At 68.1% G+C, this 56973-nt stretch carries 50 protein-coding genes, 2 tRNA genes, 1 other RNA gene and 1 pseudogene (1 of these 54 cut by a window edge); 38 read left to right on the forward strand and 16 right to left on the reverse strand.

Annotation, left to right across the window (positions count from 1 at the left end):
• Positions 1–221: the final stretch of a helicase HerA-like domain-containing protein gene (locus E3O48_RS02705; protein ID WP_134537224.1), read on the forward strand. 1639 nt of this gene lie to the left of the window's left edge; only the last 221 of its 1860 coding nucleotides appear in the window; the start codon falls outside the window, past its left edge; it ends in the stop codon at positions 219–221.
• Positions 222–235: 14 nt separating this feature from the next.
• Here the strand turns inward: E3O48_RS02705 and E3O48_RS02710 are convergent, their stop codons facing one another.
• Positions 236–793 (reverse strand): hypothetical protein, encoded by a 558-nt coding sequence (locus E3O48_RS02710; protein ID WP_134508830.1) that lies wholly within the window; start codon positions 791–793, stop codon positions 236–238.
• 164 nt (positions 794–957) lie between these two features.
• Positions 958–1497 carry a hypothetical protein gene (locus tag E3O48_RS02715; RefSeq protein WP_134537225.1) on the reverse strand — a complete coding sequence of 180 codons (540 nt, stop codon included), beginning with the start codon at positions 1495–1497 and terminating at the stop codon, positions 958–960.
• A 131-nt stretch (positions 1498–1628) separates the two neighbouring features.
• Between E3O48_RS02715 and E3O48_RS02720 the strand changes: the two genes are divergently transcribed.
• The 3 genes from E3O48_RS02720 to E3O48_RS02730 are packed head-to-tail and all read left to right on the forward strand — an operon-like array spanning position 1629 to position 3962.
• Positions 1629–2996: a TrkH family potassium uptake protein gene (locus E3O48_RS02720; protein WP_241974738.1), complete on the forward strand. Its 1368-nt coding sequence runs from the start codon at positions 1629–1631 to the stop codon at positions 2994–2996.
• Positions 2989–3684: a TrkA family potassium uptake protein gene (locus E3O48_RS02725; RefSeq protein ID WP_174774739.1), complete on the forward strand. Its 696-nt coding sequence runs from the start codon at positions 2989–2991 to the stop codon at positions 3682–3684. The genes E3O48_RS02720 and E3O48_RS02725 overlap by 8 nt, the downstream gene beginning before the upstream one ends.
• Before the next feature lie 38 nt (positions 3685–3722).
• Entirely contained in the window at positions 3723–3962 is a 240-nt protein-coding gene (locus E3O48_RS02730; protein WP_134537226.1) for a ferrous iron transport protein A, read from the forward strand.
• Between the two features lie 703 nt (positions 3963–4665).
• Here the strand turns inward: E3O48_RS02730 and E3O48_RS02735 are convergent.
• Positions 4666–4753: transfer RNA gene (locus E3O48_RS02735), tRNA-Ser, on the reverse strand.
• 141 nt (positions 4754–4894) lie between these two features.
• On the opposite strand from E3O48_RS02735, the gene ffs reads away from it, so the two are divergent.
• The 4 genes from ffs (at position 4895) to E3O48_RS02755 (ending at position 11013) form a co-directional block, all read left to right on the forward strand.
• An RNA gene (gene ffs / locus E3O48_RS02740) (signal recognition particle sRNA small type) lies at positions 4895–4991 on the forward strand.
• Between the two features lie 135 nt (positions 4992–5126).
• The gene (locus E3O48_RS02745; RefSeq protein WP_134537227.1) at positions 5127–7592 is read left to right on the forward strand and encodes a phosphoketolase; all 2466 of its coding nucleotides are present in this window, start codon (positions 5127–5129) and stop codon (positions 7590–7592) included.
• Entirely contained in the window at positions 7592–9802 is a 2211-nt protein-coding gene (pta, locus tag E3O48_RS02750) for a phosphate acetyltransferase (RefSeq protein ID WP_134508823.1), read from the forward strand. Before E3O48_RS02745 ends, pta begins: the two co-directional genes overlap by 1 nt.
• Positions 9799–11013 carry an acetate/propionate family kinase gene (locus tag E3O48_RS02755; RefSeq protein ID WP_134537228.1) on the forward strand — a complete coding sequence of 405 codons (1215 nt, stop codon included), beginning with the start codon at positions 9799–9801 and terminating at the stop codon, positions 11011–11013. Before pta ends, E3O48_RS02755 begins: the two co-directional genes overlap by 4 nt.
• A gap of 154 nt (positions 11014–11167) precedes the next feature.
• Here E3O48_RS02755 and E3O48_RS02760 read toward each other — a convergent pair whose 3' ends face one another.
• Entirely contained in the window at positions 11168–12067 is a 900-nt protein-coding gene (locus E3O48_RS02760) for a type IV toxin-antitoxin system AbiEi family antitoxin domain-containing protein (protein ID WP_134537229.1), read from the reverse strand.
• Between the two features lie 349 nt (positions 12068–12416).
• On the opposite strand from E3O48_RS02760, the gene E3O48_RS02765 reads away from it, so the two are divergent.
• The 15 genes and pseudogenes from E3O48_RS02765 (at position 12417) to E3O48_RS02835 (ending at position 33092) form a co-directional block, all read left to right on the forward strand.
• Positions 12417–15467: a DNA polymerase III subunit gamma and tau gene (locus tag E3O48_RS02765; RefSeq protein WP_134537230.1), complete on the forward strand. Its 3051-nt coding sequence runs from the start codon at positions 12417–12419 to the stop codon at positions 15465–15467.
• Between the two features lie 3 nt (positions 15468–15470).
• Positions 15471–16070 carry a recombination mediator RecR gene (gene recR, locus E3O48_RS02770; RefSeq protein WP_134507565.1) on the forward strand — a complete coding sequence of 200 codons (600 nt, stop codon included), beginning with the start codon at positions 15471–15473 and terminating at the stop codon, positions 16068–16070.
• Positions 16071–16308: 238 nt separating this feature from the next.
• Positions 16309–17646 (forward strand): aspartate kinase, encoded by a 1338-nt coding sequence (locus E3O48_RS02775; RefSeq protein ID WP_134507564.1) that lies wholly within the window; start codon positions 16309–16311, stop codon positions 17644–17646.
• Between the two features lie 188 nt (positions 17647–17834).
• A complete protein-coding gene (locus E3O48_RS02780) occupies positions 17835–18896 on the forward strand; it encodes an aspartate-semialdehyde dehydrogenase (protein ID WP_134537231.1) in 1062 nt (353 codons plus the stop codon).
• A 151-nt stretch (positions 18897–19047) separates the two neighbouring features.
• Positions 19048–21474 carry a bifunctional diguanylate cyclase/phosphodiesterase gene (locus E3O48_RS02785; RefSeq protein ID WP_134537232.1) on the forward strand — a complete coding sequence of 809 codons (2427 nt, stop codon included), beginning with the start codon at positions 19048–19050 and terminating at the stop codon, positions 21472–21474.
• A gap of 63 nt (positions 21475–21537) precedes the next feature.
• The gene (locus tag E3O48_RS02790; protein ID WP_134537233.1) at positions 21538–22050 is read left to right on the forward strand and encodes a DUF1801 domain-containing protein; all 513 of its coding nucleotides are present in this window, start codon (positions 21538–21540) and stop codon (positions 22048–22050) included.
• A 41-nt stretch (positions 22051–22091) separates the two neighbouring features.
• Positions 22092–23570, forward strand: coding sequence for a malate:quinone oxidoreductase (locus E3O48_RS02795; protein ID WP_255453690.1), 1479 nt, complete (start codon positions 22092–22094; stop codon positions 23568–23570).
• Between the two features lie 220 nt (positions 23571–23790).
• Positions 23791–24786, forward strand: a pseudogene (locus E3O48_RS02800) (Rv2578c family radical SAM protein); the annotation flags it as partial.
• A 548-nt stretch (positions 24787–25334) separates the two neighbouring features.
• Positions 25335–26282 (forward strand): hypothetical protein, encoded by a 948-nt coding sequence (locus tag E3O48_RS02805; RefSeq protein ID WP_134537234.1) that lies wholly within the window; start codon positions 25335–25337, stop codon positions 26280–26282.
• Entirely contained in the window at positions 26192–26944 is a 753-nt protein-coding gene (locus E3O48_RS17505; protein WP_166788591.1) for a sensor histidine kinase, read from the forward strand. The genes E3O48_RS02805 and E3O48_RS17505 overlap by 91 nt, the downstream gene beginning before the upstream one ends.
• Positions 26941–28434, forward strand: coding sequence for a hypothetical protein (locus tag E3O48_RS02815; protein WP_166788592.1), 1494 nt, complete (start codon positions 26941–26943; stop codon positions 28432–28434). Before E3O48_RS17505 ends, E3O48_RS02815 begins: the two co-directional genes overlap by 4 nt.
• Positions 28435–28578: 144 nt before the next feature.
• A complete protein-coding gene (locus E3O48_RS02820; RefSeq protein ID WP_134537236.1) occupies positions 28579–29205 on the forward strand; it encodes a thymidine kinase in 627 nt (208 codons plus the stop codon).
• Positions 29206–29506: 301 nt separating this feature from the next.
• Positions 29507–30160, forward strand: a complete 654-nt coding sequence (locus E3O48_RS02825; RefSeq protein ID WP_134537237.1) for a response regulator transcription factor — start codon at positions 29507–29509, stop codon at positions 30158–30160.
• Positions 30161–30234: 74 nt separating this feature from the next.
• Complete coding sequence (locus E3O48_RS02830) at positions 30235–32601, forward strand: sensor histidine kinase (RefSeq protein ID WP_134537238.1); 2367 nt, start codon at positions 30235–30237, stop codon at positions 32599–32601.
• A gap of 212 nt (positions 32602–32813) precedes the next feature.
• Positions 32814–33092, forward strand: a complete 279-nt coding sequence (locus tag E3O48_RS02835) for a hypothetical protein (protein WP_134537239.1) — start codon at positions 32814–32816, stop codon at positions 33090–33092.
• 202 nt (positions 33093–33294) lie between these two features.
• Here E3O48_RS02835 and E3O48_RS02840 read toward each other — a convergent pair whose 3' ends face one another.
• The gene (locus tag E3O48_RS02840; protein ID WP_134537240.1) at positions 33295–35136 is read right to left on the reverse strand and encodes a DUF222 domain-containing protein; all 1842 of its coding nucleotides are present in this window, start codon (positions 35134–35136) and stop codon (positions 33295–33297) included.
• 152 nt (positions 35137–35288) lie between these two features.
• Between E3O48_RS02840 and E3O48_RS02845 the strand changes: the two genes are divergently transcribed.
• Together E3O48_RS02845 and E3O48_RS02850 are read left to right on the forward strand one after the other, a co-directional pair.
• Positions 35289–35726 (forward strand): SseB family protein, encoded by a 438-nt coding sequence (locus E3O48_RS02845; RefSeq protein ID WP_370248988.1) that lies wholly within the window; start codon positions 35289–35291, stop codon positions 35724–35726.
• 181 nt (positions 35727–35907) lie between these two features.
• Complete coding sequence (locus tag E3O48_RS02850; RefSeq protein ID WP_241982377.1) at positions 35908–37542, forward strand: diguanylate cyclase; 1635 nt, start codon at positions 35908–35910, stop codon at positions 37540–37542.
• A 21-nt stretch (positions 37543–37563) separates the two neighbouring features.
• On the opposite strand, the gene radA is transcribed toward E3O48_RS02850, so the two are convergent.
• On the reverse strand, positions 37564–38931 hold the full coding sequence (radA, locus tag E3O48_RS02855) for a DNA repair protein RadA (RefSeq protein ID WP_134537243.1): 1368 nt from the start codon (positions 38929–38931) through the stop codon (positions 37564–37566).
• 34 nt (positions 38932–38965) lie between these two features.
• Positions 38966–39748, reverse strand: a complete 783-nt coding sequence (locus E3O48_RS02860; protein WP_241982374.1) for an SGNH/GDSL hydrolase family protein — start codon at positions 39746–39748, stop codon at positions 38966–38968.
• A gap of 135 nt (positions 39749–39883) precedes the next feature.
• Here E3O48_RS02860 and E3O48_RS02865 point away from each other — a divergent pair.
• Positions 39884–39973: transfer RNA gene (locus E3O48_RS02865), tRNA-Ser, on the forward strand.
• Between the two features lie 244 nt (positions 39974–40217).
• On the opposite strand, the gene E3O48_RS02870 is transcribed toward E3O48_RS02865, so the two are convergent.
• Positions 40218–41459 carry a hypothetical protein gene (locus tag E3O48_RS02870; RefSeq protein WP_134537244.1) on the reverse strand — a complete coding sequence of 414 codons (1242 nt, stop codon included), beginning with the start codon at positions 41457–41459 and terminating at the stop codon, positions 40218–40220.
• An 83-nt stretch (positions 41460–41542) separates the two neighbouring features.
• Here E3O48_RS02870 and E3O48_RS02875 point away from each other — a divergent pair, with 83 nt between their 5' ends.
• Positions 41543–41761: a hypothetical protein gene (locus tag E3O48_RS02875; protein WP_134537245.1), complete on the forward strand. Its 219-nt coding sequence runs from the start codon at positions 41543–41545 to the stop codon at positions 41759–41761.
• 478 nt (positions 41762–42239) lie between these two features.
• Here the strand turns inward: E3O48_RS02875 and E3O48_RS02880 are convergent, their stop codons facing one another.
• On the reverse strand, positions 42240–42611 hold the full coding sequence (locus E3O48_RS02880) for a potassium channel family protein (protein WP_134537246.1): 372 nt from the start codon (positions 42609–42611) through the stop codon (positions 42240–42242).
• A 190-nt stretch (positions 42612–42801) separates the two neighbouring features.
• Here E3O48_RS02880 and E3O48_RS02885 point away from each other — a divergent pair, with 190 nt between their 5' ends.
• Positions 42802–43263 (forward strand): SRPBCC domain-containing protein, encoded by a 462-nt coding sequence (locus E3O48_RS02885; protein WP_166788593.1) that lies wholly within the window; start codon positions 42802–42804, stop codon positions 43261–43263.
• Between the two features lie 355 nt (positions 43264–43618).
• Here the strand turns inward: E3O48_RS02885 and E3O48_RS02890 are convergent, their stop codons facing one another.
• Positions 43619–45115, reverse strand: coding sequence for an MFS transporter (locus tag E3O48_RS02890; protein ID WP_370248992.1), 1497 nt, complete (start codon positions 45113–45115; stop codon positions 43619–43621).
• 98 nt (positions 45116–45213) lie between these two features.
• Between E3O48_RS02890 and E3O48_RS02895 the strand changes: the two genes are divergently transcribed.
• A complete protein-coding gene (locus tag E3O48_RS02895) occupies positions 45214–46116 on the forward strand; it encodes a LysR family transcriptional regulator (RefSeq protein ID WP_134537249.1) in 903 nt (300 codons plus the stop codon).
• Positions 46117–46375: 259 nt separating this feature from the next.
• Here the strand turns inward: E3O48_RS02895 and E3O48_RS02900 are convergent, their stop codons facing one another.
• The gene (locus tag E3O48_RS02900) at positions 46376–46789 is read right to left on the reverse strand and encodes a cupin domain-containing protein (RefSeq protein ID WP_134537250.1); all 414 of its coding nucleotides are present in this window, start codon (positions 46787–46789) and stop codon (positions 46376–46378) included.
• 196 nt (positions 46790–46985) lie between these two features.
• Here E3O48_RS02900 and E3O48_RS17755 point away from each other — a divergent pair, with 196 nt between their 5' ends.
• The 3 genes from E3O48_RS17755 to E3O48_RS02915 are packed head-to-tail and all read left to right on the forward strand — an operon-like array spanning position 46986 to position 48244.
• Positions 46986–47228 carry a hypothetical protein gene (locus tag E3O48_RS17755; protein ID WP_174774740.1) on the forward strand — a complete coding sequence of 81 codons (243 nt, stop codon included), beginning with the start codon at positions 46986–46988 and terminating at the stop codon, positions 47226–47228.
• A gap of 56 nt (positions 47229–47284) precedes the next feature.
• Positions 47285–47899, forward strand: a complete 615-nt coding sequence (locus tag E3O48_RS02910) for a flavodoxin family protein (protein WP_134537251.1) — start codon at positions 47285–47287, stop codon at positions 47897–47899.
• Positions 47900–47956: 57 nt separating this feature from the next.
• Positions 47957–48244 carry a hypothetical protein gene (locus E3O48_RS02915; protein ID WP_134537252.1) on the forward strand — a complete coding sequence of 96 codons (288 nt, stop codon included), beginning with the start codon at positions 47957–47959 and terminating at the stop codon, positions 48242–48244.
• Positions 48245–48537: 293 nt separating this feature from the next.
• Here E3O48_RS02915 and E3O48_RS17860 read toward each other — a convergent pair whose 3' ends face one another.
• Positions 48538–48897 (reverse strand): hypothetical protein, encoded by a 360-nt coding sequence (locus tag E3O48_RS17860; protein ID WP_206751281.1) that lies wholly within the window; start codon positions 48895–48897, stop codon positions 48538–48540.
• A gap of 286 nt (positions 48898–49183) precedes the next feature.
• Entirely contained in the window at positions 49184–49660 is a 477-nt protein-coding gene (locus E3O48_RS02920; RefSeq protein WP_166788594.1) for a DUF4386 family protein, read from the reverse strand.
• 356 nt (positions 49661–50016) lie between these two features.
• Between E3O48_RS02920 and E3O48_RS02925 the strand changes: the two genes are divergently transcribed.
• Genes E3O48_RS02925 through E3O48_RS02945 form a run of 5 tightly spaced genes read left to right on the forward strand, consistent with a single transcriptional unit; the run spans position 50017 to position 53926 of the window.
• Positions 50017–51150 carry an acyl-CoA dehydrogenase family protein gene (locus tag E3O48_RS02925; RefSeq protein ID WP_198413017.1) on the forward strand — a complete coding sequence of 378 codons (1134 nt, stop codon included), beginning with the start codon at positions 50017–50019 and terminating at the stop codon, positions 51148–51150.
• A gap of 7 nt (positions 51151–51157) precedes the next feature.
• Complete coding sequence (locus E3O48_RS02930; protein ID WP_134537254.1) at positions 51158–51982, forward strand: phosphate/phosphite/phosphonate ABC transporter substrate-binding protein; 825 nt, start codon at positions 51158–51160, stop codon at positions 51980–51982.
• Complete coding sequence (locus E3O48_RS02935) at positions 51976–52974, forward strand: radical SAM protein (protein ID WP_134537255.1); 999 nt, start codon at positions 51976–51978, stop codon at positions 52972–52974. The genes E3O48_RS02930 and E3O48_RS02935 overlap by 7 nt, the downstream gene beginning before the upstream one ends.
• A 17-nt stretch (positions 52975–52991) precedes the next feature.
• The gene (locus tag E3O48_RS02940; protein WP_134537256.1) at positions 52992–53537 is read left to right on the forward strand and encodes a DoxX family protein; all 546 of its coding nucleotides are present in this window, start codon (positions 52992–52994) and stop codon (positions 53535–53537) included.
• Positions 53534–53926: a hypothetical protein gene (locus tag E3O48_RS02945; protein WP_134537257.1), complete on the forward strand. Its 393-nt coding sequence runs from the start codon at positions 53534–53536 to the stop codon at positions 53924–53926. Before E3O48_RS02940 ends, E3O48_RS02945 begins: the two co-directional genes overlap by 4 nt.
• On the opposite strand, the gene E3O48_RS18160 is transcribed toward E3O48_RS02945, so the two are convergent.
• Positions 53927–54061, reverse strand: coding sequence for a hypothetical protein (locus E3O48_RS18160; protein ID WP_255453691.1), 135 nt, complete (start codon positions 54059–54061; stop codon positions 53927–53929). It lies immediately after the preceding gene.
• A gap of 30 nt (positions 54062–54091) precedes the next feature.
• The gene (locus E3O48_RS02950; protein ID WP_134537258.1) at positions 54092–55684 is read right to left on the reverse strand and encodes an oleate hydratase; all 1593 of its coding nucleotides are present in this window, start codon (positions 55682–55684) and stop codon (positions 54092–54094) included.
• A 142-nt stretch (positions 55685–55826) separates the two neighbouring features.
• Between E3O48_RS02950 and E3O48_RS02955 the strand changes: the two genes are divergently transcribed.
• Positions 55827–56471 (forward strand): TetR/AcrR family transcriptional regulator, encoded by a 645-nt coding sequence (locus E3O48_RS02955; protein WP_198413018.1) that lies wholly within the window; start codon positions 55827–55829, stop codon positions 56469–56471.
• A gap of 70 nt (positions 56472–56541) precedes the next feature.
• Here E3O48_RS02955 and E3O48_RS02960 read toward each other — a convergent pair whose 3' ends face one another.
• Positions 56542–56787: a hypothetical protein gene (locus tag E3O48_RS02960; protein WP_134537259.1), complete on the reverse strand. Its 246-nt coding sequence runs from the start codon at positions 56785–56787 to the stop codon at positions 56542–56544.
• Positions 56788–56973: the final 186 nt, after the last annotated feature.

Raw genomic sequence — 56973 nt, forward strand, 5'->3', positions numbered from 1 at the left:
AGAAGCAGCAGGATGCCGCCGCCGCGCAGCAGGCGAAGGCGCAGAAGAAGGCGCAGGCCGAGTACGACCGCCTGATGAAACAGACGCAGGGGTCGACCCGCAGCCGCACCAGTTCGCGCCCGCAGAAGAGCGTGCTCGAGCAGGTGCTCGGGTCCTCCGTCACCAGGACGATCCTCACCGGGGTCGTCAGCGGCATCTTCGGCACCCGCCGCCGCCGCTGAGCGCGCGGCCGGCCTCAGCCGGCGTGGGTGGTGATGCGCCGCTCGAACCAGTAGAGCAGTTCGGGGCGCACGCGGTTGAGGTCCTGCAGGGTCATCGGCTCCGGCACGCGCACGACGGGGGCGTCGAGCAGGTCGACGACCGTCTCCATCGCGCCGCGGGAGTAGAACTGGCCGCGCATCCGGATCAGCAGGCGGCCGTCGGTGCCGGTGAGGAAGAGTTGCGGATGCGTGTCCATCGCGCCGCTCTGGTACAGGTCGAGCAGTACGACGCTGCCGATCTCATCCTTGGAGAAATTGGAGACGCGGCCGAGGAATCCTCGTTCGGAGATGCCCGCGGTGTCGACCCAGATGACCGTGCGGTAGAAGGCGATGGCCGCAACCAGGCAGAGCGCGACGACGACGAGGTCGCCCAGGGCCACCGGCTGCCACGAATTCGTCGGGATGGTCAGCCAGAACAGCACGGCCGACAGCGGCGCGATCAGGGCGAGCACGGACAGGCCGGACTGCAGCAGAATCCGCCCGTGGGGTCGCAAAGCGTGCGCCCGCGTGCGCAACCCTCCGCTGAATCTCACCCGTGGTTCCCCCTTGCCGGTGTAGTCAGATTATCCCGGAATTCACCGTGGTGTGCCAGCCACCGTTCCGGGGGGTTCGGAGGGCATCCGGCGCAGGCCGTTGGCGCATGAAACGAGGCACGACCCCCTCAGGAGCCGTGCCTCATCGTTGTGTGCTGCGCGGGTTAGCGGCCGAGAACGGCGCCCAGGTCCAGGCCGCCGAGCGACCCGTCGACCACGTCGTTCACGGACGATCCGATGTCGCCGACGTTGCCGCCGGTGACGTCATTGCCCGAACCGACCGGAGCGGTGACCGGCGCCTCGACGGGGGCGGTGACCGGGGCGGAGACCGAGGTGTCGTTTCCGGAAGCAACCGGAACGTCGTTGCCGTTGCCGACCTCGTTGCCCGAGGCGACGTCGCCGACGTCACCGGTCAGCGAGCGGTCGACGACCGGGCCGCTGACGAGAGGGGCATTAAGCACGCCGCCGCCGAGGAGCGAGGCGTCGTTGCCGGCGACGCCGGTTCCGGTGGCCTGGTTTCCGGTCAGGGCGTCGGTGAGCAGGCCGAAGTCGACGGTCTGGGCCGCCGACGAGCCGTCGGTGCCGGTGAGCTGCGGGCTGCCCTGTTCGGATGCCTGGGCGGGGGCGGCCAGCCCGCCGACGATGATGGCGGATGCGATGCCGGCGATGCCGAATGCACTGAGACGCTTCGTGATCGTGTTCATGATGAGTACTCTCTTCCGTTGTTCAGTTCCGGCCTCGGATTTCCCCGGGCCGCATAAGTGGTCCGGTGCCCTCGCCGAATCGGTTTGGTCGCGGCCACCCGCCGGAACGGCATCGACCGTAGAGTGAGCAGGTGAATCCCCGGACGACGCCCCGCCCCACCGCGAGAACCTCGCGGTTCCGGCCGCACCCGGCCCAGGTCGTCGCCGCCGCGTTCGCCACGACGATCCTGATCGGCACGGGCCTGCTGATGCTGCCGATATCCACCCCGGGGGCGGGCGGGGCGTCGTTCTTCGACGCGATCTTCACCGCGACCTCCGCCGTCTGCGTGACCGGGCTGATCGTCGTCGACACCGCCACCCAGTGGACCGCCTTCGGCCAGGTCGTCATTCTCCTGCTGATCCAGATCGGCGGCCTGGGGATCATGACTTTCGCGTCGGTGATCGGGCTCGCGGTCATGCGCAAGCTCTCGCTGCGCTCCCGGATCACCGCGGCCGCCGAGGCGAAGAGCGTGGGACTGGACGACGTCAAGGGGCTCGTCTTGGGCGTCGTGCGGATGTCGCTGGTGATCGAGGCGAGCGTCGCGCTGCTGCTCAGCCTCCGCTTCCTGCTCGGCTATGGCGAGCCGCTCGGCCGCGCAATCTGGCTCGGCGTCTTCCACGCTGTCTCGTCGTTCAACAACGCGGGGTTCGCGCTGTTCAGCGACAACCTCATCTCCTACGCCACGGATCCGCTCATCTGCCTGCCGATCGCCGCCGCCGTGATCCTCGGCGGGCTGGGCTTCCCCGTGATCGTGCAGCTGCGCCGGCATCTCAAGACGCCCCGACTGTGGAACATGAACACCCGACTGGTGCTGGCCGGCACACTGATCCTCCTGGTCGGCGGCACGGTGTACCTCACGGCCGTCGAGTGGTCCAACCCGGCGACCCTCGGGCCGCTCGACTGGCCGAGCAAGCTCCTGGTCGGATTCTTCCAGTCCGTGCAGGCGCGCACGGCCGGCTTCAACAGCGTCGACACCGGCGCGATGGACTCGGCCAGCCTGCTCGGCACCGACATCCTGATGCTGATCGGCGGCGGTCCGGCCGGAACCGCCGGCGGCATCAAGATCACCACCTTCGGCGTGCTCTTCTTCATCCTCCTCGCCGAGGTGCGCGGCGACACCGCCGTGAACGTGTTCGGCAAGCGGCTCTCCCGCGCGGTGCACCGGCAGGCGATCACGATCGTGCTGCTCGCCGTCGCGGTCGTCATCGCGTCGACGGCCGCGCTGATGGTGATGACCGACATCAGCATGGACAAGCTCCTGTTCGAGGTGATCTCGGCCTTCGGCACGGTGGGACTGTCCACGGGGATCACCGCCGGGCTGCCGGAGGCAGGCAAGATCATCCTGATGCTGCTCATGTTCATCGGCCGGCTGGGGCCGATCACCTTCGCCTCGGCGCTCGCCCTCCGCGAACGCCCGACCACCTACGAGCTACCGAAAGAGAGGCCGATCATTGGCTAAGTTCAACCTGTTCGGGTCTCACGACCCCGCCCGCATCGCCGAATCCGAGTCGGTGGTCGTGATCGGCCTCGGCCGGTTCGGCAGTTCCCTCGCCCTCGAACTGATGGAGAGCGGCACCGAGGTGCTCGGAATCGACGGCGACGAAGACATCGTGCAGGCGCACAACGGGCTGCTCACCCACGTCGTGCGCGCCGACTCGACCAAGGAGGAAACCCTCCGTCAGCTGTCGGTGACCGAGTTCACCAGCGCCGTCGTCGCGATCGGCGGCGACATCCAGGCCAACATCCTCACCGCGTCGCTGCTACTCAAGCTCGGCATCCCCAACATCTGGGCGAAGGCCGTGAGCGACCCGCACGGCGAGATCCTGCAGCAGCTGGGGGTCAGCCATGTCATCTACCCCGAGAAGGACATGGGCAAACGGGTCGCCCACCTGGTTCGCGGGGTGATGCAGGATTACATCGAGATCGGCGAGAACTTCGCCCTCGTGAAGACGACCCCGCCGCGGGAGATCATCGGGGTGCCGCTCGGCAAGACACGCATCCGGCCCAACCACGGGGTCACCGTCACCGCGTTCAGCCGCGACGGGGTGTGGAGCTACACGACCCTGGACACTATGATCGCGGCGACCGACATCATCCTGATCGCGGGGGAGTCCAAACGGGTCGAGGCGTTCAGCCGGCTGATCTGACCGGGCCGGGCCCCAGCGCTGCGGGTAGGCTCGCCCTGATGAGTGTAGATGCAGCCCGGTTCGTGATCGACGCCGAACCGGGAACCCGGGTCGTCGTGCGCCGACGCATCGAGGGTGGGGTGACGGATGCCGTCGGCTACCTCCGCTCCTGCGACGGGGCCGTTTGCGTGGTCGAGACCAAACGCGGGCTCGTCGCGATCACGCTGGCGGACATCGTCGCCGCGAAAGAAGTGCCGCCGCCGCCCGCACCGCGGCCGCGCCGCCGCCTCGACGACTGATCGAGCCGGTGGCGGCACCCGGTGAGGGAGCGCGTGCGGTGATTGAGCGCGCGCGGTGATTGAGCGCGCGCGGTGATTGAGCCTGCCGAAATCCCGCGACGGGGTTTCGACGAGCTCGACCACCGGGGTGACGGATTCCACTTTGGCGGAGAATGGGGGATTCGAACCCCGCGAGTGGGCGTTGTGCGCTCACCGGGGTGACGGATTCCACTTTGGCGGAGAATGGGGGATTCGAACCCCGCGAGTGGGCGTTGTGCGCTCACCGGGGTGACGGATTCCACTTTGGCGGAGAATGGGGGATTCGAACCCCGCGAGTGGGCGTTGTGCGCTCACCGGGGTGACGGATTCCACTTTGGCGGAGAATGGGGGATTCGAACCCCGCGAGTGGGCGTTGTGCGCTCACCGGGGTGACGGATTCCACTTTGGCGGAGAATGGGGGATTCGAACCCCGCGAGTGGGCGTTGTGCGCTCACCGGGGTGACGGATTCCACTTTGGCGGAGAATGGGGGATTCGAACCCCGCGAGTGGGCGTTGTGCGCTCACCGGGGTGACGGATTCCACTTTGGCGGAGAATGGGGGATTCGAACCCCGCGAGTGGGCGTTGTGCGCTCACCGGGGTGACGGATTCCACTTTGGCGGAGAATGGGGGATTCGAACCCCGCGAGTGGGCGTTGTGCGCTCACCGGGGTGACGGATTCCACTTTGGCGGAGAATGGGGGATTCGAACCCCCGAGGGCTCTCACCCAACACGCTTTCCAAGCGTGCGCCATAGGCCACTAGGCGAATTCTCCTGGCCGGCCGTATCCGTGAGGATCGGCCAAGAAAGAATCTTACCTGTTCCGGCGGCCGCTGTCACACCCGGCCGGGATCGGCCGGATTTGCCTCGCCGCCGACGGGTTTTGGGGGCGCGGGCCTTTCCGCCTAAACTGGCAGTCGGCTCCTCGCGTGGCGCCATCTCGGCCAACTCCCCCAGGACGGAAACGTAGCAAGGGTAACCGGGCTCTGGTGGGTGCGCGAGGAGTCTTTTTTGTGCATTCTTCCGGCCGCCGGCCCCGGTTTACCGCGGTGAGGCCGCCGAAATGCCGTTAGCCATGATAACGATTCCGCAATTTCTCCTAGGATGGTAGGGCGCAGATAACGCCCCGACAGTGCCTGGAGGCACCCATGGTTGAATCGTCCGGTAAATCCTTCCTCTGGCCTCATCGCCAGACGCAACCGCTCAGTGCAGACGCCCTCGCCAGCGTCGACGCCTGGTGGCGGGCCGCAAATTACCTGGCGGTCGGGCAGATCTACCTGTTGGACAACCCGTTATTGCGTGAACCCCTCAACCGTGACCACATTAAACCGCGCCTGCTGGGCCACTGGGGAACGACCCCGGGGCTCAACTTCCTCTACGCCCACCTGAACCGGGCCATCCAGGAACGCGCCATCAGCACCCTGTATGTCACCGGCCCCGGCCACGGCGGCCCCGGCATGGTTGCCAACGCCTACCTCGACGGCACCTACAGCGAGATCTACTCCGGTATCGAGCAGAGCGAACGCGGCGTCAAGGCCCTGTTCCGCCAGTTCTCCTTCCCGGGCGGCATCCCCAGCCACGCCTCACCCGAAACGCCCGGCTCGATCCATGAGGGCGGCGAGCTCGGCTACGCGCTCAGCCACGCCTACGGTGCGGCCTTCGACAACCCCGACCTGCTCGTCGCCGCCGTCGTCGGCGACGGCGAGGCCGAGACCGGCCCGCTCGCCACCAGCTGGCACTCGAACAAGTTCGTCGACCCGCTCGTCGACGGCGTCGTGCTGCCGATCCTGCACCTCAACGGCTACAAGATCGCCAACCCCACCGTGCTCGCCCGCATCCCCGAGGAGGAACTCCTCGACCTGATGCGCGGCTACGGCCACAAGCCCTACATCGTCTCCGGCGGGTTCAACGAGGAAGACCCGCTCCTGGTGCACCAGCGGATGGCCGAGACCCTCGACGAGGTGCTCAACGAGATCGCCGACATCAAGGCCCGCGCCCTGGCCGGCGACACCGAACGCCCGCGCTGGCCGATGATCATCGTGCGCACCCCCAAGGGCTGGACCTGCCCGACAACGATCGACGGCGTGCAGGTCGTCGACTCCTGGCGTTCGCACCAGGTGCCGCTGAGCAACGCCCGCGACACGCTTGAGCACACCCGGCTGCTCGAGGGCTGGCTCGCCTCCTACCGGCCGGAGGAACTCTTCGACGAGGCCGGCGCCCCGGTCGCGAAGATCACGGCCCTCGCCCCGGTCGGCGACCTGCGGATGAGCGCCAACCCGGTCTCCAACGGCGGACTGCTCCGCAAGGACCTGCGGCTGCCGAACTTCCGCGACTACGCCGTCGACGTGCCGTCGCCCGGCGCGACCACCGACGAGGCCACCAAGGTGCTCGGCATCTGGCTGGCCGACGTCATCCGCGACAACCCCGACAACTTCCGCATCTTCGGGCCGGACGAGACGGCATCCAACCGGCTCGCCCCTGCCGTGTTCGCGGCAACGGACAAGACCTGGAACGGCGAGTACCACCCGGGCGACACCAACCTCGACCGGGCCGGACGGATCATGGAGATGCTCAGCGAGCACCAGTGCCAGGGCTGGCTCGAGGGCTACCTGCTCACCGGCCGCCACGGCCTGTTCAACTGCTACGAGGCGTTCATCCACATCGTCGACTCGATGTTCAACCAGCACGCCAAATGGCTCAAGGTGACCCGCGAGATCCCGTGGCGCCGTTCGATCTCCAGCCTGAATTACCTGCTCTCCTCGCACGTCTGGCGCCAGGACCACAACGGCTTCTCGCACCAGGACCCGGGCTTCATCGACCACGTCGTCAACAAGAGCGCGGATGTCGTGCGCGTCTACCTGCCGTTCGACGCCAACACGCTGCTCTCCATCTACGACCACTGCCTGCGCAGCGTCGACTATGTGAACGTCGTCGTCGCCGGCAAGCAGCCCGCGCCGAACTGGTTGACCATGGACCAGGCCGTCGCGCACTGCGAGCGCGGCCTCGGCATCTTCGACTGGGCCGGCACCGAGGTCGCCGGCACCGAGCCGGATGTCGTGCTCGCCGCCGCCGGAGAGGTGCCGACCCTGGAGATCCTGGCCGCGGCCGCGATCCTGCGGGAGGCGATCCCCGAACTCAAGGTGCGCGTGGTCAACGTCGTCGACCTGATGCGCCTGCAGTCCGAGGCCGACCACCCGCACGGGCTCAGCGACGCCGAGTTCGACGCGTTCTTCACCGCCGACAAGCCGATCGTGTTCGCCTACCACGGCTACCCGTGGCTGATCCACCGCCTGACCTACAAGCGCCACGGCCATGCCAACCTGCACGCCCGCGGGTACAAGGAGGAAGGCACCACCACGACCCCGTTCGACATGGTCATGCTCAATGACCTCGACCGGTACCACCTGGTGATGGACGTCATCGACCGGGTTCCGGGCCTCGGCGCCCGAGCCGGGCTGCTCCGCCAGGAGATGCAGGATGCGCGCCTGCGGGCCCGCGCCTACACCCGCGACCACGGGGAAGACATCCCCGAGGTGACCGAATGGGTCTGGGACGCCCAGGGCGCCGGAGCCGGCGTCGCCAATGCGATCGAAACGGGCGGGGACAACGAATAATGGCCGACAGCATCTACATCACCTCGGCAGAGGGCAACACCGGCAAGTCCACGATCGCGCTCGGCGTGCTGGACACCCTGCTCCGCTCGGTCGAACGGGTCGGCGTCTTCCGGCCCGTCGCCCGCTCGGTGCACCACCCCGACTACGTGCTCGAGCTGCTGCTCGCGCACCTGGCCACCGGGTCGGCGAAGAGCACACCGCCGCTCAGCTATGACGAGTGCGTCGGCGTCAGCTACGACGACGTGCACCTGGACCCCGACGCGGCCCTCGGCCGGATCGTGGCCCGGTACAAGGCCGTCGAGGCGAAGTGCGACGCGGTCGTCGTCGTCGGCAGCGACTACACGGATGTCGGCAGCCCCACCGAGCTCGCCTTCAACCTCCGGGTCGCCGCGAACCTCGGCGTGCCGGTGCTGCTCGTGCTCGGCGGCCGGGTCGGCCCCGGCCAGGGCGAGGTGCTCAACCAGAGCGACCGGCTCGGCCAGAGCGACCCGCGCGGGCCGGAGGACATCCGTCAGCTGACCGACGTCTCCCTGGCCGAGCTGCGAAACGAGCACGTCTCCCTGCTCGGGGTGATCATCAACCGGGCCGACCCCGCGCGCCTCGACGAACTGATCGGCTCCGTGCGCGGCGTGATCGACGCGCCGGGCAGCCAGCTGGCCTCCGTGCCGGTCTGGGCGATCCCCGAGGACCCGTACATCGTGGCCCCGAGCATGAAGAGCATCCTCAAGTCCACCAACGGCACCCTCGTGAACGGCGACCCCGCGCTGCTGTCGCGGGAGGCGCTGGGCGTGGTCGTCGCGGCCATGTCGATGGTCAACGTGCTGCCGCGCCTGTTCGACGGCGCCGTCGTCGTCATCCCGAGCGACCGGCCGCAGGTGCTGCTCGCCGTGCTGATGGCGAACTCCTCCGCGACCTTCCCGTCGATCGCGGGCATCGTGCTCGTGGGCGGTTTCGCGCTCCCCGAGGAGATCGAACGCCTCGTCGACGGCCTCGCGCCGTCGGTGCCGATCATCCGCACCGAACTCGGCTCCTACGAGGCGGCGCTGAGGATCACGCACACCCCGGGCCGGATGGCGGCGGACTCGCAGCGCAAGCACGACACCGCGCTGGCCCTCTTCGAAGGCCACGTGGACGCATCCGTGCTGCTCGATCGGCTGCGGGTCAGCCGCGCCGACGTGGTGACGCCGCTGATGTTCGAGTACACGCTGCTCGAACGGGCCAGGAAGAACCGCAAGCGCATCGTCATGCCCGAGGGAGACGACGACCGCATCCTGCGGGCCGCCGCCACCCTGCTGGCCCGTGACGTGGCCGACATCACCATCCTCGGCGAGGAGTTCGAGGTGCGGTCCCGGGCGATCGGCCTGGGCCTGGACATTTCCAAAGCCCAGGTGGTCAGCCCGTTCGACGACGTGCTGCGCACCCGGTTCGCGGAGGAATACGCGAAGCTGCGCGCGCACAAGGGCGTCACGATCGACCAGGCGATGGATGTCGTCACCGACGTGTCCTACTTCGGCACGATGATGGTGCAGCTCGGCCTCGCCGACGGCATGGTCTCCGGCGCCACCCACACCACGGCGCACACCATCCGGCCGAGCTTCGAGATCATCAAGACCCGGCCGGACACCTCCGTCGTCTCGAGCGTGTTCCTGATGGCGCTCGCCGACAAGGTGCTCGTCTACGGCGACTGCGCGGTCAACCCCGACCCGTCCGCGGAGCAGCTGGCCGACATCGCGATCTCGGCCTCCGAGACCGCGGTGGAGTTCGGCATCGAACCGCGCATCGCCATGCTCTCCTACTCCACCGGGGAGTCCGGCAAGGGCGCGGATGTCGACAAGGTGCGCGCGGCGACAGAGCTCGTGCGCGAACGCCGGCCCGACCTGCTCATCGAAGGCCCGATCCAGTACGACGCGGCAGCGGATGCCGATGTCGCCGCCGCGAAGATGCCCGGCTCCGCCGTGGCCGGCCGCGCGACGGTGTTCATCTTCCCCGACCTGAACACCGGCAACAACACCTACAAGGCGGTCCAGCGCAGTGCCGGCGCCCTGGCGATCGGCCCCGTCCTGCAGGGCCTTCGCAAACCCATCAACGATCTTTCCCGAGGAGCACTTGTGCAGGACATCGTCAACACCGTAGCCATCACCGCGATCCAGGCGGCGACCCTGTCCGCCGTGGCGGCAGCCCGCACCGAGACCGCGGCGGTGTCCGCATGAGCGCCGTCCTGGTCGTCAACTCCGGCTCGTCGTCGTTCAAGTACCAGCTGATCGACATGGACACCGAGACCGAGCTGGCCAGCGGCCTGGTCGAACGCATCGGCGAGCCGATCGGGCACTCCCGGCACAACGCCGGACCCACCAAGGCGGACCGCACCGAACGCGACCTGCCGATCGCCGATCACACCGCCGGCTTCGCCGTGATGATCGAGGCCTTCACCGAGCACGGACCTCAGCTCAGTGAGGCCGACCTGATCGCCGTTGGCCACCGCGTCGTGCAGGGCGGGAACCGGTTCTTCGAGCCGACCGAGATCACCCACCTGGTGGAGCTGAACATCGAGGACCTGTCCGAGATCGCGCCGCTGCACAACCCGGGCGCCGTTCAGGGCATCCGTGCCGCCCGCGCCACCTTCGCAAACGTGCCGCACGTGGCCGTCTTCGACACCGCGTTCCACCAGACGCTGCCGCCGGAGGCGTACACCTACGCCATCGACCGGGACCTGGCCACCCGGTACCGTGTGCGCAAGTACGGCTTCCACGGCACCTCGCACAAGTTCGTCTCCGAGGCCGTGGCCACGTTCCTGGACCGGCCGCTGGCCGAGCTGAAGACGATCGTGCTGCACCTCGGCAACGGCGCCTCCGCCTGCGCCGTCGACGGCGGCCGTTCGATCGACACCTCGATGGGGATGACCCCGCTGCAGGGGCTCGTCATGGGCACCCGCTCGGGCGACATCGACCCGGCCGTCATCTTCCACCTGCGCCGCCGGGCCGGCATGAACACCGCCGAACTCGACGACCTGCTCAACCGCCGCGGCGGCATGCTCGCGCTGGCCGGCAACGGCGACATGCGCGACGTGGAGGACGCGTCGATCGCGGGCGACCCGGTCGCCCAGGCCGCCCTCGACGTGTACTTCCACCGGCTCAAGGGCTATGTCGGCTCCTACTACGCGCAGCTCGGCAGCGTCGACGTCATCGTCTTCACCGCGGGCGTCGGCGAGAACTCGCCGATCGTGCGCGCCGGTTCACTGGCCGGCCTGGAGGGCATGGGGATCGAGATCGACCCCGTGCGCAACGAGGCCAAGTCGCGCAAGCCCCGGGTGATCTCCACGGATGCCTCGAAGGTCACCGTGCTCGTCATTCCGACGAACGAGGAGCTGGAGATCGCCCGTCAGACCCTCGCGACGATCAACCGCACCCACCCCTCGAAGTAGCGCGTCGTTCCGCGCCGCGCCTCGCTCCCGCGGGGCGCGGGGCGCGGCGCGGGGCGGAGAAGCGCCGAGATGGAGTTTTTCGAAACCCGCGGCATCCGTTGCCCGTGGAAGCGGCGTGTCGCGAGAATCTCCATCCCGAACGGCGGGCGCGGGGTCAGAGCGGATCGTCGGCGTGCAGGATGACCCGGCCGAAGCGGCGGGTCTGCTCCCGTTTGGCGTCGTCGACCACGCGTGTGATGCTGAGGAACGTCGTCTCCCAGTCGTACATCACCTGGTCGTGGGTGAGCCGGAGCGCCCGGCGGCCCAGGCCCTCCGTCTTGAGGTCGCGGTTCCGGTCGAAGTGGAACCGGTCAGGGCCGTGCCACTTCTCGCCGTCGGTCTCCAGGGCGACGCAGTCCTCGACGAGCAGGTCCTCGTCGCCGACTCCCGTGACCTGCACCTGGGCGACCACGGTGTAACCGGCGTGCCGGAGCCGTCGCCGCACGATGGTCTCCATGCCCGACCCGGCCGTGAATTCCAGCTCACGGATGCCCCGCTGCAGCCGGGCGGGCGCCCGCCCGCAGACCCGCCGCACCTCGTCGACCGTGAGCAGACGTTCGTGCACCGCGGACTCGAGGCAGGCGATCGCGTTCTCCTCGTCGAGGCAGCGGATGGCCTGCCACACGGCCTCCATCGGAGAGACCAGCCAGGATCGCCGGGAGTCGGGGAACCGGGGGACCGCCCAGTGGTAGTGGATCGGCCGCCCGTTCCGGTCGGCGGCCGGCCGGTCGCCGCGGGCGTGCGGCGGAAGCTGCAGGTGGAGGGAGCGGTCGAGCCCGGTCCAGACCCCGGCCCGGCGGAGGGCGCTGAGGCAGCTGATCCGGCCGAAGGCCGCTGTGGCGGTTCGCTGGTCAGGGTCGGCATGGGCGCAGACGTAGACGCCGCGCACCGCACGGGCCACGGCCCCGCCGGCGAGGGCGTCGCGCAGGGCGCCGGGGGAGACTCCGCGGCGCCGGAGTTCGGCCGTCGTCGCGACGTGGCCGAGCGAACAGATGACGGATGCCGCGCTGTGCATGCGCTCAGGGTCCGCCGGCCGTGGCCGGCCGCGGCGGAACGCGGGCGATGCGTGAGAAGCGGCGTTCCGCGAGCGCTGTGGGGGGATGGCGAGCCGCGGGCTGTCGCGGACCTTCGGCGCGGGCGGTTGGGCCGCGCCGACGCATGCCGCGGGGATGGAGTTTTTCGCGCCCCGCGGCATCCGTCGCCCGTGGAAGCGGCGTGTCGCGAGAATCTCCATCCCCAACGGGGTGAGCCCGGTGAGCCCGGTGAGCGCGGTGAGCGCGGGGGCGGTCGGTGGCGACGGATGCCGCGCCGGGGCCGTCCACAGGCCGGGGCGGACTGTCAGTGGCGCCGACTACGATTGACCCGTGGTTACCGCCCTGTATCGCCGCTACCGGCCAGAGACCTTTGCCGAGATGATCGGCCAGTCCCAGGTGACCGAACCCCTGATGACTGCGCTGCGCACGAATCGGGTGAATCACGCCTACCTGTTCAGCGGCCCCCGCGGCTGCGGCAAGACGACGTCCGCCCGCATCCTCGCCCGCTGCCTGAACTGCGCCGAGGGCCCGACCGACACCCCGTGCGGCGTCTGCCCGAGCTGCGTCGAGCTGTCCCGCGACGGCGGCGGCTCGCTCGACGTGGTCGAGATCGACGCGGCCAGCCACAACGGCGTCGACGACGCCCGGGACATCCGTGAGCGCGCCATCTTCGCGCCGGCCCGCGACCGCTACAAGATCTTCATCCTCGACGAGGCGCACATGGTCACGCCGCAGGGCTTCAACGCGCTGCTCAAGATCGTCGAAGAGCCGCCGGAGCACGTCAAGTTCATCTTCGCGACGACGGAGCCCGAAAAGGTGATCGGCACCATCCGTTCGCGCACGCACCACTACCCGTTCCGGCTGGTGCCGCCCGGGCCGATGCTCGAATACGTCCAGACTCTCTGTGAGAGCGAGACCATGACGGTCGCGCCCGGGGTGCTGCCGCTCGTCGTGCGCGCCGGCGGCGGATCGCCCCGTGACACCCTGTCCCTGCTCGACCAGCTGATGGCCGGCTCCGACGGGCACTCCGTGGAATACGAGCGCGCCGTCGCGCTGCTCGGCTACACCAACGCGTCCCTGCTCGACGAGTCCATCGATGCGATCGCCGCGCGCGACCCATCCGCCGCGTTCGACGCGGTCGACCGGGTCATCCAGACCGGGCAGGACCCGCGGCGTTTCGTCGAGGACCTGCTCGAGCGCATGCGTGACCTGATCATCGTCGCGGCGACCTCCGCCGCGGGCGCAGCGGCCGTGCTCCGCGGCGTGCCGCAGGACGAGCTCGACCGGATGGCCCTGCAGGCCGCCAAGTTCGGCCCCGCAGAGCTGTCGCGCACCGCCGACATCCTCAACGCCGCGCTGACCGAGATGACCGGCGCCACCTCGCCGCGCCTCCACCTCGAACTGATGATCGCCCGGGTGCTCATCCCCGCCAGCGACGACTCCACCCGCGGTGCCCTCGCCCGGGTCGAACGGCTCGAACGCCGGATCGGCGTCGACGGGGGCGCCGGTTCCGTGGTCGCGGTCGACTCCGCGAACTCCGTCCGCCAGACGACGGATGCCGCGCCCGCCCCGGCGACAGCGACCGCCCCGGCGACACCGGCGGCTTCCGCCCGGCCGGCGACCTCCGCGAATCCCGCAGCGACTCCGCCCGCGGGTCGCACGACCTCGGACCCCACGGCGGTCTCGGGCAGCACGACCTCGGGCAGCACGACGGTCTCGGCCGGCGCCGGCTCGACCGCCCCAGCCGCCCCGGCTGCGCCCGCTCCGCGCGCCGTCCCGGCGGCCGAAGTCGCGGCATCCGTCACCGTGCGCCCGGTCGGACCGGTCACCTTCCAGCAGGTGAGGGATGCCTGGCCCGAGGTGCTCGAGGCCGTTCAGGCCGCAAAGACCAGCGCCTGGCTGGTGCTCTACACCGCCAAGGCCTTGGAACTGCGCGACGGCGACCTGCTCGTTCTGTCGTTCCCGAGCCAGAAAGACGTCGAGGGGCTCAAACAGCCCGCCGCGCCGGGCCAGGGCGTCGGCGACTTCCTCAAGCGCGCGATCAACGACGTGCTCGGCTTCACGCCGCGTCTCACCGCCAGGGTCGACCGCCCGGGCGGCCCCGACGGCGGCGGCAGCGGCGGCGCAGGGGCGCCGTCCGCCCTGCGGACCCCCGTGGGCCCGTCGGCATCCGCCCGCACCGAAGACCGGAGTGTTCCGGAACGGTCCGGAGCCGCGGCCAACCGCGGGGGAGCAGGGCGCGCCGCCGGAGACACGACTGTTCCGGCGACCGAGCCGGCGCCGCCCACCGACGACGACGCACCGCCGGCCGAGGACACGCCGCCCGACACCGAGCCCGGCACCGGTTCCGACGCCGAGTCCGGCATCGGCTCCGAGTCCGGCTCCGGCTCCGAGTCCGGCTCCGGCTCCGGTTCCGGCTCCGACGCCGAGTCCGACGCCGAGTCCGACCCGGAGCGCGAGAGAGTGCTCAACGCCGCTTCCGACCCGGAGGCTGAAGGCCTGCCCGGTGCCGATCCGAGCGTGCCCGGTGCCGATCCGAGCGTGCCCGGTGCCGAGCCGAGCGTGCCGGGCGCAGCGCCGAGCGTGCCCGGCGGTGAGCCGATCGTTCCCCAGTCTGAGCCGGCGCGCGCGCCTGGGCGCGCTGCCGCCGCTGATGCCAACGCCAACGCCGATGCCAACGCCAACGCCGATGCTGATGCCGACGGCTCCGATGCCGGTTCCGGCCTCGACGCCGATTACCGCGCGGGTTCCGGCCTCGACGCCGATTCCCGCGCGGGTTCCGGCCCAGGCTCACCGGCGCAGCAGCGCTCGGAGCATCCGGCCAGGCCCGCGGCGTCGACCGGAGAGACAGTCACCGCCTGGGCGACCGCGGTCATCCCCGGCTCGGCATCAGCGCCGACTCCGGCCGCCAGGCCGGTCCCGGCCGCCGCGCCCGCTTCGGCCGCGGAGCCTGCGCGGGCCGCCGCGCCCGCTTCGGCCGTCGTACGCGCGGCAAGGAGCGGCACCCCCGCGGCGCAGTCGTCCGCCGATGACGAGCCGCCGCCCTACGACGACGGCGATGTGCCTCCCGATGACGAGTATCCGCCCGACCGCTTCGACAGGTCGGCGCGTCCACCGGAATCCGCGCCGGACCCCCGGTCACCCGTTGTGGTGTCCGCCGCCCCCTCCGGTGCAGGTATCCAGCCCTCTGCCACAGCCACAGCCGCCGCCACTCGCACGGCACCGCAGGCGGGCAGGGCCCCGGCAGGCGCCGCGGCCCGCCGCGCACCGGCCTTCGCCGAGAAGCAGCGCTACGGGGAATCGGTCGTCCGCGAGATCCTCGGCGCGACCTTCCTCGAAGAACAAGACCACATCCCGGTATCCCGAAGCAGAGGCGACTAGTCCATGTACGAAGGCATCGTTCAGGAACTGATCGACGAACTCGGCCGGCTCCCCGGCATCGGCCCGAAGTCGGCCCAGCGGATCGCATTCCACATCCTGCAGACCGAGCAGTTCGACGTGACCCGCCTCGCGAACGTGCTGCTCGAGGTGCGCGACAAGGTGCGGTTCTGCTCCATCTGCGGCAACGTCTCCGAACAGGAGACCTGCCTGATCTGCCGCGACCCCCGCCGCAACCCGGCCATGATCTGCGTCGTCGAAGAGGCCAAGGACGTCGTCGCGATCGAACGCACCCGCGAGTTCAAGGGGCTTTACCACGTGCTCGGCGGTGCGATCAGCCCCATCGACGGCATCGGACCCGACGACCTGCGCATTCGCCAGCTGATGCAGCGCCTCGCCGACAACACGGTGCAGGAAGTCATCATCGCGACCGACCCCAACCTCGAGGGCGAGGCGACGGCCACCTACCTGTCCCGGCTGCTCACGACGCTCGAGATCAAGGTCACCCGCCTCGCGTCGGGGCTGCCGGTCGGCGGCGACCTGGAATACGCCGACGAGGTCACCCTGGGCCGGGCCTTCGAGGGTCGACGCACCGTCACGCACTGACCGAGGCCGCCCTGGGGATGCCCGTCCACGCCGCGCCCCGGCATCCGTCACCCACGTTCGATCGGAGTTCCTTGCGACACGCCGCCGCCGGCGCCCGTCCAGACGGCGTGTCGCAAGGAACTCCGATCCAACGTGCCCGGTGCCCGGCGCACAGCGTCACATTGCCGCCGCCGAATACAAACGCATTTATGATGGGACCTTGGGCCGTGCCCGCCTACCCGATGTTCAGGAGTCCCACGTGAGCTTGATCGTGCAGAAGTTCGGCGGTTCGTCCGTCGCCGACGCGGAAAGCATCAAGCGCGTGGCCAAGCGCATCGTCGACACCCGCAAGGCCGGCAACGAGGTCGTCGTCGCCGTCTCCGCGATGGGCGACTCGACCGACGAACTCCTCGACCTGGCCCACCAGGTCACCCCGATCCCCGCCCCGCGCGAACTCGACATGCTCCTCACCGCGGGCGAGCGCATCTCGATGGCGCTGCTGGCGATGGCGATCAAGAGCATGGGCTACGACGCCCGCTCCTTCACCGGCAGCCAGGCCGGCATGATCACGGATGCCCACCACGGCGCCGCCCGCATCGTCGACGTGACCCCGGGCCGCATCCGTGACGCCCTCGACGACGGGGCCGTGGCGATCGTCGCCGGCTTCCAGGGCTTCAACCGAGACACCAAGGACATCACCACCCTCGGCCGCGGCGGCTCCGACACCACCGCCGTCGCCCTCGCCGCCGCCCTGGGCGCCGACATCTGCGAGATCTACACAGATGTCGACGGCGTCTTCACGGCCGACCCCCGCGTCGTGCCGCGCGCGCACAAGCTCGACCGGATCACGAGCGAGGAAATGCTCGAGCTCGCCGCCGCCGGCGCCAAGGTGCTCTACATTCGCGCGGTGGAATACGCCCGGCGGCACGGGGTGACCCTGCACGTACGGTCCTCGTTCAACAACAACCTCGGCACCATCGTCTACAACTCGGAGACGACCAGCCCGACCAGCGCAATCCCGATCTCGTCGGTCCCCGAGGCCGCCGAGCCCAATCCCGCATCCTCGAATGGAGAGACAGTGGAAGAGCCAATCATCGCCGGGGTCGCCGCCGACCTGAGCGAAGCCAAGGTCACGGTCGTCGGTGTCCCCGACATCCCCGGCAAGGCCGCGCAGATCTTCAAGATCGTCGCGAAGACGAACGCGAACGTGGACATGATCGTCCAGAACGTGTCCGCCGCGTCCACGGGGCTGACCGACATCTCCTTCACCCTCCCCAAGTCGGAGGGCCAGCAGGTGCTCACCGCGCTGACCAACGAGCAGGACAACGTGGGCTTCGCCGGCCTGCAGTACGACGACCAGATCGGCAAGCTGGCGCTCGTCGGCGCCGGGATGCGCACCAACACCGGCGTCTCGGCCCGGCTGTTCGAGGCGCTCTACGAGGCCGGGATCAACATCGAGATGATCTCGACCAGTGAGATCCGCATCTCCGTCGTCACCCGCGCCGACACCATCAACGAGGCGCTCCGGGTGGTGCACACGGCCTTCGGGCTCGACTCCGCCGACGACGCGATCGTGCACGGCGGCACCGGCCGCTAGCCGGCATCCGTCCGGCCCTGCCGCCTCGGCAGCGCCGACGCCGCTTCGCGCATAACTCCTGCAATTTCGACTGAGATCCGCCGGGAGTGCCGCCTCCAGCCACGAACTGGAAGAATTGCAGGATTTATGAACATTGACTCAGGAAGATCGACCGGGTCGGACCGAATGGCAACCGTAAGGACAACATCGTGACCAGCACCGCAGGAATCCAGATCGGCGTCGTCGGGGCCACCGGCCAGGTCGGCGCCGTCGTGCGCCGCCTGCTGGAGGAACGGGACTTCCCGGTCGCCGGCATCCGTTTCTTCGCCTCCGCCCGCTCCGCCGGCACCACCCTGCCGTGGAAGGGCGAGAAGATCGTCGTCGAAGACGCGGCCACCGCCGACCCGACCGGCCTCGACGTCGCCATCTTCTCCGCCGGCGCCACGCTCTCCCGCGCCCAGGCGCCGCGCTTCGCCGCGGCCGGCGTCACCGTCATCGACAACTCCTCCGGCTGGCGGATGGACCCCGACGTTCCGCTCGTCGTGAGCGAGGTCAACCCCGAGGCGATCACGCAGGCCGTCAAGGGCATCATCGCCAACCCGAACTGCACCACCATGGCCGCCATGCCCGTGCTCAAGGTGCTGCACGACGAGGCCGGCCTCGAACGACTGATCGTGAGCACCTACCAGGCCGTGTCCGGCAGCGGACTTGCCGGGGCCCGGGAACTGGCCAGCCAGGTGCGCGCCGCGGCGCTGAGCGACAACCTGCTCCAGCTCGTGCACGACGGCTCCGCCGTGGCCATGCCCGACCCCGTGCTCTACGCCCGCCCCATCGCCTTCGACGTGGTGCCGCTGGCCGGGTCGATCGTCGACGACGGCGAGTTCGAGACCGACGAGGAGAAGAAGCTTCGCAACGAGAGTCGCAAGATCCTCGGCCTGCCCGACCTGTTCGTCTCCGGCACCTGCGTGCGGGTGCCCGTCTTCACCGGGCATTCGCTCTCCATCAACGCTGAGTTCGCCAACCCGCTCACGGTCGCCCGCGCGCTCGAACTGCTCGCCACCGCGCCCGGCGTGGTCGTGACGGATGTCCCGACTCCCCTCGAAGCGGCCGGCCAGGACCCGAGCTTCGTCGGCCGGGTCCGCCAGGACAGCGGTGTGCCGAACGGGCGCGGCCTTGCCCTGTTCATCACCAGCGACAACCTCCGCAAGGGCGCCGCGCTCAACGCGGTGCAGATCGCCGAACTCGTCGCCGCGGGCCTGCTGGTCTCCTGAGCCGAGCGGATCCGGCCCGCCGGGTCCTGCCCGCACGACCGGTCTCGCCTCCGCCCCCGCGCCCCGCGGGACACCGGGAGTGGGGGGCGCAGGCACGGCGGCCGGTGCACTAATGTTTGGAAACATGGGCGGGTATTCGGTGGCAGCAAACGTGAGACGCTACGGCCTCGCCGTCTTCGCCGCAGCGGCCCTCCTGACGATCGTCGTCGCGGTGATCTCCCTCGTGCCGGCTCCGCAGGAGCACTGGGCCGTCGCCACAGTCGGGGTGCTCTGCGCCGGGGTGCTCGAACTCACCTGGGTGCGTCTCGGCAGCGTCGCGCACCGCAGCCCGATGATCGCCCTCCCGGTTCTCGCCCTGCCGGCCCTCGCCACCCTGCTGCCGATGCAGACGGCGATCGGGACGATCGCGCTCGGCGTGCTCCTGGCCGTTCTCCTCGAAGCGGGCCGCCTCACTGTCGCCCTCTACAGCGCCGGCCTGCAAAGCCTGGGCGGGCTCGTCTCCGTCGGCCTGTTCGCCGGTCTGCGGGCCCTCGGAATCACCGACCTCGCCGCGGTGGCCGCGGCCTGCGCCGGCTACATCGGATTCGTGCTCCTGGTGGAGATTTTGCGCAAACGGATCATCGATCCCCCCGTCGACCGGGGCGGGCGCCCGCTGCTCTGCCCGCTGCGGCTGACCGGCGCGCTCCTGGGCGCCGTCCTCGTCGCCGTGGTCGGCGCGCTCTGGAGCGACGCCGGCCCGCCGTTCCTGGTCGAGGTGAGCGCGACCGTGAACACGCTCGAGGTGCTCCTCGGAATCGTGATCGTGGCCTCGATCGTCAAGGTCGTCTCCGTCTTCGCCGACATGCGGCGACGGCTGGCGGGCCTGGTCGCCGGCGCCAGCTCCCTGAGCGCGGATGCCGAGACCGGCGCGCGGTCAGGGGCCGAGATCGCCGAGGTGCTCTGCCAGGCCGTCGCCGACTCGGTCGGGGTCGAAGCGGTCGTCGTGCGGGGCGAGCCGGCCCGGCCCGGTGAGATCAGCCTGCCGCTGTCGTTCGTCGCGCCGGGCGCCGCGCGGTACATCGTGGTCAGCCGCGATGCGATGGACGGCGCCTTCACCGGGAACGACCGCCGGGCGCTCGCGGCCCTGGTCACGACCGCCGAGATGGTGGTCAAGGCCGGCCAGAACGTGGCGGGGCTGACCCTGCGGGCGAACACCGACCCGCTCACCGGCCTGCCCAACTACGGCGCCTTCCAGGCCGCCCTCGCGAACATCAACGACCACCGCGACTACTCCGAGGCCCTCGCGGTGCTCTTCCTCGACCTCGACGACTTCAAACGCTTGAATGACCGGCACGGCCACGCGGCCGGCGACGAGGTGCTGCGCGAGCTCGGCCGGCGCCTGCGCGCCGTCGTGCGCCCCGACGACCTGGTCGCCCGGGTCGGCGGCGACGAGTTCGTGGTCATCCTGACCCACCTCACCTCCCTCGGTGAGGCGAAGGTCGTGGCCGAACGCATCCTGGCCACCACCGGTGAGCCGCTCATCGTCGGCCCGACCACGTTCAACCCGATGATGAGCATCGGGCTGGCCTATTCCGCCCACCGGGAGACCGACGTCACCCAGCTCGTGCAGGATGCCGACCGGGCCATGCTCGCGATCAAGAAGACCCGGCGCCGGGGCGGCTCAGCGCACGAGAGCAGCATCAACATCTCCAGCCACCGCTCGAGCCAGATGAACGACATCATCGCCCGGGCCATCGACGAGGACCTGCTCGAACTCGCCTTCCAGCCCATCGTCAGCCTGATCACCGGCCAGATCTGGGCGTTCGAAGCGCTCGTGCGCTACACCGACCCCGACCTGGGCCCGCTGTCGCCGCCGTCGATCGTGGAGAAGGCGAAGGGCCTGGGCCGGCTCGACGCGATGACCCGGCAGGTCGCCGTGAAGGCCATGGCCGCGGCCGCCGACTTCCGGCTGGTCGAGCCCAGGGTCGTCTGCATGACCTTCAACGTTGAGGCCGGCCAGATCCTGCCCGACCGTGTCGGCACGTTCGTCGAGGACCTCGCCGACCGTTACCCCGGGATCTCGCTCTGCCTCGAGCTGAACGAGCGGTCGATGGCCAAGGTAACCCCGGCCATCCGTGCCCAGGCCGACCGGATGCGCGATCTCGGCCTGATGATCGCGCTCGACGACTACGGCTCCCAGGATTCCTCGGTCGACTCGCTGGTGCGGATGCCGATGGACATCCTCAAGATCGACAAGAGCCTCGTCGACGACCTCGACGACATCCGGCAGCGCGAGGTGCTCACCGCGCTGCAGGGCTTCGGCGACAACCTCGAGTACTCGATGATCGTCGAGGGTGTGGAGAACGAGACCATGGCGTCGCACCTGAGTGCCCTCGGCATCCGCAGCGCCCAGGGCTTCCACTACGGCGTTCCGGAGAGCTTCGAGCACACCCTGAACCGGCTCGAGCAGTACGGTGCCGCCGCGGTGGTGCCGCGGATCATTCCCGCGCTGGTCCGGGACACATTCGACCCCGAGGGCGTTGCGGCGCTCCCGGCGGTTCCGGGCGCCCCCGGCCCATTCGCGGTGCCGGCGGCCTGATCGGCCGTCCACCGGCCGCCCACCGGCCGCCGCACGGGCCACCGCACCGGTTATTCTGGGGGGATGAGCACAGAGCCCGTCCCCGCCGAGGTCGAGAACTACTTCGCCGACCTCGAACCGGACCAGCGCGCCGTGCTCTACCCGGTGATCGACACGGTGCGCGACGCCATGCCGCCCGGCTACGTGCTGGGCATGTACTGGGGGATGCCGGGCTGGGTGATCCCACTGGAGACCTTTCCGGACACCTACAACGGAGCGCCGCTGGCCTACGTCAGCGTCGCCGCCCAGAAGAACTACAACTCGCTCTACCTGATGGGGCTCTACGGCGACCCCGAGGCGGATGCCGCGTTCCGCGCCGAGTGGGCAGCCACCGGCCGCACGCTGAACATGGGCAAGAGCTGCCTGAGGTTCAAGACCCTCGCCGACGTCGACCTCGGCATCATCGCCCGCACGGTGGCGAGCATCCCGGTCGATCGTTACCTGGAGACCTACCAGCGGATCAAGCCGGCCGCCGGCCGGGCCTCCGCCCGCACATCGACGGGCCGGCAGGCGCCGGGGGCGAGCGTCACGGGCTGAGCTGCACGGAGCATCCGTTCGCCGGAGATACACTGAAAAGTGTGAATCCAATGGCGAAGGTCGATGTCGTATTAATTGGTGGCGGCATCATGAGCGCCACCCTCGGTACCCTGATCAAGCAGTTGCAGCCCGACTGGAGCATCGAGGTCTATGAGCGTCTGGGCGAGGTCGCCCAGGAAAGCTCCAACCCGTGGAACAACGCCGGCACCGGCCATGCGGCCCTCTGCGAACTCAACTACATGCCCGCGGCCAAGGACGGCTCCGTCACCGCCGACAAGGCCGTGAGCATCAACGAGCAGTTCCAGATCAGCCGCCAGCTGTGGGCGCACCTGGTCACGACCGGCGCGCTGCCCGAGCCCACCAACTTCATCAACTCCACCCCGCACATGACGTTCGTGCGCGGCAAGGACAACGTCGCCTACCTGCGCAAGCGGTTCGCGGCGCTCGAGAACCAGCCGCTGTTCCACGGCATGGAATACAGCGAGGACCCGGCCGTGATCGGCACCTGGACCCCGCTGCTCACCAGGAACCGGCCCAAGGGCCACAAGATCGCGGCGACCCGGATCGTCTCCGGCACCGACGTTGACTTCGGTGCCCTGACCCGGTACCTGTTCGAGAGCCTCGCCGAATCCGGCGCGGGCATCCACGTGAACCAGCAGGTCACCGGCCTGAAACAGCTTACGGATGGCAGCTGGCGGCTGAACCTGCGCCGTCTGGTCGGCGGGCACCCGAGCCAGGTCAACGCCCGGTTCGTCTTCGTCGGCGCGGGCGGCGGCGCGCTCGCCCTGCTGCAGCAGAGCGGCATCCCCGAGATCAAGGGCTTCGGTGGCTTCCCGATCAGCGGGCAGTTCCTGCGCACCACGAACCCGAAGCTCGTCGCCCAGCACCAGGCCAAGGTCTATGGCAAGGCCGCCGTGGGAGCCCCGCCGATGTCGGTGCCGCACCTGGACACCCGCATCGTCGACGGGCAAGCCTCGCTGCTCTTCGGCCCGTATGCCGGTTTCACGCCCAAGTTCCTCAAATCGAGCACCTGGTTCGATCTGCCGTTCTCGATCCGCGCGCACAACATCGGGCCGATGCTCGCCGTGGCCGCACACAACTTCGGGCTGATGAAATACCTGATCGGCGAGGTTTTCGCCTCGAAGGCCACGAAGCTCAGGGCGCTGCAGGAGTTCATCCCCACCGCAAAACTGGCCGACTGGGAGCTCATCACCGCCGGGCAGCGCGTGCAGGTCATGAAGAAGGACCCCGATCAGGGTGGCGTGCTCCAGTTCGGCACCGAGGTCATCGCCTCGGCCGACGGCACGATCGCCGGGCTGCTCGGCGCCTCCCCGGGTGCGTCGACCGCGGCGCCGATCATGGTCGACCTGATCAAGCGGTGCTTCCCGGAGCGGTACCCGGCCTGGGAGTCCAAGCTGCGCGAGATGATCCCGAGCCTTGGCACGAAGCTCTCCGACGACCCGGCCGCCGCGGCCGCGTCGCTCGCCGCCACCGCCGCCGCGCTGAATCTTACCGCGTAGCGCGTAGCGCGTGCCGCCTCGCGGCGCTGCGCGCGGGGACTCGCGGCGCGGGGACTCGCGGCGCTCGCGCCGCGGCGCACCTCCGGGATGGAGTTTTTCGCGGAACGCGGTGTGTCCTGCCCGCACAGACGGCGTGTCGCGATTTTCTCCGGGCGGGCGGGCGGGCGGTCGGGCGCGGCATCCGCTTGCTTAATGCTCGAACGTGTGTTCGAATATCTGCATGAGGTGGAGCGCGCAGGAACTGAGCACGGAGCAGACGGGCGCGCTGCCCGGTCTGGCCCGGCTGAACAACCTCGTGCGCAGTGTGCGCACGCCCGAATTCGCCGGCATCACCTTCCATGAGGTGCTCGCCAAGTCCGCGCTCAACCGGGTGCCCGGCCAGAGCGCGATGCCGTTCGGCTGGACCATCAACCCCTACCGGGGCTGCTCTCACGCGTGCTCTTACTGCTTTGCTCGCCCGACGCACACGTACCTCGAGCTCGACGCCGGCAAAGACTTCGACAACGAGATCATCGTGAAGGTCAACGTGGCCGAGGTGCTGCGCAAGGAGCTCGCGAAGCCGAGCTGGGGCCGGCATCCGGTGGCCCTGGGCACGAACACCGACCCGTACCAGCGGGCGGAGGGCCGCTACCGGCTGATGCCCGGGATCATCGCCGCCCTCGCTCAATCCGGAACGCCGTTGTCCATCCTCACCAAGGGCACGCTGCTGCGCCGTGATCTCGACCTGCTCGTCGAGGCCAGCGGCGTCGTCCCCGTCGACCTGGCGATGTCGATCGCCATCTACGACGACGAACTGCAGCAGTCGGTGGAGCCCGGCACCCCGTCCACCGCCGCCCGCCTCGCCACGGTGACCGCGGTGCGCGAGCGCGGGCTCGACTGCTCGGTGTTCATGATGCCGATCCTGCCGTTCCTCACCGACACGAAGGCGCACCTTGACGCCGCGCTGCGCCAGGCGAAGGCGGCCGGCGCGTCGAACATCATGTACACCGCGCTGCACCTGCGCCCCGGGGTCAAGGACTGGTACCTGCAGTGGCTGGCCCGCGACCACCCCGAGTTGATGTCGCGCTACCAGGAGCTGTACGCGACGGGCGCGTACGCCCGGAAGGAGTACCGGATCTGGCTGGCGGCGCGGATCAAACCGCTGATCCGCGCGCATGGCCTCGAGCGCGGCCGGGAAGACCCCGCGACCGGCGGAGTGCGCTCGAGTGCGCTCGGCCGCCCGCAGCAGGGCAATCCCGACGCCGCGGCATCCCGGCCCGGCGACGGCCAGGACCCGTTTTCCCGCTTCGCCACCGACCGAAGCGCCGTCGCCTTCCCCGCCGACGACCGCGACCGCACCGACGACCGCGGCCGAAGCGCCGTAGCCTTCCCCGCCGACGACCGCGAGCGCACCGGCCGCTCCGCCTCGGAGGGCCTCGCCCTCGGTCCGGCGGATGCCGCGGTGCGCCCCGCCGCCTACGCGCGCACCCGGAGGTCCCTGATCGAAGAGGAACTCCCGCCGGAGCTCGCGCCGACCCTCTTCTGACGCGCAGGTTCTCGGCTCGCCCGCGCGCGTGCACGCACGTTGGGTCGGAGAAATTGGCAACACGCCGTGTTCGAGGCTGCGACACCACGCACGTCGCGAAAAACTCCATCCCAACGATCACACCGCCGGCGCGGCCGGCGCGGCCGGCGCCGGCGCGGTCCCACCCGGCCTGACCGGCGAATTCCTCCGCCGCGCTCACCGCCGGAGTGGGATACTCAACCAAGGCAGAGGAGGCCCCGATGACGCTGGGATTGCCCGACCATCTGGTCGAACCGATTCTCAGCCGTGCCCTCGCGCGCGCATCGCACCGGTTCGCACTCACCTGCCTCACCGGCGCCCTGCTCTCGGCGCTGGCCCTGAGCCTCGCCTACGAGTCCGGTGCGCTCTGGGTTGCCGTGCTTGCGGTCCTGGCCATGGCGGTGCTCCTCGTCGTCCTCAGCCTGCGCCACACCGTGCCGCTCACCATCGCCTACCTCCTGGTCGGCACAGGCGGCACCTACCTCTACACGACGGCCGTGCTCGGGCTGCCCGACGTCTTCCCGGCGTCGAACATATTCCTCGTCGCGCTGCCGAAACTGGCGCTGATCATGGTCGGCGGAGCCGGGGCCGGCGCGCTCACCGGAGTGCTCTGGAGCACGGCCGGTTTCGTGCTGGCCGAGACCGTCACCGTTGTCGCCGCGGCGGAGGCCGGGGTGGCCTACCTGCCCGATGGGTTCACCGTCTCCGCCTACCTGTTCCTCGTCGCCGTGCTCGTGCTCGCCGGTTCCGCCCGTCGCTCGCACCGTGCCGCCCAGTCCGCGATCCACCGGGCTGTGCAGGCCGATCAGTCCCGGCTCCTCCGCCAGGACCTCGACCGGCGCGCCCTTGACCTCAACCAGGACACCACCCTCAACGAGCTGATCGCCCTCTCCCGGGCCCACGTCGGCCCGCTCAGTGAGAACCTGGCCGGCAGCATCCGCGCGGCCTTGCACCGGCTGCGCGGCACCGACTGGCTGACCGACGCCGACGCCCACAGCGTCTCGCATCCTCCGGGGTCGGATGCTGGCTCGCCAGCGAGGTCTACCGGGCGATCGAGCGGTGCCGCGATCGCGGACTCGTGGTCGACGTCACGGGTGACCGGTCGGCCCTCGGTCGCCTCGAGCCCGGCGTCGACCATGAGCTCGGACTGGCTGTGCAGCAGTGCCTGATCAACGTCATCCTGCACGCGGGGATCGTGTCGGCCGAGGTTGACATCGGCGCCGACGACGGCACCGTTTCGGTGATGGTGATGGATGCCGGCCGCGGCTTCACCGAGTCGGAGACCGGTGCCGACCGGCTCGGTCTCCGCCAGGCGGTTCGTCGCCGGATCGAGCGGCTCGGAGGTTCGGTGACGGTCCTGACCCGTCCCGACGCGGGCACGTCGGTGCTGCTCAGCGTGCCCGCGTCGACCGAATCCGCCTCGGTGACCGGACCTGCCTCGGTGACCAACCCTGCCTCGGTGACCGGACCTGCCTCGGTGACCAACCCTGCCTCGGTGACCGGACCTGCCTCGGTGACCAACCCTGCCTCGGTGACCGGACCTGCCTCGGTGACCAACCCCGCCTCGGTGACCGGACCTGCCTCGGTGACCAACCCCGCGGCGGTGACCGGACCTGCCTCGGTGACCAACCCCGCGGCGGTGACCGGACCTGCCTCGGTGACCAACCCCGCGGCGGTGACCGGACCTGCCTCGGTGACCAACCCTGCCTCGGTGACCGGACCTGCCGCGGCGACCGAACCTGCCTCGGTGACCGAGCCTGTCGAGACGCCTGCCGAACCGGCGGAGCCACCAGCCGCTCCAGCGATCGCTGACGGGCAGGCGCCGCGTTGACCTCCACGCCGCGCACCCAGCAGGAGCCTCGCACCCCACGAAGGTTCCTCACCCAGCAGCGCCTCGACCCGCTCGGCGCCCTCGCCGCCTGGCCACTCGCGCCCGTCGTCGCGCTGATCGTCGTCGCGTACACGGCCACCACCACGGTGCTTCAGGCCGGGCAGATCCAGCATCCGCTGCTCTCCGTGCTCGCGATCGTGGCATCCGTCGCCGCGGCCGGCACCCTCGTGGCCGCGAGCCGGCCAGACCACGCGCCCTTCGACCGGCCGCTGCACCTCGTCATGGTTGGACTCGCCGTCTCGGCGCACCTGCTCGACGAGGCCGCCCGATGGGGCCGCAACACGCTGATCCAGGACGACTTCGGCCCGCTCTGCATCGGACTTCTCCTGCTCGCGCTCGCGCCCTACCGGCCGTGGCGGGAGATCGCACTTTCCGGGGCGGTCGCGGCCGCGATCGTCGCGGCGGTCACCGTGCCCCAGGCGCCGTCCCTCAGCATCGCGGTGCCCGCGGTGATCTACGCGATCGTCGCGGTCAGCCAGGTGCTGGCACCCGCGCTCGCCGGTGCCGCGTACTCGCGCCGGATTGTGCGGTTGCTGCTGACCTGGCAGACGGATGCCCGGCGCGCCATCGCGGCGCGCGCCGAGGAGAGCCGAGGCCAGGTCGTCCGCACCGTCGTCGAACAGCAGGGGGCGAGCCTCGGAGCGGGCGTGTTCCCGCTGCTGACCGGCGTGCTCGACCACGGAGAGGTCACCAGGGCCGACATCGCCCGGGCCGGCGAGCTGGCCGGCGCCCTGCGCAGGGAGCTCGTGCGCGACATCGACAAGACCTGGCTGGACGCGGTGGTCGACCGCGAACGCGCCGGCCTGCTCGAGCGCGGCGCCACCGCGCTGCTCGTCGTGGCCGACCCGGAGCACCGGGCCACGGCGTTCACCGCTGACCAGCGCGCGGCGATCGCGGCGCTGATCGGGGCGCTCTGCGCGGTCAGCGGATTCGACCCGTGCAGCCTGGTCGTGCAGGTTGCCGACGGCACGGATGCCCGCCGCCGCCCGCTCCTGGACCGCTTCGGCGAACTGACGGCCGGCGTCGGCACCGCACTGGACAAGCCCGGCCGCACGCCCCGCAGCCTCACCGTCGCCACGGAACCGACGGCGACGGGCACGGGGTCCCTGGCCACGGCCACGGCCACGGCCGCGGCGACGACCACGGACTCTGTCGCCACGACCACCGGTGCGATCACAACCGCGACGGGTTCGATCGGCACGGTCCCCGGGCCCGCCGCCCTGCCACTACGGGTCGCCACCGTCACGATCCAGGTCGGCATCGACCTGTCGGAGCGGAGGCTGCGCCGGGTGCTCCGCCCCTACCTCGGCGTGCTCCGGGTGGTCTTCGGCCGGGTGCGGGTGTCGATGCGCCGGCCGCTGCTCATGCTCGAGTTCGACGACGAGCGCGGGCCGACGAGCATCCGCCGCGGCCTCGGCACGGCCCGGTGACCCGTCGTGCGGGCGCGGGGCAAGTACGCTGAGTGAGGCCTGACGCCGGGTATCCGTTCCACTCAGCAAGCAGGAGCGGTGCAGCGGCGGCGCAGGAAACGGAGATGAGCGGCACACAGCGGCCGAGGGGCGGGGTTCGTAGCAGTGGCAAAACTGTACTTCCGATACGGGGCGATGAACAGCGGCAAGAGCACCTCCATGCTCCAGGCCGCCTACAACTATGAGGAGCGCGGGCACAAGGTGCTGCTGGCCAAGCCGTCGGTCGACACCAAGGGCGACCGCGGCATCCTCTCGCGGCTCGGCGTCACCCGCGGTGTCGACTTCCTGCTCACCCCCGCGGCGGATGCCTTCACCCTCTTCGCCGAGCACCGCGCCCGGGTGCTCGCCGACTCCGGCCTCGACGTCAGCTGCCTGCTCGTCGACGAGGCCCAGTTCCTGACCGAGCCGCAGGTCGACGACCTGCTCCGGATCGCTATCCTCGAGAACATCCCGGTGCTGGCCTACGGGATCCGCACCGATTTCCAGACCGTGGCGTTCCCGGGCAGCCGCCGGCTGCTCGAGGTGGCGCACAGCCTCGAGGAACTGAAGACGATCTGCCGCTGCGGGCGCAAGGCCGTGTTCAATGGGCGCAAGATCGACGGCGTCTTCGTCTTCGACGGCGACCAGGTGGCCATCGACGGCACCGAAGTGACCTACGAGTCGCTCTGCGGCTCCTGCTACCTCGAAGAGAGCGGCGGCGTGCTCAACAACCGCAGCCGCGGCACCGCCTGACCCGACGCACGGCAACGTCGGCGGCAGCGATGTCGCCGGCAGCCGGGCGTGGCGTGCGGTGCGCCCGAAAATTGGAGAAGGGGCGCTCAGACGATCCGGTCACGCAGTGTGCAGTCGTATCGCGAGCGCCCCACCAACCCCCCGGTGGTTTCCCCCGACTTACACCATAAGTGGGTGAAAACGGCCTGAAAAGCCGTCAGTTGTCAGGGCACCAGTACGGGGGTCAAAGCTGTCCGTATGCCCGCGGGCATGGCACACTCGTTCAGGCAGGTCCAGAAAAACCCCAGACGAAGGAACGAATATGGCTCGCTTTCGAGTCGCCCTCATCGATGACCACGAGATCGTGGCGCGCGGCTTCGCCGACCTGTTCTCCACCATCCCCGAGATCCACGTGGTGGCCACGGTGGCCACCGTCCCCGAGCTGTTGGCCTCACCGGCCCAGGCAGAGGGCATTGACCTGGTCATCCTCGACCTTCGCCTGTCCGACGGCTCCACCGTCACCGACAACGTCGACCGGCTCCGGGCGACGGATGCCGCAGTGCTCGCCTTCACCGCCGGCGACGACGCCCTGCTGATGCGGGCGGCCGCCCGCGGCGGAGTGCTCGGCGTGGTGCGCAAGTCCGAACCCACAGCCGTGCTGCTCGACGTGGTGCGCCGGGCGGCGGCGGGGGAGACGATCGCGTCCACGGAGTGGGCCGCCGCCCTCGACGGCGATCCTGACCTGGCCGACGCGGCGCTGAGCCCCCGCGAACGCGAGGTGCTCTCGCTCTACGCCGCCGGGGCGAAGGCGCCGCTGGTGGCGTCGCAGACCGGGCTGTCCGAACTCACGGTGATCGACTACATCCGTCGCGTCCGGTCGAAGTACGAGCGGGTGGGTCGCCCCGCCAACACGAAGATCGACCTGTACAAACGGGCGCTGGAAGACGGCATCCTGCCGATTCCCGGGCAGCCGTGACCGTAGGGAACGTCGCGGGGCCGCCGAAACCCGGCCGACAGTCGAGCACGGCCCGACCGTCCAGGCGGGCACGAGTGCCGAGGCCCGGCCGCGTCACCGGGCACACGGCCACCGAACGCCAGTTCCGCGTGCTCTGCACCGCGACCGGGCCCACCGGCTTCGTCTTCGGACTGCTCTGCCTCGACACTTTCCGGGCGCAGGCGTGGCCGCCGGCCCCGCGCGCCGCGCTGGCCGCGTGGCTGCTGGTCTTCGGCATCCCCGTGCTGCTCGGAATCTTCGCCACCTGGGCGCCGTTGCGCCTGCTTCGCGCACTCGCCCTGGCCGAGGGGGTCGTTTTCCTGGCGATCCTCGGCTTCTGGCTGGTCGTGCGGGCCGAACCGCTCCCGGCCGGTGCCGACATCCCCTGGGTCATCTCCCTCACCGGCATCCCGGCCGTCGCCGTCGCCGCGGCCACCCGGGACCGCATCGGCTGGGCCTACACCGTCCTCGTCTGCACGCTGAGTGGAATCCTCCGCTCCGCGACCTCGACCGACCCGCATCCGGTGCTCGTCGGCGTCGAGGATTCGCTCTACGCTCTGCTCGTGATCAGCGTGTTCGTCGGCCTGACCATCATGTCCAGGCGCGGTGCCGCCCGGGTCGACGACAGTGCGCGGATCACCCGCGCAGCCGTGGCCGGCCGGGCTGCCCGGGTCGCCCGCAAGCGGGAGCGGCTCACCATCGATGCCCTTGTTCACGACAGCGTCATCTCGACCCTGCTGATGGCCGGACGCGGCGGCATCCCCACGGAGAGGCTGTCCCGCCACGCGGCCTCGACCCTGGATCGCCTCGACGCCCTCCGGATGCCCCGGTCGAACCGGTCACAGCCCGGCTCCGAGGTTTCCGACCGCCTGGAACAGCTCGCGGCCGAGCTGGCTCCGGATGCGATCGTGCAGGCCGACCTGGACGAGAACCTGGCCGTGCCGGCCGTGGCGGTCACCGCCCTGCTCGGTGCCGTCGGGGAGGCCCTGCGCAACTCGGTCGCGGCGGCCGCCCTCGGCGCCCACCATCGGGTGGTGCGCACGGTCAGCGTGAGGGGGTACCACGGCGGCATCCGGGTGGTTGTGCTCGACGACGGGGTGGGCTTCGATCCAGCCCTCGTTCCCAGCGAACGGCTTGGGATCGCGCAGAGCATCATCGGCCGGATGGAACGACTGTCGGGCGGCGCGGCGCGGGTGCGGTCCCGCCCCGGCGCCGGCACCGAGGTAGAAGTGTCGTGGACGCCCGAACCGCGCCGGCCCGCCGCGATCGCCTCCGACGGCGCCGCGGCCGTTCAGCGCCCGGCATCAGGCGCCGGTCCCCTGGAGGCCGCCGAGCACCCCGAGCCCGCGCCGGCTGTGGCCATGACGACCCCGGATGCTCAGCCGGCGCCGCCGTTATCCGACGCCGCGACCATCGAGATCGAGGCCCCGCGCACCGTGGTGCGGCTGCCGCGCCCGTTGTCCCTCGGCATCCTGGCCATGTTCATCGGTGTGCACGCGCTGCTCGCCTTCGGTGACTACGAACCGCTCTTCGGGCTGCCCTGGGAAATCGCCGGCTTCGTCGCGGTGGCCGCGGCGGCCATCCTGATCGCCCGGGCGGCGGGGGTCGATCAGCTGTCCAGCACGGCGAGCATTGGCGTGCTGGTGCTCAGCGCCGCGGCGACAGCGCTCGTGTCCTACCCGATGACGGCCGTGCAGGACACGCCGTTCGGGCACTGGTACCTCGGGGCCGTCACCCTGCTTCTGGTCGTGCTCGCCGTGCGGGGCCGCGAAGGGTACGCCTGGACCGGGTACCTGATCATGTCCGCGATCACGATCGCCTGGGCGCTCAGCAACGGCCTCACTGTCGTCGACGGCGTGCTCCTCGTCGTGCGCCACGCCGGCACGCTGCTCGCCGGCACCCTCTTCGCCGTGGGGCTCAAGCGGTCCGCGCTCACCCTGGCTGTGCTCAACCGTGCGCGAGCCCTGAGCGCCGCCGCGGCCGCCACCGCAGTCGCGGCCATCGAAGAGCGCGAATCCCAGCTGGCGCAGGTGAATGTGCTCTGCCGGCCCACGCTCGAGCGTCTCGCGCGGTCCGACGACATCTGCCCGGAAATGCGGGCGGAGTGCCTGCTGGTGGAGGCCACCCTGCGCGACGCGATGCGTGCCCGCGCCCTGTTCGTGGAGCCGCTGGTCACCGCCACCCGGGCCGCGCGACTGCGCGGGGTCGAGGTGACGCTGCTCGACGACAGCGGTGACCACCCGCCTGTCGAAGCAGCCCGGGTCGCCGCGGCCGTCGCCGACCAGCTGGACTCCCTCTACTCCGGCCGCCTGACCGCCCGGGTGCTGCCCGCCGCCCGGGCCACCATCGCCTCGATCGTCATCGAATCCGAAGACAACCGGATGCTCGTGGTCACCCCCGACGGACTGCTCCGCGACGCCTAGCCCCTCCGCCTCCCCGCCCGCGGTGGTCGAGCCTGTCGAGACCGGGCCCGGTGATCGAGCGTGTCGAGACCGCGCCCGGCCCCGCTGCGACAAATGAGCCTCCAACTGGGGGATTCCCGCTTCTTATGCCGGTGAGATCGCATCCGTGCAGCGGCGAGCGTGCCGGGCGATCGCGCCCTTCGCCGGCTGCAAGGTGACCACTCCGGGCTGAAGTGCGCCGCGTTGACCGCGACGGCGGTCTTGAGTGTGGCGACTTTCGCCGGCTGCTCCGCGACGCCCTCGGAAACCGCACCACGAGCACCGCGCAGGTGACTCTCATCCTGACCACGCCGGCGGGTGCCACCTTGACCTGCACAGCCAACCCGAAGGCAGGCGTTGCCGGCGTGGCCGCCTTCGCCGGCTGCAAGATCAACACGGCAGGCACGTACACCCTCACCGCGACCTCGGGCATGATCACTGCTGCGACGAGCGGCTCCTTTCCCGTCAACTGACCGCACCCCGACCGGTGGTCGAGCCCGTCGTGACCCGGGAGCTTGCGGTGGTCGAGCGCGTCGTGACCCCTGAACTCGCGAAGTCGAGCCCCCGAGCCCCCGAGAACCCGCGGTCGTCGAGCCCGTCGAGACCCGGAGCCATGATTTCGGCGAGATCACCCGCCGGTGGCCGTGCCGCTCGGTGACCGGCTGAACCGGCCGGTCAATCCGTGTCACGGTCCCGGGTCGGCGTGCCCGGGTCGAGTTGGCGGTGGGTCTTGCTGGGGAGGGGGATGAGCGTTTGTGTCGGGTCGACGGACGCTGGTGGTTTGAGCCAGTATTTGTCGCCGTCGCGGATGATGACCCAGCCCGTGTTATGGAGCAGCAGGTGGTGGGGGTGGCAGAGGCAGACTCCGTCGGCGAGGTCGGTGTAGCCGTGTTGGAGGAGCCACTCTTTGAGGTGGTGGGCTTCGGTCCAGGCTGGTGGCCGGTCGCAGTCGGGCCAGATGCAGCCGCCGTCGCGGGCGCCCATGGCGGTGCGTTGGGCGGGGGTGAAGAGGCGTTGTTCTCTGCCGACATCGATGGGTTGGCCGGTGTCGGTGAAGAGGATTCCGAGGTAGCCGGTGTCGCAGAGTTGTCGTTGGACGGTGGCGAGGGAGATCGGAGCAGGACTGCCCTCGATGGACCCGTGCCCGGCCGCCAGGACCAGGGCCATCCCTGGCGGGCCCGGTTTACCGGGCTCGCCAGGTTCGCCGGGTTGGCCGGAGGGAGCAGCTGTGTCAGGTCTGACCGCCCGAATTGGCCGGGCATCTGATGTCTCCGGCGCTCCCGGCGCTCCCGGCGTTTCAGGTGCTCCGGTGGCGCCGGGTTCCCATGGTGTAACTGGTGTTGAGGGGGATGTGCCGGCCTGTCCGTCCGACGCGCCGCCGGCGCGGGTGCCGGTGCCGGCACCGGTGCCGGCACCGGTGTTAGTTCGGGTGGCGGTGGTGAGGTCTTTTTGGGTGACGATGATGCGCACGGCGGGGCGGCGGCCGCCGAGCATCTGGCCGGGGTCGACTTCGCCGGCGATCTTGAGTAGTTGCACGAACGAGTCCGCGGCGATCTGCGCGGTGCTGCGCGGGTCGTCCTGGACGGCCTTGGCCCAGGCTTTGCGCTTTGGGTCGACGAAGCGCACCCCGCCGCGCCTCGGGCTGGTGATCGAGTTGTAGGTGGAGAGCACGAACTCGCCATCTTCGGGGGCGAAGAGCCCGTGCAGGCGGACCTTGCCGTTGGCGAGGCGGTAAACCTTGAGGAACCGGTCGTCGTAGGCCTGCTTCTCCCTCGCGGCGATGCCGGCCTGGTCGAGGTCGTCGCGCATCCTTCGGGCGCGGGTGAAGCATTGGTCCGCGTTCAACTGACCGGCTTCGGCGAGCAGCCGGCTGAGGGCGGTGGCGAGTGTGTCGGCGGTGACGGCGGTATCGATATCGCCCAGGCCCTTCCGAATCGACTCGGCGGCGTCGACGGAGAGGGTCCCAGCGGTCACTGCGCGAGCGATCGGCCCCTGCCACGACACCGGGCTGCCCGGATCGGGCGGAACGCTCACAGGTCCGGCCCCGGAACCATCAGCGCGACCGTCGAGACCGCCCGAGTCGTCGCCCGCACCACCATCGACACCGGCCCCGCCAGCGCCAGCCCCGTCCACGCCGGTCCCGTCAGCGCCGGGCGACCCGAGGCCGTCTGCGGCCTGCCGGTCGGCGGCCTCGGCCCGGGCGAGCATCGTGCCGACGGCAACAAGCTTGAATGCTTCGTTCTTGCTTGAGCCGGTGACCTTCTGGATCATCGCCTCCGGGGAGAGGAACCCCTGCTGCGCGGCCAGGCCGGAATGGCCCAGCTCCGGGCGGGAGCGATCGGCGATGGTCGCAGCCATCCACGCGGCGTACATCTCAAGCAGGCGGCGGGCCTTGGCGATCTCCCGCTGACCGGTCAACACGACCGCGTCAGGAAGGGCTTCCAGGTCGGCGCTGGAGCAGCCCAGGCGGGCGACGGCATCCGCCGCCTGTCTGAGCTGCTCTGCCGGTGAGTCCATGCCACGAAGATACCAAAACACGAACACACATGTGAGGGTTTGTCACTACTTGTGGATAACTTATTCGAAGATTCATTCTCACGGCTCGCCGTTCGCTCGTGGCGTGCGCCGTGGTGGGGGGCCGGCCGCGTGCGACTGGTTGAATGGATGCCGTGACTGATCAGACTCCGACGACCCGATCCGATGCCCTCGCCGCCGCGCTTGCCGCGCAAGACGTGGTTGCCGTGGCCTACGCCCTCCGCAACGACGTCGTGATCGTGCCCCAGCTCGTCGTGAACGGCCAGGGCGAGCAGGTGCGTGTGTTCGGCCGCGAGGGCACCGACAAGCGGATGCTGCTGCTCTTCTCCTCCGCCGAGAACTACGCCCAGATGGTCCCTGACGAACCGAACCCGCAGGTGATGGTGGGCGACGCCCAGTGGCTGCGGGAGTTCCTCACCGTGCATCAGGGCGTGCTCGAGATGGTGTTCTTCGATATCGCGGGCCCGCACGTGATGCAGGCCGACCCGGCCGACCTGATGCGTGCCCTCGGTCCGCAGCCCGGTGAGAGCGCCGACCCGCCCCAGCAGTCCGCGGACAAGCCCGAGCAATAGCCGAACAGGGTCGATTCCTCGGCTGCGAGCGGTCCCCGTGCTGGGGGTCCGTACGCGACGTGATGACAGCCCTGTGACGCTAGGCTGAGCCTCGACGGTGTTCGGCCCTCTCAGTGAGTGGAGTCCGACGGACTCTTCACGGTCCGCTCTCCTGGCACCCGTCAGGGAGCAGGTCGCAGTGATGGGGACTGATCAGGATGCCGACGGCATCCGTTTGGCGAGCGTCGAGCGTCGGTTCTGGATCGACCGTGACGATGCTCTCCAGTTGGCAATGGACTGGCTCGCGGAATTCGGCGATGCCGAGTACGGCGCGACCGGCCGTCGACTTCAGGTCCTGATTGCCGCCGTCAGTATCCACCGGGCCGATCCGAGCCGAAGCGCCATCGACGTGCAGCAGATTCTCGCCTGGGCACAGCAGCACGGCGAGATCGCCCTGCAGTCCCGGTGCCACGACGTGCTCGGCTCGCTCTTCGAAATGGTCGGCGACCCCGCGGCCGCCCTCGAGCACGCCGTCGCTGCGAACGACCTTCTGTCTGAATCGGAGGCCCCGCTGATGCGGGCCGCCGCCCGCAAGTGCCTCGCCGACGCGCTCGGCTCGGCCGGGTCCCTCGACGAGGCTCGGCGGCGCTACGACGACGCCCTGCGGCTCGTGATCGATGACCCGGAGACGAACATCCGGTACATCATCCTCAACAATCTTGCCTTCACCGAGCACCTGGCCCACAACAACGACGAGGCCCTCGAGGCCGTCGAACGCCTGGTCGGGCTGTCGCAGCTCAGCGACCGTGAGATCGGGATGTCCGCTCGCGACACCATCGCGAGGGTGTACATGGCCGCCGGTCGGCTCGACGAGGCCGAGACCATGCTCCTCCCGGCGATGGACTCCGTGTTCAGCGACGCACACCCGGACAGCTCAGCCGCCGCCCTCGTCGCGCTGACCGAGCTGTACCGCGAGCAGGGCAGGCTGGGCAAGGCGCAGGCCGTGATCGACCGGTGCCGCGACCTCGCCCAGCGCAACGGACTGAACCGGCGCACCACCGAGGTGGCGCGCGAGCAGGCCGAAGTCCACGCCGCGAACGCGGACTACCGAGCCGCCTTCGAGGCGTTCCGCGACTTCCACGAGAAGTTCGAGGCGCTCGGTGCGAGCGAGAACGAGGCGCGGGGGCGCATCCTCGAGGCCATGTTCCAGACCGCCGAGTCCCGCCGCGAGAGCGAGCGCTACCGAGAGCTCGCCGAGCGCGACCCGCTCACCGGGTTGCACAACCGGCGGTTCGTCGACGAGCACCTCGGCTCGGCCCTGATGCGGTTGCGGGAGGGTGGTCTTCCACTCGCCATCGCCATGATCGACCTCGACCACTTCAAGCGCATCAACGACACGCTCTCCCACGAGGTCGGCGACGAGGTTCTCCGCGCGCTCGGCCGAATCCTCATCGACGCGGCGAAGGCCGTGCCGGACGCCATCGCCGCGCGCCTCGGCGGCGAGGAGTTCCTGCTGATCCTCCCTGAGACGGATGCCGACACCGCCCACACATACTTCGAGGGCCTGTGTCGCACGATCGCCGACTACGACTGGGCGCCGATCACCCACACCCTGCCCGTCACGGCGAGCATCGGCGTCGCCCTGGCCCCCGACGACGGCAGTCAGAGCTCCGACCTCCTAAGGGCGGCCGATGTGCGCCTGTATGTCGCCAAGCGCGATGGCCGCAACCGGGTCGTTCATTCGGCGATCATCGCCCGGTCGGTCACTGAATCCGTTGAGGCGCACCTTGTCCCGGCCGGCTCGGGCGCTGCCGACTCGATGGAGATCGTCGCCTAGGTCGCCAGCGGCCGAGTCCACCTAGAAGACCGCGTCGAGCTCTGCCTCCCTGGCCGAGAAGCCGGTCTTGATCGCCAGGGCGACCGCGGCGCCGATCGACCCGGTGGCCGACGCGTCGATGCGGGTGGAGAACCCGAGGCGAGCCGCCTCCGCCGCCCGCAGCTTGGCCGCCGACACCGGCCGCACCTCGCCGGCCAGGCTGATCTCGCCGAACGCGACCGCGTTCTGGGCGATCGGCAGGTCCTTGCACGCGGAGGCGATGGCGAGGGCGATGGCGAGATCGGCGGCGGGCTCCGTGAGACGGATGCCGCCCACCGTCGACACATAGACATCCATGCCGCCCAGCCCCTCGAGCCCTGCCCTCCGCTCGAGCACCGCGAGGAGCATTGCCACCCGGGACGAGTCAACCCCGTTGGTGACCCGGCGGGGGTTCGGCGCCTGGGACTTGATCACGAGAGCCTGCACCTCCACCGGCATCGCCCTCCGGCCCTCGAGCGCCACCGTGACGCAGGTGCCGGACACGGCCACGGCGCCGCGGCTGAGAAACAGCCCGCTCGGGTCGGGCACCTCGGCGATGCCGTCGCCGGTCATCTCGAAGCAGCCGACCTCATCGGTCGAGCCGAACCGGTTCTTGAGCGCGCGCACGAACCTCAGCGCGGTCTGCCGGTCGCCCTCGAACTGGCAGACCACGTCGACCAGGTGCTCGAGCAGCCTCGGCCCGGCGATGGAACCGTCCTTGGTCACGTGCCCGACGAGGAGGATGGGCAGGTTGCGGTCTTTGGCCACCCGGATCAGGGTCGAGGCCACCTCCCGCACCTGGCTCGGCTGCCCGGCGAGACCGTCTGAATTCGAGCTGGCCACCGTCTGCACCGAGTCCACGATGACCAGATTGGGTTTCACCGCGTCGATCTGGCCGAGGATGGTGGCCAGGTCGGTCTCCGCCGCGATGAACAGCTCGGGCTGGAGTGCTCCGGTGCGCTCGGCCCGCAGCCGCACCTGGCTGACCGATTCCTCGGCGCTCACGTAGAGCACCCGTGACTTCGCCGCCGCGGCCTTCGACGCGACCTCCAGGAGCAGGGTCGACTTGCCCACGCCCGGCTCGCCGCTGAGCAGGATGACCGAGCCGGGCACGATGCCGCCGCCGAGCACCCGGTCGAACTCGGCGATGCCGGTCGGCCAGTGCGAGACGGCGGTGGTGTCGACGTGGGTGATCGGCCGGGCGATTCCGGTGTCGCTGATCGCGGCAGGCTTGAGCGACCGCGCCGCCCTGGCCTTCTCCGTGGTGTCGACCACGGTGCCCCATTCGTGGCATTCGGCGCAGCGGCCGGCCCATTTGAGGGTGGTCCAGCCACAGTCCGTGCAGCGGAAGGAGGAAACGGGTCTGGCCATGCCAGCGAGCCTAGCCTCGGCCACCGACCCTTGATTACTGCGGGGCCAGCTCCCGGGGAACCAGCCGGGCAGCCTGGGCGCCGACCGCAGGCAGGAACGCCTCGGCCCACATCCGGTAGCCCCGGTCGTTCGGGTGGAACAGGTCGCTCGCCACGTGGGTGGCGATGCTGCGCAGGCCCTGCCGTTTGGTCGTGGCGTGCAGCGGCACGACGGTCAGGTCGTGCTCTGCGGCGACGGTGCGCAGGATCTGGTTGGCCACCGCGACCTTGCGTTCGTTCCGCGGCAGGTGGAAGCAGGGCAGGTCGGCCACCAGGGTGTGCGCGGGCAGCACGGCGAACAGTTCGCGGATCCCGGCCTCGAACGTGGCAGGGTCCCAGAGCGCGATGTCGTTCGCCCCGATCGCCACGGTCACGATGTCGGGGGAGAGCTTGACGAACCGGGGCAGCTGGTCGCGCACGGCCAGCTCAACGGTCGCGCCCGACACGCTGAGATTGACCACGCGCACCGTGCGGCCGGTGGCCAGCCGGATGTGGTCGGCCAGCAACCCGACGTAGCTGCGGTGTGGCTCGCTCGCGCCGATGCCCTGCGCCGCGCTGTCGCCGATTGCCACGTAGAGCAGCTCGCCCTTCACCTTCGCATGGGTGCGCCACCAGAGCGAGTGCACCGGCAGGGTCTCGTTCAGCTCCGCGGCGTTCTCGGCCAGCCGGCCCTTGAAATTGCGGAAGTTCACCAGCGCGGCGGCACCGATCCCGGCCGCGGTCGCGACGGTGCCGGCAGCGACGATGAGGGCCCGAATGTTCTGATTGGCGTTTGTCACCCGCCGAGATTACCGCGGTCCACTGGGTGTTCGCTGCCGCATCGGCCCACGCCCAGTCCCTACGCCGCGTGGCGAGCGGATGCTGCAGCGCCGACCGATTCGCATCCCGCCTCGGTCTCAACTACAATCTCCCTCGGTACCGTGTCCGAGCGGCCGAAGGTGCAACTCTCGAAAAGTTGTGTGGGGGAGACTCCACCGTGGGTTCAAATCCCACCGGTACCGCCACGGGGTTGTTCTTAGAACTGGTTGATTCTGTTCCTAGAACTCGTCCCAAAACGAATGGCCTCCGAGATTTCGGAGGCCATTTGTCGTTTCCGGCGTGCGTAGCGCGTGGTTTTCCGCTCCTGCGGGCTGGTGGGCGCGGATTAAATGACAATGCACGGCCAGGGATGCCCGAGCGGCCGCTTTTGGGCGCTGCGAATTGTCCTGGTCGTGCGGTGGAGTGATGAGTGGCGGCGTCGGTGTGCGGTTAGGTTCGGAGCGGCGGGTCGAGTTCCGCGCCGGCCGGGGCGCCGGGGAGCACCTTGAGTGGCCACTTCGCTTTGTAGTTGGATAGGCCTTCGCGGTCACGGCGGCGCGTCTTTCGCAGGGGCCCTAGGTTCTGACCGGTCGTGGTGCTCTTGGACGTTTGGGTTTCGCGGTCAGTGAGGAAGGTAACGATCTTCCTGATGTTGGCGGACACGAGCAGCATGGTCGCCATGATCTGGTGTGCGGCGAATCCGCGGATTCGGCGGCGTGCTGGAGTGTCGGCCGCTTCGTGTCCGACGTCTTTCACATAGGCGTGGTAGCTCTCGTCGGTGTTGCGGCCGATGCGGTACGCGTCGCTCCATTCCTTCGACTGGTAACGGAAGAGCTGAGCGTCGCGGATGCCGTCTTCGGGCCCAAAGTCCACCGAGCTCTGCGTGCAGATTGAGTCGGGGGCCTCTGGAACATTGCCCGTAAGTACGGCGGTGCGGATCTTATTGGTTGCGTTGCGGTGGAGTTCGCGCAGGGGGCATTCCAAGGTTGCGTTCGGACCGACGGCGGGGCACATCATCGGTGTGTGCCCCCGTGCGTCGGGCTTCTCCTTGGGGCGAAGCTCGAAGGCCGTCCGTTCTTCGAGCCGTTTCCGGTAGGTGTCCTCGTCAATCGTGTGGGCTTCTGCATCGACCGAGGCGTTGAGGAGATCCTTTGGGGTCCCAGCGCAGTAGTGGCGGCCTTCGACCTGTTTGGCACCGGCTTTGCCTCCCTTGATTCCCAACCCGGTCTTCTTGTAGTCGGTGATGACAGCCCACCCCATTTCCTTCACTGGGATGTGCAGGACTTCGGGTGTGAGGGTCGCGAAGTAGAGGCGGTCGGCGACGACCGTTCCGGGAGTGTGGCCACGGTCAGCAATGGACTGGAGGACCCGCACGGTTTCACTGGCGACGTGCTGAGTGCCCGGCAGACTCATTGAGAACCCGAGGGCGATGTTGGGGAATTCAGCATGGTCGACGGGGCGATTCGGTACCAGAACGGCGATGCTGCCAGCCCGACCCCACACGAAGTCCTTGTCTGGTTTGCTTTCCGGACCTGACTCCTCGCGCCTTTCCGCGTTAATCGGGTACCAGCCGGAGTCGTGTTCGAGGACGAGCTTGTCCGAGTAGTTCTTGCCGGTTTTTGGGTTGACCCTCAGCTCCAGGCCGGTCTTCTTGTCGACAGGGGAGCGCCCCCGCGGGCTGGCTGCGACCATGGGAGTCTGGTCAATTCCGACAGTGGTGTGCTGATTGATCTTCCTCCGAACCTCGCGTGGTAGGAGCCGAAACGTCATTAGGTATGGCATTCGCTCTTGCTCGCGAGAGAACGATATTTCTTCAGAGCGCGAAAACACGCGATATCTCGGACATTGCAGGTTTCAACTGGGTCAAACTCAACGGAGTTTGGGACAGCCGTAACGATCTAAAAAACCGGCTCGAGAAGGCGGGCGCTGACGTCCGGAAAGGCAATTTTGACCTGATGGACTCTCTTGCTGGTCCGTTCTCTGTGGTGCCGTAGTAGTAGTCCTATCCAAAGGAACCGTACTGGGCAAGATCGCGGGCCGGCTCGGGGTCGGCGCCGCATCTTGCGCGTGGATGGATTCGAGCACCCTTCCCGTCGATCACCTCCGCTGTTGAGCGTTCGATCCAAGGCACTCGAGGTGGGTCCACCCTGTGGACGAATGAGGGATCACAGGCGCATCCCATGCCGCCATCCTCTCGCTCTGCTTGGTGCCAGACGCCCAGAGGATTATTTGGCAGAGCGCAGAGGATGTGCGCGAAAGTACCGAAAAACTGCCCAGTGATTCAGCGGCCTGTGGGTTATAGGAACAACCCGTCACAGTCAAACCCCCTGCATCCCTTTGTTTGATTGGGAAGCAGGGGGTTTCTTGCTTGCAGCAGGTCCCGCCCGGCGTTCCGGCCTCTCCCGAGGCAGAGGGTGGGGTCGGACCAGGTGATCTGCGGGCAATGCCAGCCAGCAATCAGATCAGTTGGGACTATCGGCGCCCGGCCGTTACATCGTCTGAATCCTCACCAGCTCGTGAGCGGTCTAATGCTTCGTGGAGCTGAGCGATCTGGCGCGAGAGCGCTTTGATCTCTCCGCGCGTGGCTGACTGGGGATCCTCGTCCTGTTTCGCAACGCGCTCGACGATCCAGGATGCGAGGGTGGCGGTGACCACGCCCAGTAGTGCGATGCCCCCGAGCATCAGGCCGACGGCAATCAATCTGCCAATGTCGGTGACAGGTGAGAAGTCGCCGTATCCGACGGTGCTGATGGTGACGAACGCCCACCAGATGGCGTCGGGGAAGGTGACGATGGTCGCGCCCGGAGTTGACCTTTCGCTGTCCAGCACCGCCAGCGCATCCATGCGCTCCAGTCTTCGGAGATCCCCACGGACCGACCTCTGATGCGTTGCCACTCGGGTTCACGGAGTTCTCCCGCCCGTGAGCAGGTACGCAATCATGGGTACGCTCGATGCGGTGCGTTTGCAGAACTAGTTGACGTGCCGCTCGGCGGCAATGTCCCGTCGCGCTCGGCTCGAACGTGAAGGAAACACCGTGTCTGATCAGGCAAGAATCAAGGGCCACACCGTGACCCGCACCGTGCACATCGAGGCCTCGCGCGCCCGAGTCTGGAAGGCACTGACCGACCCCGAGGTGATGGTCCAATGGTTCGGAGACGGTGTGGTGTTCGCCGCGCTCGAGCCCGGTGCTACTGGCAGCATCGACTGGGATGATTACGGCAGCTTCCCGATCGAAATCACCGAGGTGGTGCCCGACGGCTCGTTCGGCTTCCGTTGGTCGGGAATCCCGGCCGAAGAGCTCGACGAGTACTCGACGCACGTGCGCTTCACCATCGCCGATGCTGGTACCGGGACGGATGTCACGGTAATCGAATCGGGCTTCGACACACTCCCCGGCGGCACCCTCTACCGTCGCGAACGTCTTGAGCAGAACCGAGAGGGCTGGGACGTCGAACTCGACGAGCTCGCGATCCTACTCGAGGGTGTCACCCAGTAGTTCACGATTACGGGGGAGCCGCTCGACGAGTTGGCCACGTTGCTCGGCCGGTAGAGGATTATTTGGCGGAGCGCAGAGGATGTGCCAGAAAGCGCCGAAAATCTGCCCCGTCATTTGTAAGCCCCCTGCATCCCTTTGTTTCACTGGGAAGCAGGGGGCTCTCCTATTCCTTCGCGGGGGTCCCTGACAACGGTTTGACAACACTCGAAAGAGTTTTAGCGTGATCGAGCGCGACGGCGACGTCGCCATCGAATCGTCCTAAGGATGCACAGAGTGCGCGGCCAGCATCCCCTTTCTCAGAGGCTGGCCGCGCAGAGTCAGCGACGAACGCCGAGGCTTGGTGTAGCGCGCTCACTCAGGGCGTGTTCAGCTGGTCCCGGACTGCGGTCGACCGGCTGCTTCCGATAGCGACGCCAAGCGCGACCGTGACGAGCGTTGCCGCGAGCGCGAACGCCCACCGGGTGCCGGTGGCGACGTCATCGGGCAGTGCGGTGGTGATGTCGGTCGCCCCTGAGGCGAAGGCGAAGACAGCGCCCATCACTGACGCGCCGGTGAGAAGCCCCAAATTGCGCGATAGGTTGAGCATTCCGGAGATCACGCCGCGCTGGTCGGCGCGGATGCCTGTCATCACCGTGGTGTTGTTGGCCGTCTGAAACAGCGCGTAGCTGGCGGTGATGACCACAAGCGAGATGACATATCCCGCGACACCGAACGAGATCGGCACCAAAGACATCGAAATCGACCCGATGACCATGCCGATCAGTCCGAAGACGACCACGCGCTGGGTTCCCAGACGATCTACCAGGCGCCCGGCCGGCACGCCGGTTAGCGCGGCGACGACTGGACCGGCCGACATCACGAGTCCGATCAGGGCTGGCTGGATCCCGAGGGCACGTGAGAGATGGAACGGACCAACCACCAGCGTCGTCATCATGACCGTCGAGACGAGAGCGCTCATCCCAAGGCCGGCGCTGAGCACGGGGTCACGGAAATTCTTCAATCGAATCAACGGTGACGTCACCCGTTTCTCGGCGAGCACGAACAGGCCCAATCCGACCGCGGCAGCCAGGAGCAGAGCCACGCTCAGAGGTCCGAATACGCCACGCTCGAGGGTCACCGCGAGCGAATAGGCCCCGAGCGTCAGGGCGAGCAGTGACGTTCCCACATAGTCGAAGCCGAGTCGACCGGCCTTCCGCGTTGGGCCGTCGGCAGGCAGGTATCGTCGCGCGAGGACAAACGTCAAGAGGCCCAGCGGTGCAGTGACGAGGAAGATCGCCCTCCAACCGAAGCCTGCGATCAGGAGGCCCCCGAGCGACGGCCCGAGGGCAGTGCCGATCGCGGACATCGTCCCGAGCAAACCCATGGCCCGTCCGATCCGTGGCTTTGGCACCGTCTCGGCAACGAACGCCATGCTGAGTGCCATCATGCTGGCTGCGCCGATGCCCTGGGCCGCGCGGGCCGCGATCAAAAGCCAGAGGGTTGGCGCAACGCCGGAGAGGAACGTGGCCGTCGTGAAGATAGCGATTCCGACCAGCAGTAAGCGCCGGCGTCCGGCGATGTCACCGAGGCGCCCGACGCCAACAATCAGGGACGAGATAGCGAGAAGGTAGGCAAGGACAATCCACTGGACTTGCTGGAAGGAGGCAGAGAACCCCTCCGCCATGCTCGGCAGGCCGACGTTGACGATGCTCGTGCTCAGCGCGGGGAGCAACATGGACAGCGAGAGAGTGAGGAGCGCCCACCGGAACCCACTCGCTCCGCCCGTTGTTCCGGCCAGTGATTGGTCTCGGTTGACGTTCGTTGTTCCCATGCGTGAACCTTTGCTTCCCTGCGGCCTCTGAACGGACTTCATCAGAGTAGAGCCGCCAACAACATGGCGGAAGGCGCAACGTAGTCACATGATCAGTGCGTCAGACGCCATAGTCTGACGCCTCGTGGGACACTTGTCCTATGGCAAGACCTGACTTGAATCTCCTGGTTACCCTGGACGTGCTGTTGCAGGAGGGCAACGTCACTCGGGCGGCCGAACGACTAAGGCTCAGCCCCTCCGCGATGAGCAGGGCGCTTGCCCGGTTGCGTAAGACAACGGGCGATCCTCTGTTGGTCAGGGCCGGACGCGGTCTCGTGCGCACGCCTCACGCGCTCGAGCTCGTCGAGCGCGTCGGTCAGATTGTGCAAGATGCTGAGGCGTTACTTCGCCCGGCCGAGACCGTCGACCTCGGTGTGGTGTCCAGGACGTTCACCCTGCGGACCAGCGATGGATTCGTCGAGAGCTTTGGACCCGATCTCATCAGCCGCGTCATCGAGAAGGCCCCAGGCGTGCGGCTGCGCTTCATGCAGAAGACCAACAATGACGCCGCGTCCCTGCGAGATGGCACCGTGGACCTCGAAATCGGCGTGGCAGACGAGACCATTCGGGAGATCCGCGCTGAGTCGGTGTTCAAGGACCGTTTTGTGGGCGTAGTCCGGATGGGGCACCCCTTGACGCGGACCAAGATCACTCCCAAGCGATATGCGTCCGGTGGTCACATCCGCGTGTCACGGCGCGGTCTCGAAAGAGGGGCCGTAGACGAGGCGCTCAGGCCATATGGGCTGGAAAGGGAGATCACGGTCGTCGTCGGCGGCTTCGCGGCCGCACTGGCTCTGGCCCGGGCATCAGATCTGATCGCTACCGTCCCTGAACGACAGACCAGGAACCTGCGTACCGACCTGTGGATGTTCCCCCTCCCGATACCCACGCCAGAAATCACCGTCTCGATGCTCTGGCACCCGAGGCTGGATGTCGACCCAGCCCATCGATGGCTACGCACTTGCGTGAGGCGCGTGTCCGCGGAGATCGACGCCGCGGTCTGAGCCCGACCACCCAGGCCCGACGGCACAAGTCGCCACTGTGGAAATGGCTCGTGGTGCGCGACAGTCCGTTTTCTCTGCGAAGAACGAGGCCCGGAACACGGAGCTGCTTCTCGGTCATCGGAGACACGGACTCGACATCAAGAAGTTGTGAAGGCGCACCACAGCGCCAGCGTCAGCGCATCGGCCAGGAGTTCAGTCAAGCAACGGGGGTTTCCTGAGGCACCCCGGATTTCGAGGTTCCTGTCGTGCGTCTGCTACGTCACGTGGTCTTGGACCGAGCTCGAACGTGGATGCGCTCGCCCTGTTTCACGAACATGCTCAAGAGTTCTACTGGTCCCCGACCCGCGGACCCGAACCAGTGCGGATTCCGGGTGTTAAATTCCGCGGCCTCACCAGTTCCCATCACGATGTCATGCTCTCCCAGGATCAGCCGAACCTGACCCGACAAGACGAATATCCACTCGTAGCCGACGTGGGTTCGTGGTGTGGGTTCGCGATCCGTGGCAGCGATCGAGAGCTTGAACGTCTGCGGCTCTTCAGAATGCTGCGACAGCGGGGTGAAGGTTCGACCATCGGACCGTGTCGCAGTACGAAGAACGCGAGGGTCTTCGACCTGAGGCGACGTCACAATCTCCTCGAAAGGCACAGCTCGTCCCTGTTTCAGCAAATTCATTCCCAATCTCACCGTCAGGCGTGGCACTCTCTCTTCAGGAGGTAGACACGATGACAAGGTTCCTGAAGACACAACACGACGCAATGATCATCGGCGCCGGAGCTGCTGGCTTGGGCGCCGGGTTAGTGCTGGGGAGAGCCCGTGCGGATGTGCTGCTGATTGATGCGGCCAGCCGCGCAACGCGCCGGCCGCACATATGCACGGCTTCGTCTCCCGCGACGGCATGCCGCCGACGGAGTTTCTGGCCGCGGGCCGCCAAGAGGTCGCCGTCTATGGCGGCTCAATCGAGGCCTCGACGGTGACAGCGATCGGTCGTCGCAAAGACGGCGGACTTGACGTGACCCTTGCCGGTGGCGCCGGCAGTGCAAGTGCCATCGGCATCAACGGCTGGCTGCTACAGAAGGACCTCGACGCTGCGTCCGCAGGGACGAACACGTAGACGACCTTGCCCAATCCAACACCAGCATCAATACCAAAAAGAACAGGAACAACACCATGTCAATTTTCCAGTCGAAGAAGCAGATGGCGGTCGTCTACCACAGCGGCCATGGACATACCGAGTTCTTCGCGCAGCGCGTCGTCGAAGGAGCTCGAAATGTCGCAGGGGTAGAGGTCACGCTTTTGAAGGCGGATGACCTTGTCACCTCGCCCATCGAACTATCCACTTTCGATGGTCTTATCTGGGGTTCTCCTACCTACTTCGGCGGAGTCTCCGGGCCCTTCAAATCGTTCATGGACTCTACTTCGCCGATCTTTCGTGAACAAGAGCTAAGAGGCAAGCTCGCGGCCGGATTCACAGTGTCGTCGTTGCCCTCCGGAGACAAACAATCCACCCTTCTCTCGATGGTTGTCTTTTCGATGCAGCACGGGATGCTCTGGGTTGGCAACCCGCTCATCCCGAAGAGCGGCATCGATGCCGTCGCGAACCAGGGAGCCGACAGGCTTGGATCGTGGACGGGGGCGATGGCTCAGATAGACCATCGGGCCCCCGCCGATTCGTTCACTCAGGGAGATATTGAAACAGCAACGTCGTTTGGCGAGCATTTCGCAAGGACATTGAATGACATCACGTCGACTAGGAATGGGCATTCTTTGAAGGCCGCAGCCTGACCGGAGGGCGTTCTGCCTCAGGACATGCTGGCTCACAGCTACTCCTGGTTTGACGCCGTGGCCACCCAGACCCTGGGGGTGGCCCAACGTCGTGACACCAGCGCCCAGGTCATCAACAATGCGCCAGCAGGCTCCCCGTCCGTCTACGTCCGGGCAGTGATCACCTGGATTGCAATCTTCCCTCTCGTCACTTTAGGGTTCTTCGTCATCGCACCGTTTGCGTCCGACTGGAATCCAGTTCTCCGCGCCTTCGTCCTATCCATTGTTGTCGTACCAGTCGCCGTCTACCTCGTCGTGCCGCAGTTGATGCGCGCCAACAAGTCCCTTGGTGGCGCGCGTCGATAACTGCCCCAGGTTCAGGCGGACTCCCCGAATGTAGGTTGCAGAGGCCCAGGGGTTGAAGTGCTAACTCCGTCTCAACAAGCGTTGCCCAACAAGTGATCATTTCGTTCGATCGCACGCCACAAGATCCGTGGCGGCATCCCGCGTCTGTCGGGCTGCAAGACGCCCGAAGGATTATTCGGCCGAGCAGCAGGGGTTTTTTCTTGCTCAGGCGCGGGCAGTGGTAACACAGCGGTAACAGAAGTTGGTGCTCCGGCTGGCTGCCATGCTTCCGTGGTGCTGCTGGAAGTCCTGCGCTACTTGCCCGCGAAGGAGGCTGAGTCCGTTGGCCACAAGTCTCCGCCCATTTTCGCTTGGGCTTTGATGAGGTCCTCAGGATGTTCGCTACCGACAACCCACATGGCCCCGACGAGGAAGAGACCAGGCTCGATACTCTCGCTGTTGAGTTTGAGTAGAGCGTCGACGTCTGCCTGAGCGGCAAAAGTATTGATGCCATTCTCGGTGTCAGTGCAACGTCCGGATGCGATTGTTCCGAGCATGACGTTGTCTGTGACAACCCAGTCACAAGGCAATCCTGATGCAACGTATTCCTCGTGCAGTCGCTCCAGGGACACCCTAGTCGGCGGGGCCGACCTGGGCACCGTGGTGGTCGGCATAGCCGACGTTGACCGAGGCTCCGATTGGGTGCCAATCGGAGCTCCGCCCACGGCACCTGCGCATCCGGTGAAACCCAGCGCCGTGGCTACTGCCAGGATCATGGTTGCAAGTGAAGCGATGCTTTTCATTATTTACTCCCCCCACTCCAAACGTAGGTGCGGTCACAACTTTTCCACCTGTGTCGACCGATCGTGTCCCCGGCCGGGCCTCACTTCGGTGGCCATCCATTTCACCGCGTGAGTGTCCCACGCGGCGTTCGACGTGCGGTCGATCGTCCAGGGGTGGTCATGCGCGAGCCGTGACCGTGATGGCCGCGGTCGAGCCTAAGCCGCGCGCGATGAGCCAGATGGCGAAGAAGATCTCGAACAGGCCACCGGGAACGGTGGAGACGAGGCCGGCGCCGGCGACTCCGGCGAGCTCGAGAAAGCAGCCGGCCGCGAACGACGCGTAACCGACGAATCCCCAGACCGCGAGAAACCGCGGCACGAGGCTAGAGCGGTAGAGCGCGACGCAGAAGAACAGGCTTCCGATACCGAGTCCGGCCATCGCGATGTTGTACGCGAGGAAGTTGGCGCCGGAGACTCCGACGAGCAGGGCGATCGCGCCGACGGCCACCGAGTTGAGCAGCATCATCGCTACGCCCGTGGTGAGGAGTGCGCCGGGGGAGGCGGTCGTCGCGAGGGAGCTGCCGATGCCATAGAAGAGGAAAGCGGCGAGCATGAGCGTGCCGATCCTGCGGGCGATTCTGCGTGCGTTGATCATGGTGTGTCCTGTCTCGAATTGGGAGGTGACCATACGGTGTAAGGGTGAATAGCTAGACGGTACCATACGATGTAAGGTGATGACGAGAAAGATTTCGGCGGACGATGTCGCTCTACAACCACGTCCGGAACACAGACGACATTCTCGACGGGATGCTCAACGTCGTGTACTCCGAGTTCTCGACCCCACACGCCGGAGAGCTGGGGCGTCGGGCCAGTCAGCGGTGCGCCTGTCGACCGGTGTCAGACACCTGTAAGGAATTCCTTGCCGCCCTGACACTCCTGTGGGGGATACTGGGGTGGTCGGTCCCGCGACAGCGGTGTCGAGAAACTTGAGCAACTATGCCAGGAGACCGGATGACCATGACGCAGTCGACCCTCGAAGAAGCTGTAGCGCAGGTAACGGCGGTAGCGGCCGCTCACGCCCAACAGGTCGATTCCGATGGCCTCTACCCCGTTGATTCAGTCGCGGCCCTCCGGTCGAGCGGGCTGCTCGGCCTGGTGATCAGCGAGGACGGTGGCGGCATGGGGGCCGGGCCGGTCGAGTTCACGGAGGTGCTGAGCGCAATCGCGGCGGCGTGCGGCTCTACCGCGATGATCTACCTGATGCATGTCGCGGCCGCGGTTACCGTGGCATCCGCCCCGCCGGCCGCGATGCCGGATCTCCTTTCCCGGATGGCTTCCGGCGAGGTGCTCGGCACCCTCGCGTTCAGTGAGAAGGGGTCGCGATCGCACTTTTGGGCTCCTGTGTCGGAGTCGGTAGCGGACGGGAACGACGTTCGCTTCACGGCCTACAAAAGCTGGGTGACCTCGGCCGGCTATGCCGACGTGTACGTGATGTCGTCGAAGAGTGCGGTCGACCCGGAGACGGTGGACCTGTACGCGATCCCGGCGGGGATCGAGGGCCTGGACATCGCCGGTCCGTGGAGCGGGCTGGGGCTGCGCGGCAATGCGTCGAGCCCGATGGCAGTAGCGGTCACCATTCCGTCCAGTTATCGTATCGGGGAGCCGGGCAGCGGGTTCGGCACAATGATGGCCACCGTGCTGCCGTGGTTCAACCTGGGCAATTCGGCGGTGTCGCTCGGGCTCTCCACCGCAGCCGTTGATGCGGCTGTCGCGCACGTGACCGGTGCCCGGCTGGAGCACCTCGACCAGGCGCTGTCTGCTTTACCGACGATCCGGGCACAGATCGCGAAGATGAGCATCGCATTGACGGCGCAGAAGTCGTATCTTGCACAGGCGGCCGCCAAAGTGGCGAGCCCGGCCGAGGACACTCCGCTCTTCGTGCTCGGAGTGAAGGCCTCCACGAACGATGCCGCGCTGACGATCACCGAATCGGCGATGCGGGTGTGCGGCGGAGCGGCGTTCTCAAAACACCTAGCTATCGAGCGGGCGTTCCGGGATGCGCGCGCGGGGTCGGTCATGGCGCCGACCGCCGACGTGCTTTACGACTTCTACGGGAAGGCTGTCACCGGCCTTCCGCTGTTCTGAGCTCCGGATGTCGAAACTCGTCGGAGCCCCCCTGCTCATCGGGGCAGTCGCCTACACCCCCAACGTCGTTCCCATCTGGGAAGGCATCCGCGAATATTTCGACGAACCGGAAACGGCGATGGATTTCGTGCTGTTCTCGAACTATGGCCGCTTGGTCGACGCACTGCAGGCGGGGATGATCGACATCGCCTGGAACACGAATCTTGCGTATGCGCGGGCCGTTCTTCAGACCGACGGGCACGTGCGGCCACTCGCAATGCGCGACACGGACGCCACATTTTCAACGGTGTTCGTCGCGGCGGCGGGAAGCGGCTGGTCCGGCCCCGGCGACATCGCGACCCGGCGCCTGGTCCTCGGGTCGGCGGACTCAGCGCATGCCGCAATTCTGCCGCTGCACTATCTGCGTGAAGCCGGCGTGGATGTCGATCACCTGCACATTCAGCGCTTCAACAGTGACATCGGCAAGCACGGTGACACCGGTCGCAGCGAGCTGGACGCGATCGATGCGGTGCTCGCCGGTGATGCTGATGTCGCTGCGATCGGTATCACGGTGTGGGAGAACATCGGCCGCGGCGACCTCATGCCGGGCATGCTGGAGCCGGTCTGGCAGACCGAAACCTACTCGCACTGCATGTTCACCGCGCTCGACACCCTGCCCGAGTCGGTCTATGCACCGTGGGTGTCGAAGCTGCTCGCCATGGACTGGGAGGTTCCGGCACACCGGCGCATCCTCGAACTGGAGGGTCTGACCCGATGGGTCGAACCACACCTCGAGGGCTACAACGGACTGTTTGCGGCGATCAAGGAGCAGGGCGTGGACGCCCGATGGTAGTCATGGCGCTGATGCGCACCGTCGAGCAAATGGCCGAAGGCGACACGGCAGAGTTTGCGGTGGCCTCGGCGAGCGAACTGGAACTCGTGCGCCGATGGTGCGAGAAAACGGGCAACACCCTCGTCAGCACCCTGATGGCCGAACAGGACACCGGCCACGTGACCGTGGGCCGAGGACGGCCGCGCAACCCCGGCAGCATGATCCCCGCCGACCGGATGCCCGGGGCGAGGCTCTGGCTCTACACGAACTTCCACTGCAACCTGGCCTGCGACTATTGCTGCGTCGCCTCGTCGCCGAAGACCGATCCGCGATTGCTCGGCATCGACACCATTCAGGCACTCGTCACCGAGGCCGCCGACTGGGGCGTGCGCGAGCTGTATCTCACGGGCGGCGAGCCGTTCCTGCTGCCGGACATCGACGTCATCGTGCGGGCCTGCGCCGACCGGCTGCCGACCACACTGCTGACCAACGGCATGCTGTTCCGCGGCCACGGGCTGCGCAAACTACAGGCGATGCCTCGTCAAGGTTTCGCGCTCCAAATCAGTGTGGACTCACCCACAGCAGAGGTCCACGACTCGCACCGCGGCGCCGGGAGCTGGGAACGGGCCCTTGCCGGCATTCGGGTCGCACTCGACGAAGGTTTCACCGTGCGGGTCGCGGCGACGATCTCAGCGCACGACGACCCGGCCCTCGATGAGCTGCACGCGCTATTCGACGGGCTCGGAATCCCGCGAGCCGACCAGGTCATCCGCCCCATCGCGCATCAGGGCGTCGCCGAAGAGGGGGTCGCGTTCACGCGCGAATCTTTGATCCCCGAGGTGACCGTGACGGCGGACGGTATCTACTGGCATCCCGTCGCCGCCCTTGACGAAAACGCGCTCGTGAGTCGCCAGATACTGCCCCTTGCCCCCGCGCTCGACCGGGTGAGCGAACTCTTCACCCAACAGTGGTCATCGGCAACGGCGACCACCTCGATGTTCGCCTGCGCTTGAAACGAAAGGAGAGCGCCATGACCACTACCCGCGCCATCGCGCCGACCCAGATCAACCAGATCGAGACCGGGCGTCTCACTCGCGCGGTGCTTGCCGCCGTGCGGATCGCAGTGGGGTTGATGTGGCTACAGAATGTGAACTGGAAGCGCCCGCCCGACTTCGGGCAAGCTGCCCAGAATGGCCTCTACCAGTACACCGCGGATGCGGTGCAGAATCCGGTGCTCGGAGCGTTCAGCTGGCTGGTGCAGAATGTCATCTTCCCCAACTTCGCTCTCTTCGGCTGGGGTGTGCTGATCGCAGAATTCTGCCTCGGCGCGTTCCTGCTCGTGGGATTCCTGACACGCTTCTGGGCGGCCATCGGCATCCTGCAGACCATCGCCATCACCCTCTCGGTGCTGAACACCCCCGGGGAGTGGCAGTGGAGCTACTACCTGATGTTCGCGGCGCAATTCGTCATTCTGGCAACCGCCGCCGGAAGGATCGCCGGCGTCGATGGACTGCTGAGACCCCGGTGGTCGCTCGCCTCGGGTCGGCCGGGTCGGATTGCGATGGCCCTCTCATGAGCGCCGGCACTCCTACCGGTAGTACTGCTTCCACCTCAGCAATCTGGCGCACCCGGGGCCTGATCGTCGCCGGTTTCACCGCGCTCAGCTCGCTGTTCTCGCTGCTGCACTACACGCCGCTGCAGTTCGTCTCGGTCAACCTTGTGCAAGCACTCGTCCTGGTCATGCTCGGTGCCCTCGCCGCGCTCGGCTGTGCACTACGGATGCCCGCGCTCCTGCTTGCGGCCGGAACGATCCTCATCGTCGTCGGGCTGGTGCGCCTCGTCACCTACGCTGCGACGATCGGCATTATCTCCGGCTCTGTCAACGCCGCCGCCCTGATGACCGGACTCGGCACCGCCCTCACCGCCATTTGGATCACTTCGCGGCCGATGCCGAAGCGTAGTTAGTCATCCACCCTGGTGGATGGCTCGCCGTGGCCGATCTGCGCCCGCGAAGTCGACAGTGGTGACGCTCGTGCCGAAACGCACGTCGACGCGGCGAGTGCCGAGGATCTTCTCGCTCATCGCCAGCAGGCGTGTCATGTCGAGCCGGTCGCACGCGTGGCGTGCTTTTCAGTAGGCGGCCCGGAGCGCCTTGACGAGGACCTTCGGGTCGCGGAGGCCACGGAAGATCGGCGGGATCTCCCGGTCGACCCTGAGAAGCTCGTACACCGCGTGCATGGCCCCGTGGATCGAGTACTCCACGGTGAACACCACGTCGCCGGGAAGCTCGGTGAACTGACCGAGGAACGCGAAGTTCTGCGCTCCGTCGGGGATGACCTTGGGGCGGTCCCCGGGAACGCGCCGGGCGAACAGTGCGGAGGCGTACGGCATCATCGAGGTTGTGACGTCGGTCGTGGCGAGCACCTCGTCGAGGATGTCCTCGAAGCCGAGCTGGTGGATGAGCTCGGTGAGGATCTCGGTGCCGGTCGCCTGCGACATCTTCTTCTTGATGTAGTCGCCCTCGTTGTCGATCTCCAGCCCCCAGCCCCACATCGTGTAGGTGCCATCGGGCTGATTCGCGAAATGGGGCTGGCCCACCACGACCGCCGACAGATACCAGCCCGATTCGATCAACGTCGTCATGGCGCCGGTGCCCAGCTCGTTGCCGGTGTACTCGACCCAGCGCTTGATCAGAGTGTCGCTGTGCATCGTGAGCGTGAACGACTCCCATTTGCTCTCGTCGACGTTGCCGCAGAAAGTGTTGGGGCGGCCGAAGTCGGGCTCCTTCCTGGCCAGTTCCTCCCACAGGGACCAGCTGCCGTCCACGCGGTCCCGGATCAGTGCGGGCACGGTGTCGTTGCCGCCGTAGGTGGTGTCGGCGACGATGGATCCGATGGTGAGAAAGGCGAGGTCGTTCCGGTCGAGGTTGATCGTCGAGCTTCCGGTCGAGTCCTCCACGTGCAGGCGCGTCGCGCGGCGGCGCTGGGGGGAGTGGGTGAAATCGACATCGGTGACGCGCGTGCCGAAGCGGACGTCGACGCCCTGGGCCACCAGCCAACGTTGGAGCGGCACGATCATCGAGTCGTTCTGGTTGTACTTCGTTCGCCGCACCCCGGAGAGTGTGTCGAGGTTGTCAAACTCCTGGATGAAGCGCAAGAAGTAGCGGCGCAGCTCGGCAGCGGAGTTCCACTTTTGGAACGCGAACGTGGTGCGCCACATGTGCCAGAAGTTGGTCTGCAAGAAATGCGCACTGAAGAGGTCTTCGATGCGGCGGGCGCCGAGGGCCTTCTCGCTCAGGGCGAGCATGCGCGTTATCTCCAGCCGGTCGCGCGGGGTCAGGCCGTAGTCGCCGGCGTTCAGGATGCGGTGTCGCGCATCAGCCAGCCGTGCCTTGCCATGGGTCTCGTGCTTGTCGTTCCAGTCCAGGATCTCCTCCCGGACGGTGACGTCCGGGTTCTCGAGTGAGGGGATCTGCGAGAAGAGATCCCAGGTGGTCTGGTACACCTCTTCGCAGAACATCCGGGCCCCGCGCGTCACCATGGCGCCGGGCATGGCGGGGGAATCCACGGCATCCATGGCACCGCCGACGTGCCCCAGCTCCTCGAGGATGTGGATGTTCCCGCCGGGCACCCCGGCGTCGCGGATGGCGAAGGCGGCGGCCGCCATACCGGCGATTCCGCCGCCGACGATCCACAGGTGCGCCTGTTTCGGGTCGATTGTCATGGTCGTGCCTCTCCATCAGCTCTCGCTACACATTCGGACTCTGCTCATTTCGGAGCGTAGTCCGTATGTTAGATTTGGTGCAAGTCGGGTCGAAAGCGTTCGAACACGAGCCTCGCCACCCCGTTCGGAAGGATTGCCACTCGTGACACCTACGCAGGCCCCGCAGATGCTGGCCACCGTCGGCCGGCGTGCGCGCAACAAGGCCGACAAGCAGGAACGGATCTTTGCGGCTGCCGAAGAGCTGTTCACGAGGCTGGGCTACTCGGCCGTGACCACGCAGATGATCGCGGACCGGGCGGACGTCGGAACGGGCACGCTGTTCCGCTACGCCGACTCCAAGGCGGAACTGCTGATGATGATCATGAACGAGAAGATGCGGCTCGACACCCGCGAGGGTATCGCCGCCGCCGCGTCCGGCACGTCACCGACCGAGGCGATCATGGCACTGCTGGCACCCCAGATCCACCTGCCGCCGGCCTGCCCGGAGAACACCGCCGTGTATCAGCGGGAGATCCTCTTCGGCACCGAGCAGGGGCAGTACCGCACCGAGGCGCTCGCCCGGATCTCCGAACTCGAGAACGCGATCGGGGACATCCTGGAGAGGTTCACCAGCACGCACCGGGTCAGGCCGGGGGTTGACCTCACAGGTGCGGCGCGAACCACCTTCTCCACGCTGCACATGGAGCTGATCCGCGTCAACATCGGTCGCGGGGACCCCCGGACGCTGACGGCGACCCTGCGCTCACATGTCGACGTGCTGTTGTACGGCGTGCTCGCCCCGAGGTGACGAGAGCTTCGAAACCGTGGTCGTCACCCGGAAACGCAGGATCGGGCCCCTGAGGCACGGCCGGCTCCGCTCAGCCGATCCGGGCCACCGTCGCCGCGTAGCCGTCGGTGACGCCGATCTTCACGGCCACGGAGAGGCCGGTCGTCTCGTGGGCGACCAGGACCGAGTTGGCCGACGGCGCGCGGCGGGTGAGGGCATCCACTTCGGTCGTGATCGCGGTGGCGATGAGCGGAGCGGCCGGGAACAGGGTGTCGACTCCGGGCACGGCGAGCACGGCCTCGTCGAGACGGTCGGCCTGGGGGAGAACGTCGCTCATCGCTGCTCGGATTCGCTCGGGGGAGTGGCCGGCCTGAGGTACAGGTCGCGGATGGTGATGTCGATCGCGGCGATGGTCAGGTCCGTGTGCTGGCCGAGGGCCGCGTAGAGGGCCTGGCGCAGGGCCTGCGCCCTGGCCGGGATGTTCTCCCCTCCTCGTCGCGCTCGGAATCAAGCCCGGCGAGAA

The sequence above is a fragment of the Cryobacterium sp. HLT2-28 genome, from assembly GCF_004402495.1.
GTDB classification, from domain to species: Bacteria; Actinomycetota; Actinomycetes; order Actinomycetales; family Microbacteriaceae; genus Cryobacterium; species Cryobacterium mannosilyticum.

What these genes read in the sequence shown, in the direction of transcription:
- E3O48_RS02900 (WP_134537250.1), bottom strand. Translation starts at nt 46,789, where the DNA reads ATGAATTTGCTGAAACAGGGACGAGCTGTGCCTTTCGAGGAGATTGTG.
- E3O48_RS02730 (WP_134537226.1), top strand. Translation starts at nt 3,723, where the DNA reads ATGAGTGTAGATGCAGCCCGGTTCGTGATCGACGCCGAACCGGGAACC.
- E3O48_RS02875 (WP_134537245.1), top strand. Translation starts at nt 41,543, where the DNA reads ATGGCATTCGCTCTTGCTCGCGAGAGAACGATATTTCTTCAGAGCGCG.
- E3O48_RS02950 (WP_134537258.1), bottom strand. Translation starts at nt 55,684, where the DNA reads ATGACAATCGACCCGAAACAGGCGCACCTGTGGATCGTCGGCGGCGGA.
- E3O48_RS02925 (WP_198413017.1), top strand. Translation starts at nt 50,017, where the DNA reads ATGACCATGACGCAGTCGACCCTCGAAGAAGCTGTAGCGCAGGTAACG.
- E3O48_RS02920 (WP_166788594.1), bottom strand. Translation starts at nt 49,660, where the DNA reads ATGATCAACGCACGCAGAATCGCCCGCAGGATCGGCACGCTCATGCTC.
- E3O48_RS17860 (WP_206751281.1), bottom strand. Translation starts at nt 48,897, where the DNA reads ATGCCGACCACCACGGTGCCCAGGTCGGCCCCGCCGACTAGGGTGTCC.
- E3O48_RS02895 (WP_134537249.1), top strand. Translation starts at nt 45,214, where the DNA reads ATGGCAAGACCTGACTTGAATCTCCTGGTTACCCTGGACGTGCTGTTG.
- E3O48_RS02850 (WP_241982377.1), top strand. Translation starts at nt 35,908, where the DNA reads ATGGGGACTGATCAGGATGCCGACGGCATCCGTTTGGCGAGCGTCGAG.
- radA (WP_134537243.1), bottom strand. Translation starts at nt 38,931, where the DNA reads ATGGCCAGACCCGTTTCCTCCTTCCGCTGCACGGACTGTGGCTGGACC.
- E3O48_RS02910 (WP_134537251.1), top strand. Translation starts at nt 47,285, where the DNA reads ATGTCAATTTTCCAGTCGAAGAAGCAGATGGCGGTCGTCTACCACAGC.
- recR (WP_134507565.1), top strand. Translation starts at nt 15,471, where the DNA reads ATGTACGAAGGCATCGTTCAGGAACTGATCGACGAACTCGGCCGGCTC.
- E3O48_RS02825 (WP_134537237.1), top strand. Translation starts at nt 29,507, where the DNA reads ATGGCTCGCTTTCGAGTCGCCCTCATCGATGACCACGAGATCGTGGCG.
- E3O48_RS02880 (WP_134537246.1), bottom strand. Translation starts at nt 42,611, where the DNA reads ATGGATGCGCTGGCGGTGCTGGACAGCGAAAGGTCAACTCCGGGCGCG.
- E3O48_RS02755 (WP_134537228.1), top strand. Translation starts at nt 9,799, where the DNA reads ATGAGCGCCGTCCTGGTCGTCAACTCCGGCTCGTCGTCGTTCAAGTAC.
- E3O48_RS02870 (WP_134537244.1), bottom strand. Translation starts at nt 41,459, where the DNA reads ATGGTCGCAGCCAGCCCGCGGGGGCGCTCCCCTGTCGACAAGAAGACC.
- E3O48_RS02840 (WP_134537240.1), bottom strand. Translation starts at nt 35,136, where the DNA reads ATGGACTCACCGGCAGAGCAGCTCAGACAGGCGGCGGATGCCGTCGCC.
- E3O48_RS02930 (WP_134537254.1), top strand. Translation starts at nt 51,158, where the DNA reads ATGTCGAAACTCGTCGGAGCCCCCCTGCTCATCGGGGCAGTCGCCTAC.
- E3O48_RS02945 (WP_134537257.1), top strand. Translation starts at nt 53,534, where the DNA reads ATGAGCGCCGGCACTCCTACCGGTAGTACTGCTTCCACCTCAGCAATC.
- E3O48_RS02805 (WP_134537234.1), top strand. Translation starts at nt 25,335, where the DNA reads ATGACGCTGGGATTGCCCGACCATCTGGTCGAACCGATTCTCAGCCGT.
- E3O48_RS18160 (WP_255453691.1), bottom strand. Translation starts at nt 54,061, where the DNA reads ATGACACGCCTGCTGGCGATGAGCGAGAAGATCCTCGGCACTCGCCGC.
- E3O48_RS02745 (WP_134537227.1), top strand. Translation starts at nt 5,127, where the DNA reads ATGGTTGAATCGTCCGGTAAATCCTTCCTCTGGCCTCATCGCCAGACG.
- E3O48_RS17755 (WP_174774740.1), top strand. Translation starts at nt 46,986, where the DNA reads ATGCACGGCTTCGTCTCCCGCGACGGCATGCCGCCGACGGAGTTTCTG.
- E3O48_RS02790 (WP_134537233.1), top strand. Translation starts at nt 21,538, where the DNA reads ATGAGCACAGAGCCCGTCCCCGCCGAGGTCGAGAACTACTTCGCCGAC.
- E3O48_RS02760 (WP_134537229.1), bottom strand. Translation starts at nt 12,067, where the DNA reads ATGCACAGCGCGGCATCCGTCATCTGTTCGCTCGGCCACGTCGCGACG.
- E3O48_RS02935 (WP_134537255.1), top strand. Translation starts at nt 51,976, where the DNA reads ATGGTAGTCATGGCGCTGATGCGCACCGTCGAGCAAATGGCCGAAGGC.
- E3O48_RS02940 (WP_134537256.1), top strand. Translation starts at nt 52,992, where the DNA reads ATGACCACTACCCGCGCCATCGCGCCGACCCAGATCAACCAGATCGAG.
- E3O48_RS02960 (WP_134537259.1), bottom strand. Translation starts at nt 56,787, where the DNA reads ATGAGCGACGTTCTCCCCCAGGCCGACCGTCTCGACGAGGCCGTGCTC.
- E3O48_RS02715 (WP_134537225.1), bottom strand. Translation starts at nt 1,497, where the DNA reads ATGAACACGATCACGAAGCGTCTCAGTGCATTCGGCATCGCCGGCATC.
- E3O48_RS02890 (WP_370248992.1), bottom strand. Translation starts at nt 45,115, where the DNA reads ATGAAGTCCGTTCAGAGGCCGCAGGGAAGCAAAGGTTCACGCATGGGA.
- pta (WP_134508823.1), top strand. Translation starts at nt 7,592, where the DNA reads ATGGCCGACAGCATCTACATCACCTCGGCAGAGGGCAACACCGGCAAG.